This is a genomic window from Rhizomicrobium sp. (assembly GCA_037200045.1).
Classification (GTDB): domain Bacteria; phylum Pseudomonadota; class Alphaproteobacteria; order Micropepsales; family Micropepsaceae; genus Rhizomicrobium.
The window spans coordinates 2646220-2699862 of the sequence record JBBCHM010000001.1; the positions used below are offsets into that span (position 1 = coordinate 2646220).

General features: G+C 66.9%; 60 protein-coding genes and 4 pseudogenes (1 of these 64 only partly in view). 24 read left to right on the top strand and 40 right to left on the bottom strand.

Translation table 11 applies throughout. The features are described 5' to 3' along the window. Both WDM86_12855 and WDM86_12860 read left to right on the top strand, forming a co-directional pair. Nucleotides 1-333, top strand: partial view of a bifunctional aldolase/short-chain dehydrogenase gene (locus WDM86_12855; protein MEI9990922.1) — the final stretch only. 1725 nt of this gene lie to the left of the window's left edge; 333 of the gene's 2058 nt are visible here — the last part of the coding sequence; its start codon lies beyond the left edge, outside the window; the stop codon is at nucleotides 331-333. 207 nt (nucleotides 334-540) lie between these two features. After that, nucleotides 541-1179 (top strand): S41 family peptidase, encoded by a 639-nt coding sequence (locus tag WDM86_12860; GenBank protein MEI9990923.1) that lies wholly within the window; start codon nucleotides 541-543, stop codon nucleotides 1177-1179. A gap of 233 nt (nucleotides 1180-1412) precedes the next feature. Here the strand turns inward: WDM86_12860 and WDM86_12865 are convergent, their stop codons facing one another. The 4 genes and pseudogenes from WDM86_12865 to pth all read right to left on the bottom strand — a co-directional run bounded on the left by WDM86_12865 (nucleotide 1413) and on the right by pth (nucleotide 4402). Further along, nucleotides 1413-1598 (bottom strand): hypothetical protein, encoded by a 186-nt coding sequence (locus WDM86_12865; protein MEI9990924.1) that lies wholly within the window; start codon nucleotides 1596-1598, stop codon nucleotides 1413-1415. A 98-nt stretch (nucleotides 1599-1696) separates the two neighbouring features. Further along, on the bottom strand, nucleotides 1697-2401 hold the full coding sequence (locus WDM86_12870) for a dienelactone hydrolase family protein (protein MEI9990925.1): 705 nt from the start codon (nucleotides 2399-2401) through the stop codon (nucleotides 1697-1699). Between the two features lie 196 nt (nucleotides 2402-2597). Next, nucleotides 2598-3700: pseudogene (gene ychF, locus WDM86_12875) on the bottom strand (redox-regulated ATPase YchF). Nucleotides 3701-3787: 87 nt separating this feature from the next. Continuing rightward, the gene (pth, locus tag WDM86_12880; protein MEI9990926.1) at nucleotides 3788-4402 is read right to left on the bottom strand and encodes an aminoacyl-tRNA hydrolase; all 615 of its coding nucleotides are present in this window, start codon (nucleotides 4400-4402) and stop codon (nucleotides 3788-3790) included. 191 nt (nucleotides 4403-4593) lie between these two features. On the opposite strand from pth, the gene WDM86_12885 reads away from it, so the two are divergent. Further along, on the top strand, nucleotides 4594-5367 hold the full coding sequence (locus WDM86_12885) for a hypothetical protein (GenBank protein ID MEI9990927.1): 774 nt from the start codon (nucleotides 4594-4596) through the stop codon (nucleotides 5365-5367). Between the two features lie 112 nt (nucleotides 5368-5479). Here WDM86_12885 and WDM86_12890 read toward each other — a convergent pair whose 3' ends face one another. After that, nucleotides 5480-6160 carry a hypothetical protein gene (locus WDM86_12890; protein ID MEI9990928.1) on the bottom strand — a complete coding sequence of 227 codons (681 nt, stop codon included), beginning with the start codon at nucleotides 6158-6160 and terminating at the stop codon, nucleotides 5480-5482. Between the two features lie 78 nt (nucleotides 6161-6238). After that, nucleotides 6239-6577, bottom strand: a complete 339-nt coding sequence (locus tag WDM86_12895) for an MmcQ/YjbR family DNA-binding protein (protein MEI9990929.1) — start codon at nucleotides 6575-6577, stop codon at nucleotides 6239-6241. 224 nt (nucleotides 6578-6801) lie between these two features. Here WDM86_12895 and WDM86_12900 point away from each other — a divergent pair, with 224 nt between their 5' ends. Both WDM86_12900 and WDM86_12905 read left to right on the top strand, forming a co-directional pair. Further along, a complete protein-coding gene (locus WDM86_12900; protein ID MEI9990930.1) occupies nucleotides 6802-7971 on the top strand; it encodes a hypothetical protein in 1170 nt (389 codons plus the stop codon). Between the two features lie 681 nt (nucleotides 7972-8652). After that, the gene (locus WDM86_12905; GenBank protein MEI9990931.1) at nucleotides 8653-8865 is read left to right on the top strand and encodes a hypothetical protein; all 213 of its coding nucleotides are present in this window, start codon (nucleotides 8653-8655) and stop codon (nucleotides 8863-8865) included. 232 nt (nucleotides 8866-9097) lie between these two features. Here the strand turns inward: WDM86_12905 and WDM86_12910 are convergent. The 6 genes and pseudogenes from WDM86_12910 to lgt all read right to left on the bottom strand — a co-directional run bounded on the left by WDM86_12910 (nucleotide 9098) and on the right by lgt (nucleotide 13504). Then, nucleotides 9098-9769, bottom strand: a pseudogene (locus tag WDM86_12910) (ribose-phosphate pyrophosphokinase). Further along, nucleotides 9697-10077, bottom strand: coding sequence for a ribose-phosphate pyrophosphokinase-like domain-containing protein (locus WDM86_12915; GenBank protein MEI9990932.1), 381 nt, complete (start codon nucleotides 10075-10077; stop codon nucleotides 9697-9699). Before WDM86_12915 ends, WDM86_12910 begins: the two are co-directional and overlap by 73 nt. A gap of 51 nt (nucleotides 10078-10128) precedes the next feature. After that, nucleotides 10129-10839 (bottom strand): annotated as a pseudogene (gene pgeF, locus WDM86_12920) (peptidoglycan editing factor PgeF). Nucleotides 10840-10999: 160 nt separating this feature from the next. Continuing rightward, nucleotides 11000-11284 carry a GIY-YIG nuclease family protein gene (locus WDM86_12925; GenBank protein MEI9990933.1) on the bottom strand — a complete coding sequence of 95 codons (285 nt, stop codon included), beginning with the start codon at nucleotides 11282-11284 and terminating at the stop codon, nucleotides 11000-11002. A gap of 193 nt (nucleotides 11285-11477) precedes the next feature. Further along, nucleotides 11478-12578, bottom strand: a complete 1101-nt coding sequence (locus tag WDM86_12930) for an SAM-dependent methyltransferase (protein MEI9990934.1) — start codon at nucleotides 12576-12578, stop codon at nucleotides 11478-11480. Next, nucleotides 12575-13504: a prolipoprotein diacylglyceryl transferase gene (gene lgt, locus WDM86_12935; GenBank protein MEI9990935.1), complete on the bottom strand. Its 930-nt coding sequence runs from the start codon at nucleotides 13502-13504 to the stop codon at nucleotides 12575-12577. Before lgt ends, WDM86_12930 begins: the two co-directional genes overlap by 4 nt. Nucleotides 13505-13599: 95 nt before the next feature. Between lgt and WDM86_12940 the strand changes: the two genes are divergently transcribed. The 3 genes and pseudogenes from WDM86_12940 (at nucleotide 13600) to proC (ending at nucleotide 15493) form a co-directional block, all read left to right on the top strand. Next, nucleotides 13600-13851, top strand: a complete 252-nt coding sequence (locus WDM86_12940; protein MEI9990936.1) for an accessory factor UbiK family protein — start codon at nucleotides 13600-13602, stop codon at nucleotides 13849-13851. A 334-nt stretch (nucleotides 13852-14185) separates the two neighbouring features. After that, nucleotides 14186-14689 carry a YbjN domain-containing protein gene (locus WDM86_12945; GenBank protein ID MEI9990937.1) on the top strand — a complete coding sequence of 168 codons (504 nt, stop codon included), beginning with the start codon at nucleotides 14186-14188 and terminating at the stop codon, nucleotides 14687-14689. Between the two features lie 195 nt (nucleotides 14690-14884). After that, nucleotides 14885-15493 (top strand): annotated as a pseudogene (proC, locus tag WDM86_12950) (pyrroline-5-carboxylate reductase). Between the two features lie 157 nt (nucleotides 15494-15650). Here proC and WDM86_12955 read toward each other — a convergent pair. Then, nucleotides 15651-17006 carry an ATP-binding protein gene (locus WDM86_12955; protein MEI9990938.1) on the bottom strand — a complete coding sequence of 452 codons (1356 nt, stop codon included), beginning with the start codon at nucleotides 17004-17006 and terminating at the stop codon, nucleotides 15651-15653. Next, a complete protein-coding gene (locus WDM86_12960; GenBank protein MEI9990939.1) occupies nucleotides 16996-17703 on the bottom strand; it encodes a response regulator in 708 nt (235 codons plus the stop codon). The genes WDM86_12955 and WDM86_12960 overlap by 11 nt, the downstream gene beginning before the upstream one ends. 124 nt (nucleotides 17704-17827) lie before the next feature. On the opposite strand from WDM86_12960, the gene WDM86_12965 reads away from it, so the two are divergent. The 3 genes from WDM86_12965 to WDM86_12975 all read left to right on the top strand — a co-directional run bounded on the left by WDM86_12965 (nucleotide 17828) and on the right by WDM86_12975 (nucleotide 19823). Next, nucleotides 17828-18736 (top strand): branched-chain amino acid aminotransferase, encoded by a 909-nt coding sequence (locus WDM86_12965; GenBank protein ID MEI9990940.1) that lies wholly within the window; start codon nucleotides 17828-17830, stop codon nucleotides 18734-18736. Nucleotides 18737-18807: 71 nt separating this feature from the next. After that, nucleotides 18808-19308: an MbcA/ParS/Xre antitoxin family protein gene (locus WDM86_12970; GenBank protein MEI9990941.1), complete on the top strand. Its 501-nt coding sequence runs from the start codon at nucleotides 18808-18810 to the stop codon at nucleotides 19306-19308. After that, on the top strand, nucleotides 19305-19823 hold the full coding sequence (locus tag WDM86_12975) for an RES domain-containing protein (protein MEI9990942.1): 519 nt from the start codon (nucleotides 19305-19307) through the stop codon (nucleotides 19821-19823). The genes WDM86_12970 and WDM86_12975 overlap by 4 nt, the downstream gene beginning before the upstream one ends. 3 nt (nucleotides 19824-19826) lie before the next feature. On the opposite strand, the gene WDM86_12980 is transcribed toward WDM86_12975, so the two are convergent. The 7 genes from WDM86_12980 to pgsA all read right to left on the bottom strand — a co-directional run bounded on the left by WDM86_12980 (nucleotide 19827) and on the right by pgsA (nucleotide 23762). Next, a complete protein-coding gene (locus WDM86_12980) occupies nucleotides 19827-20162 on the bottom strand; it encodes a YidB family protein (protein ID MEI9990943.1) in 336 nt (111 codons plus the stop codon). 71 nt (nucleotides 20163-20233) lie between these two features. Beyond that, nucleotides 20234-21127, bottom strand: coding sequence for a DMT family transporter (locus WDM86_12985; GenBank protein MEI9990944.1), 894 nt, complete (start codon nucleotides 21125-21127; stop codon nucleotides 20234-20236). Further along, the gene (locus WDM86_12990) at nucleotides 21124-21570 is read right to left on the bottom strand and encodes a molybdenum cofactor biosynthesis protein MoaE (GenBank protein MEI9990945.1); all 447 of its coding nucleotides are present in this window, start codon (nucleotides 21568-21570) and stop codon (nucleotides 21124-21126) included. The genes WDM86_12985 and WDM86_12990 overlap by 4 nt, the downstream gene beginning before the upstream one ends. After that, the gene (gene moaD / locus WDM86_12995; GenBank protein ID MEI9990946.1) at nucleotides 21567-21818 is read right to left on the bottom strand and encodes a molybdopterin converting factor subunit 1; all 252 of its coding nucleotides are present in this window, start codon (nucleotides 21816-21818) and stop codon (nucleotides 21567-21569) included. The genes WDM86_12990 and moaD overlap by 4 nt, the downstream gene beginning before the upstream one ends. Continuing rightward, entirely contained in the window at nucleotides 21815-22378 is a 564-nt protein-coding gene (locus WDM86_13000; GenBank protein ID MEI9990947.1) for a hypothetical protein, read from the bottom strand. The genes moaD and WDM86_13000 overlap by 4 nt, the downstream gene beginning before the upstream one ends. 30 nt (nucleotides 22379-22408) lie before the next feature. Beyond that, the gene (locus tag WDM86_13005; GenBank protein ID MEI9990948.1) at nucleotides 22409-23188 is read right to left on the bottom strand and encodes a hypothetical protein; all 780 of its coding nucleotides are present in this window, start codon (nucleotides 23186-23188) and stop codon (nucleotides 22409-22411) included. A gap of 4 nt (nucleotides 23189-23192) precedes the next feature. Beyond that, on the bottom strand, nucleotides 23193-23762 hold the full coding sequence (gene pgsA, locus WDM86_13010; protein MEI9990949.1) for a CDP-diacylglycerol--glycerol-3-phosphate 3-phosphatidyltransferase: 570 nt from the start codon (nucleotides 23760-23762) through the stop codon (nucleotides 23193-23195). An 83-nt stretch (nucleotides 23763-23845) separates the two neighbouring features. On the opposite strand from pgsA, the gene WDM86_13015 reads away from it, so the two are divergent. Further along, nucleotides 23846-24655: an HAD-IIB family hydrolase gene (locus WDM86_13015; GenBank protein ID MEI9990950.1), complete on the top strand. Its 810-nt coding sequence runs from the start codon at nucleotides 23846-23848 to the stop codon at nucleotides 24653-24655. A 148-nt stretch (nucleotides 24656-24803) separates the two neighbouring features. Here the strand turns inward: WDM86_13015 and uvrC are convergent, their stop codons facing one another. The 3 genes from uvrC to folB all read right to left on the bottom strand — a co-directional run bounded on the left by uvrC (nucleotide 24804) and on the right by folB (nucleotide 28098). Next, nucleotides 24804-26681: an excinuclease ABC subunit UvrC gene (gene uvrC, locus WDM86_13020; GenBank protein MEI9990951.1), complete on the bottom strand. Its 1878-nt coding sequence runs from the start codon at nucleotides 26679-26681 to the stop codon at nucleotides 24804-24806. Nucleotides 26682-26727: 46 nt separating this feature from the next. Continuing rightward, nucleotides 26728-27606 carry a hypothetical protein gene (locus tag WDM86_13025; GenBank protein MEI9990952.1) on the bottom strand — a complete coding sequence of 293 codons (879 nt, stop codon included), beginning with the start codon at nucleotides 27604-27606 and terminating at the stop codon, nucleotides 26728-26730. Nucleotides 27607-27690: 84 nt separating this feature from the next. Continuing rightward, the gene (folB, locus tag WDM86_13030) at nucleotides 27691-28098 is read right to left on the bottom strand and encodes a dihydroneopterin aldolase (GenBank protein MEI9990953.1); all 408 of its coding nucleotides are present in this window, start codon (nucleotides 28096-28098) and stop codon (nucleotides 27691-27693) included. Nucleotides 28099-28143: 45 nt separating this feature from the next. On the opposite strand from folB, the gene WDM86_13035 reads away from it, so the two are divergent. Together WDM86_13035 and WDM86_13040 are read left to right on the top strand one after the other, a co-directional pair. Further along, nucleotides 28144-28557, top strand: a complete 414-nt coding sequence (locus WDM86_13035; GenBank protein ID MEI9990954.1) for a dihydroneopterin aldolase — start codon at nucleotides 28144-28146, stop codon at nucleotides 28555-28557. Next, on the top strand, nucleotides 28554-29354 hold the full coding sequence (locus WDM86_13040) for an SDR family oxidoreductase (protein MEI9990955.1): 801 nt from the start codon (nucleotides 28554-28556) through the stop codon (nucleotides 29352-29354). Before WDM86_13035 ends, WDM86_13040 begins: the two co-directional genes overlap by 4 nt. 29 nt (nucleotides 29355-29383) lie before the next feature. On the opposite strand, the gene trpS is transcribed toward WDM86_13040, so the two are convergent. The 6 genes from trpS to WDM86_13070 all read right to left on the bottom strand — a co-directional run bounded on the left by trpS (nucleotide 29384) and on the right by WDM86_13070 (nucleotide 35966). Continuing rightward, a complete protein-coding gene (gene trpS / locus WDM86_13045; GenBank protein ID MEI9990956.1) occupies nucleotides 29384-30406 on the bottom strand; it encodes a tryptophan--tRNA ligase in 1023 nt (340 codons plus the stop codon). A 181-nt stretch (nucleotides 30407-30587) separates the two neighbouring features. Then, nucleotides 30588-33326, bottom strand: a complete 2739-nt coding sequence (locus WDM86_13050; protein MEI9990957.1) for a [protein-PII] uridylyltransferase — start codon at nucleotides 33324-33326, stop codon at nucleotides 30588-30590. Between the two features lie 112 nt (nucleotides 33327-33438). Beyond that, nucleotides 33439-34161 carry an aquaporin Z gene (gene aqpZ, locus WDM86_13055; protein MEI9990958.1) on the bottom strand — a complete coding sequence of 241 codons (723 nt, stop codon included), beginning with the start codon at nucleotides 34159-34161 and terminating at the stop codon, nucleotides 33439-33441. 146 nt (nucleotides 34162-34307) lie between these two features. Further along, nucleotides 34308-34508: a cold-shock protein gene (locus WDM86_13060; GenBank protein ID MEI9990959.1), complete on the bottom strand. Its 201-nt coding sequence runs from the start codon at nucleotides 34506-34508 to the stop codon at nucleotides 34308-34310. Nucleotides 34509-34723: 215 nt separating this feature from the next. After that, nucleotides 34724-35338, bottom strand: coding sequence for a glutathione S-transferase family protein (locus tag WDM86_13065; protein MEI9990960.1), 615 nt, complete (start codon nucleotides 35336-35338; stop codon nucleotides 34724-34726). Between the two features lie 49 nt (nucleotides 35339-35387). Continuing rightward, nucleotides 35388-35966 (bottom strand): superoxide dismutase family protein, encoded by a 579-nt coding sequence (locus WDM86_13070; protein MEI9990961.1) that lies wholly within the window; start codon nucleotides 35964-35966, stop codon nucleotides 35388-35390. A gap of 163 nt (nucleotides 35967-36129) precedes the next feature. On the opposite strand from WDM86_13070, the gene WDM86_13075 reads away from it, so the two are divergent. Continuing rightward, nucleotides 36130-36552: a hypothetical protein gene (locus WDM86_13075; protein ID MEI9990962.1), complete on the top strand. Its 423-nt coding sequence runs from the start codon at nucleotides 36130-36132 to the stop codon at nucleotides 36550-36552. On the opposite strand, the gene WDM86_13080 is transcribed toward WDM86_13075, so the two are convergent. Next, nucleotides 36553-38013: an MATE family efflux transporter gene (locus WDM86_13080; protein MEI9990963.1), complete on the bottom strand. Its 1461-nt coding sequence runs from the start codon at nucleotides 38011-38013 to the stop codon at nucleotides 36553-36555. An 88-nt stretch (nucleotides 38014-38101) separates the two neighbouring features. Here WDM86_13080 and WDM86_13085 point away from each other — a divergent pair, with 88 nt between their 5' ends. Further along, nucleotides 38102-38440 (top strand): hypothetical protein, encoded by a 339-nt coding sequence (locus WDM86_13085; protein ID MEI9990964.1) that lies wholly within the window; start codon nucleotides 38102-38104, stop codon nucleotides 38438-38440. Nucleotides 38441-38529: 89 nt separating this feature from the next. Here the strand turns inward: WDM86_13085 and WDM86_13090 are convergent, their stop codons facing one another. Continuing rightward, nucleotides 38530-38733 carry a cold-shock protein gene (locus WDM86_13090; protein ID MEI9990965.1) on the bottom strand — a complete coding sequence of 68 codons (204 nt, stop codon included), beginning with the start codon at nucleotides 38731-38733 and terminating at the stop codon, nucleotides 38530-38532. 201 nt (nucleotides 38734-38934) lie between these two features. Further along, nucleotides 38935-39189, bottom strand: a complete 255-nt coding sequence (locus WDM86_13095) for a hypothetical protein (GenBank protein MEI9990966.1) — start codon at nucleotides 39187-39189, stop codon at nucleotides 38935-38937. Nucleotides 39190-39485: 296 nt separating this feature from the next. Here WDM86_13095 and WDM86_13100 point away from each other — a divergent pair, with 296 nt between their 5' ends. After that, complete coding sequence (locus tag WDM86_13100; protein MEI9990967.1) at nucleotides 39486-39680, top strand: hypothetical protein; 195 nt, start codon at nucleotides 39486-39488, stop codon at nucleotides 39678-39680. A 101-nt stretch (nucleotides 39681-39781) separates the two neighbouring features. Beyond that, nucleotides 39782-40231, top strand: coding sequence for a nuclear transport factor 2 family protein (locus WDM86_13105; GenBank protein ID MEI9990968.1), 450 nt, complete (start codon nucleotides 39782-39784; stop codon nucleotides 40229-40231). Between the two features lie 3 nt (nucleotides 40232-40234). Here WDM86_13105 and WDM86_13110 read toward each other — a convergent pair whose 3' ends face one another. Genes WDM86_13110 through WDM86_13120 form a run of 3 tightly spaced genes read right to left on the bottom strand, consistent with a single transcriptional unit; the run spans nucleotide 40235 to nucleotide 42656 of the window. Further along, the gene (locus WDM86_13110; GenBank protein ID MEI9990969.1) at nucleotides 40235-41020 is read right to left on the bottom strand and encodes a DUF72 domain-containing protein; all 786 of its coding nucleotides are present in this window, start codon (nucleotides 41018-41020) and stop codon (nucleotides 40235-40237) included. Further along, nucleotides 41017-42003, bottom strand: coding sequence for a nitronate monooxygenase family protein (locus tag WDM86_13115; GenBank protein ID MEI9990970.1), 987 nt, complete (start codon nucleotides 42001-42003; stop codon nucleotides 41017-41019). Before WDM86_13115 ends, WDM86_13110 begins: the two co-directional genes overlap by 4 nt. Before the next feature lie 14 nt (nucleotides 42004-42017). Continuing rightward, the gene (locus WDM86_13120) at nucleotides 42018-42656 is read right to left on the bottom strand and encodes a TetR/AcrR family transcriptional regulator (protein MEI9990971.1); all 639 of its coding nucleotides are present in this window, start codon (nucleotides 42654-42656) and stop codon (nucleotides 42018-42020) included. A 475-nt stretch (nucleotides 42657-43131) separates the two neighbouring features. On the opposite strand from WDM86_13120, the gene WDM86_13125 reads away from it, so the two are divergent. Genes WDM86_13125 through WDM86_13135 form a run of 3 tightly spaced genes read left to right on the top strand, consistent with a single transcriptional unit; the run spans nucleotide 43132 to nucleotide 46533 of the window. Then, a complete protein-coding gene (locus WDM86_13125; GenBank protein ID MEI9990972.1) occupies nucleotides 43132-45144 on the top strand; it encodes a TonB-dependent receptor in 2013 nt (670 codons plus the stop codon). 58 nt (nucleotides 45145-45202) lie between these two features. Then, nucleotides 45203-45907, top strand: coding sequence for a CoA transferase subunit A (locus tag WDM86_13130; GenBank protein ID MEI9990973.1), 705 nt, complete (start codon nucleotides 45203-45205; stop codon nucleotides 45905-45907). Beyond that, a complete protein-coding gene (locus WDM86_13135; protein MEI9990974.1) occupies nucleotides 45907-46533 on the top strand; it encodes a CoA transferase subunit B in 627 nt (208 codons plus the stop codon). The genes WDM86_13130 and WDM86_13135 overlap by 1 nt, the downstream gene beginning before the upstream one ends. On the opposite strand, the gene WDM86_13140 is transcribed toward WDM86_13135, so the two are convergent. Continuing rightward, nucleotides 46530-47486, bottom strand: a complete 957-nt coding sequence (locus tag WDM86_13140; GenBank protein ID MEI9990975.1) for a TraB/GumN family protein — start codon at nucleotides 47484-47486, stop codon at nucleotides 46530-46532. The genes WDM86_13135 and WDM86_13140 overlap by 4 nt on opposite strands. 144 nt (nucleotides 47487-47630) lie before the next feature. Between WDM86_13140 and WDM86_13145 the strand changes: the two genes are divergently transcribed. From WDM86_13145 to WDM86_13155, 3 genes are read left to right on the top strand one after another with little or no spacing between them, the layout of a single operon-like run. Further along, nucleotides 47631-48500 carry a ParA family protein gene (locus WDM86_13145; protein ID MEI9990976.1) on the top strand — a complete coding sequence of 290 codons (870 nt, stop codon included), beginning with the start codon at nucleotides 47631-47633 and terminating at the stop codon, nucleotides 48498-48500. 11 nt (nucleotides 48501-48511) lie between these two features. Then, nucleotides 48512-48865 carry a hypothetical protein gene (locus tag WDM86_13150; GenBank protein ID MEI9990977.1) on the top strand — a complete coding sequence of 118 codons (354 nt, stop codon included), beginning with the start codon at nucleotides 48512-48514 and terminating at the stop codon, nucleotides 48863-48865. 48 nt (nucleotides 48866-48913) lie between these two features. Next, a complete protein-coding gene (locus tag WDM86_13155; protein ID MEI9990978.1) occupies nucleotides 48914-49858 on the top strand; it encodes an aldo/keto reductase in 945 nt (314 codons plus the stop codon). Here the strand turns inward: WDM86_13155 and WDM86_13160 are convergent. From WDM86_13160 to WDM86_13170, 3 genes are read right to left on the bottom strand one after another with little or no spacing between them, the layout of a single operon-like run. Continuing rightward, a complete protein-coding gene (locus WDM86_13160; GenBank protein ID MEI9990979.1) occupies nucleotides 49855-51213 on the bottom strand; it encodes an MBL fold metallo-hydrolase in 1359 nt (452 codons plus the stop codon). The genes WDM86_13155 and WDM86_13160 overlap by 4 nt on opposite strands. Beyond that, entirely contained in the window at nucleotides 51213-52103 is an 891-nt protein-coding gene (locus tag WDM86_13165; protein MEI9990980.1) for a ribose-phosphate pyrophosphokinase, read from the bottom strand. Before WDM86_13165 ends, WDM86_13160 begins: the two co-directional genes overlap by 1 nt. Further along, nucleotides 52100-53605, bottom strand: a complete 1506-nt coding sequence (locus WDM86_13170) for a thymidine phosphorylase family protein (GenBank protein MEI9990981.1) — start codon at nucleotides 53603-53605, stop codon at nucleotides 52100-52102. The genes WDM86_13165 and WDM86_13170 overlap by 4 nt, the downstream gene beginning before the upstream one ends. Nucleotides 53606-53643: the final 38 nt, after the last annotated feature.

Consider the following 53643-nt stretch of genomic DNA (forward strand, 5'->3'; position numbering starts at 1 on the left):
CCCGGCAAGGATTTCGGCCCCTATGGCCTGCCCAAGGCGGCGACGCTGTTCCTGGTGCGCCAATACGCGCTCGACCACGGCAAGGACGGCATCCGCGCCAACGCGGTGAACGCCGACCGCATCCGCTCCGGCCTTCTGACCGACGAGATGGTGGCGGCCCGCGCCAAGGCGCGCGGCGTTTCGGAGGAAAGCTACATGTCGGGCAATTTGCTCGGCCGCGAGGTCTATGCCAGCGAAGTCGCCGAAGCCTTCGTCTATCTGGCGCATGCGGAGAAGACGACCGCCGCCGTGATCACCGTCGACGGCGGCAATATCGAGGCCGCGCTGCGGTAAGGGGCGACATGGCGAGGGCACTCTATCCCGTCTTCGCCGCGCTCCTGATCTTTTTTGCCGCAAGCGGTGGGTCGGCTCATGACAAGCCGCCGGCGATGTCGCAAGCCGCCTTCGACATGCTCTCCGCCGTGGTCGATGTGCTGAAACAGCATCACGTCAACCGCCGGCAAGGTCGATTGGCCGTCGCTCGAAGACAAGGCTTTCGCCATGGTGCCCGGTGCGCGGAAGCCGCGCGACACGGCACCCGCCATCCAATTCCTTATCGGCAGCCTCGGCGAGAAGCACACCTTCTTGATCGGCTCGGCGCGGTGGAAAGCCATGACGTACGGCGAGACAGCCGGCACCGCGCGCGGCGCTGCCTTCGGCATGCTGCCTGTGACCAACCTCATGCGCGACCGCATCGGCTACCTGGCCCTGCCGGGTCATGACGGTTCGGCGGCGGACGACGCGGCTTATGTCGCGGTCCTGCGCAATGCCCTGCGTCGGTTCCGTGCCGAAGGGATTTGCCGGTATGTTATCGATCTACGCGGTAACGGCGGCGGCAACATGTTTCCGATGCAGGCGGGGCTCGCTTCGCTGCTGGGCAAGCGGCCATATGGTTATTGGGACGTCGGCGCTGGCTTCGCGCCGGTGGCGTGGCTCGATCCCGAGAAAGTGCCGCGCATGGACGGGACGATAGCCGGTCCCTATGTGGCGGCCCCTGCCGATCAGTCGCGGGCCGTGGTCGCAGTCCTCGTCGATCGCCGCACGGCAAGTTCAGGCGAGGCGACGGCGATCGCCTTCGAAGGCCGTCCGCACACCCGTTTCATCGGAGAACCGACCGCCGGCTTCACACCGGCAATTTGAGCTTTCCCTTGCCAGACGACATGCATATTGCGGTTACGACGTCACGGGCGATGGATCGCAATGAGCGCCCGTTTTCGCTTGCCGTCGTGCCGGACGTCGAAACGCCGCCCGGGCCGGTAAACTGCAGATGCTGCTGTGACTTGGCTTCGGTCGCAGCCATGTGGCGCGCCGATGCACCGCGTCGCTCACGCAAAATAGGGCCGGGCCCAGGCGGCCAGCCCTACGAGACCTTATCAATACCCGCGGCAATAGCGCTGGTGATGACGATAGCCCCAGCTGCGGCAGCCGTGACGATGGTGATGGCCATGGACGCCGACACCGATGCCGATGCCGCCGACATGGACGCCGATCCCCGCCGCGCTCGCGGCCGAACCGGACAGGAGCGTCAACGCAACAATGGAAGCGAATAGGGTTTTCATTTTCGAGCCTTGGTTGGTTCCATCATTAACCCCGGCCCATGCGTAAAAGTTCCGCCGCCGCGTCGTGTTAAGCGACGCATCCTCGAAGATGCCGGCGCTTACACGGCGACGATCGCGGTTCCGTCAGCCGCCATTGGCCCGGAACAGCTCCAGCGTGCGCTCCTTGGCGAGCTTGGCGCAGGCCTCGTCGTAGTCGGTGCGGCGGTCGGAGTTGAACCCGTGCCGGCCGGATAGACATAGACCTTCACCTTGGGATGCGCCGCCTCGATCTTGCGCACGACCTCCAGCGGAATGCCGTGATCCTTCTCGCCGAAATGCAGGATGGTCGGGCATTTGGGTTCCAAGTGAATCATCTGCCCGATCGTGCCGCCGTAATAGCCCGATGCCGCCGCGAGGCCGGTGCAGCGTCCCGCCGCCGCCCAGGCCACGCTGCCGCCATAGCAATAGCCGGTGATGAACACCGGCCCGCGCGTCTTCAGCTCGTCGATGCAGGTCTGCGCGTCGGCGACGGAAAGGTCGAACGGATGCTCCGCCCGCGCCAGCTTGATGCCGATCTGAATGTCCTCCGGCGAATAGCTCGCCTGGAAGTTCGGGTGTTCGCGGTCGTAAAGCGCCGGCGCCAGCACTTCGTAGCCGTCGGCGGCATAGCCGTCGCACAATTCCATGATGTGTTCGGTGACGCCGAAGATCTCCTGGATGAGCACCAGCCCGCCGCGCCGCGCGCCGGTGGGCTGCACGCGATAGACGCCGATCTCCGCGCCGTCGCTCATCGTTAATTTTTCCATCTTGCCGTTGAGGGCCATGGCATTCCTCCCGGGATTGCTACGGAGGGATTGTTAGCATGGCAATTTGGGTCGCGCCGCCCTTTTCCTCCCCCGCTGTTGCGGGGGAGGTGGCACGCCGTAGCGCAGCGGAGGCGTGACGGAGGGGGCCGTGCCGGCGTTGGCCCCCTCCGCCTCGCTTCGCTCGGCACCTCCCCGTAAACACGGGGGAGGAAAGCTATGCGTTGAACCGGAAGTGCATCACGTCGCCGTCCTGCACGACGTAGTCCTTGCCTTCCAGGCGGAATTTGCCCGCGTCGCGCGCGCCGGCCTCGCCGTTATTGGCGACGTAATCGGCGAAGGCGATGGTCTCGGCGCGGATGAAGCCGTGCTCGAAATCGGTGTGGATCACGCCCGCCGCCTGCGGCGCGCGCGAACCTTTCGTGACGGTCCAGGCCCGCGCCTCCTTCGGTCCCACCGTGAAGAAGGTCAGCAGGCCGAGCAGCGCATAGCCGGCGCGGATCAGCTTGTTCAAACCCGGCTCTTCGAGGCCAAGGCTCGACAGGAATTCCTCGCGCTCGCCGGCCGGCAATTGCGCGACCTCTTCCTCGATGCGGCAGGAGATCGTCACCGTGCCGGCGCCCTGCGCCCTGGCCATCACCTCGACGGCGGCCCGAATATTTGTTCCCCGTCGCCGCCGAACCCTCGTCGACATTGCAGACATAGAGCACCGGCTTGGAGGTCATCAGCCCGAGCTGCGAGAACGGCAGCGCGCTCTTCCGCCGTCAGCGCGGCGGCCCGCGCCGGCTTGCCCTCGCGCAAGAGCACGATGGCCCTTCATCATCAGCGCGAGCTGTTCCTTGGCTTCCTTCTCGCCCGAATTGGCCTTCTTCTCCAGGGGCTTGATTCTCTTTTCCAGGCTCTCCAGGTCGGCCAGCATCAATTCGGTCTCGACTGTTTCGGCATCGCCGACCGGATCGATCCGGTTCTCGACATGGGTGATGTCGTCGTCCTCGAAGCAGCGCAGGACATGCGCGATGGCGTCCACTTCGCGGATGGTTGGCGAGGAACTGGTTGCCCAGCCCTTCGCCCTTCGACGCGCCGCGCACCAGGCCGGCGATGTCCACGAAGGTGATGCGGGGTCGGGATGATCTCCTGCGACTTGCCGACCTTCGCCAGCGTCTCCAGGCGCGGGTCCGGCACCGCCACGTCGCCGACATTGGGCTCGATGGTGCAGAATGGATAGTTCGCCGCCTGCGCCGCCGCGGTCTGCGTCAGCGCGTTGAACAGCGTCGATTTGCCGACATTCGGCAGCCCGACAATTCCACACTTGAAGCCCATCTACCTTCTCTCTCTCTGAACGGACTCACGCGGAGACGCGGAGTCGCGGAGGATTGTAACTCCGCGTTCTCCGCGGCTCCGCGTGAATCATTCCGGCTTCGCCGGTTTCTCTTTCTTCGCCGGCGGCTTCAGGATCAGCGCCACCCGGCTCATGAACCCCGCATCGTCGTCCTTGGCCAGCAGCGGCGCGGCCTCGGCGAGCGCCGACAGCAGCGGCACCAGCCAATCCTCGTCCGTCTTGCTGAAATTGCCCAGCACATGACCCATCACGCGGTGCTTCTCGCCCGGATGGCCGATCCCGATCCGCACCCTGCGATAGTCCGGCCCGATCGCCGCCGTGATCGAGCGCGCGCCGTTGTTGCCCGCATCGCCGCCGCCGGTCTTCACCTTCAGCTTCGCCGCCGCCAGATCGAGTTCGTCATGCATCACGACGATGGCCGACAGCGGCAGCTTGAAGAACCGCATCGCGTCGCCGACCGACCGTCCGCTCTCGTTCATGAAGGTGGTGGGCTTGAGGAGATACGTCTTGCGCCCGCCGAGCGTGCCTTCGCTGACCAGGCCGTGGAACCGCGCCCGCCACGGCGCGAACGGATAGCTCGCCTGGATCGTATCCACCGCCATGAACCCGACATTGTGGCGGTTGCGCGCATACTCCGCGCCGGGATTGCCGAGCCCGGCGATGAGGAGAGGCGTGTCGGCCATGGAAGCGTCCTGCGCCCGCGCGCGAGGTTACTTCTTCTCCGGAGCCTTGGCCGGCTGCGGCCGGCGCGGCACCCGCGGCGGGGGCGGCACCTTCGGCGGCGGCGCCTTCCTCGGCGACCGGGGCGGAGGCGGCTGCGGCAGCCGCGGCGGCTGCGGCCTTCTGCTCTTCGAGCACGCTGGTCGGCGCGACGATGGAGCAGATGGTGAAGTCGCGGCCGCGGGATGATCGGCTTGACGCCTTCGGGCAGCTTCACGGAGTTGATGTGCACCGTGTCATGGATGTCCAGGCCGGCGAGGTCGATGACGATCTCTTCGGGGATGCTCTCGGCCGGGCACATCAGCTCGATCTCGTGGCGCACGATGTTCAGCACGCCGCCCTTCTTGAGGCCGGGGGAGTCGCCCTGGTTGCGGAACTGCACCGGAATGGCGAGCCGCACCTTGGCGCCTTCGCCGAGCCGCATGAAATCGACATGCACCGGGCGGTCGGTCACCGGATCGACCTGCACCTCACGCGGGATCACGCGCGTCTTGGTGCCGGCGACGTCGAGCATGACGAGCGAGGTCGTGAAGCGGCCGGTCTGGAAGGCGCGCTCCAGCGTGCGGTAGTCGACCGAGACGTTCTCGGGCGCCGCGTCGCCGCCATAGACCACCGCGGGCACGAGGCCCTGCTGGCGGGTCTGGAAGGCCGATCCCTTGCCGGTGCCGCTGCGCGGCTGGGCGACGAGTTCCTGGGTCTGGCGCATGATCTGGAATTCCTTGGGCTTTTCAGGCTCGTGATCTGGGAAGAGCCCGCGAAGGCGCGGCTTTTAGCGGATGCGGGCGCCCTGTGCAACGGGGGTTTCTTTTCCCTTGCCCCGTCATCGCCCGCTTTATGCGGGCGATCCAATTTTCTTGGACGAGAAAAATGGATTGCCCGGACAAGCCGGGCAATGACGACATGGTATATTGCCGCCGATCCGATCTAAGTCTTTGATAGAATTGTATTTCTAGTTCCCATGCCGAACCCTGTCGCCCGCGCCCTGGAACGTCTCGTCTTTGCCGCCCGCGACGGCGCGCTGAAGCTCGCCCTGCCGCTCATCAACAGCCGGGTTGCCGCGCGCGGGCTATCGGGTGCTGGCCGACCTCGCCTATGGCGCGGATCCCCGCCAGAGGCTCGACCTCTACGTCCCCGACGGGCTGAAGGCGCCGGCGCCGGTCCTGCTGTTCTTCTATGGCGGAAGCTGGCAGAGCGGCTCCAAGGCGATCTACCGCGCCTTGGGCCAGGCCTTCGCCAGCCAAGGCATCGTCACCGCGGTCGCCGATTACCGGCTCTATCCGCAGGTCAAATACCCCGCCTTCGTCGAGGACGGCGCGCTGGCCTTTCGCTTCCTGCGCGAACGGGCGGGCGCGGAGGGCGGCGATCCGGACCGCATCGTCGTCAGCGGCCATTCCGCCGGCGCCTATATCGCCGCGATGCTGGCGGTGAATCCGAGCTATCTGAAAGCGGTGGACCTTTCGCCCGCCGCGATCCGCGGCGTCATCGGTCTGGCCGGGCCCTACGACTTCCTGCCGCTCTACGATCCGGTGCTGATCGACATTTTCGGCGGCGCCCGCGAGATGGCGACGCAGCCGATCAAGCACGTCGCGCCCGGCGCGCCGCCCATGCTGCTGGCGCACGGCACCAGGGACACCACGGTCGGCGCCGGCAATTCGCGACGGTTCGCGCGGCGCCTGGGTCGCCTCCGGCAACGCGGTCGAGCTGATCGAATACCAGGGCATCGGCCATCTCGGCATCATCTTGTCGCTGGCCCAGGGCCTTGCGCCACCGCACGACGCTCTACGCCGACATGCTGCGGTTCATCGCGACGTTGCCTTCTTGACCTTGGTCTTGGGCGGCGGCGGCAGGTTCTTCGTCCATGCCTCGCGGATCAAGGCTTCCAGCTCGCGCTTCGAAATCTTGTCGATCTGCACGATCACATTGGCGGTCTTGCCCCACATGTATTTGACGAACACCTTGGGGTCGGCGGCGAACAGAAATTCCTTCCGCTCCTCGTCGAGATTGAGATAGAGCCCGTCCGGCCGCAGCACCGCGAAGATGCGCTTCTTGGTGCGCCAGCTCGGCCGTCCCCAGTGATCGACTTCGCTCACCCCGTCGAGGGCGAGGGCGATTTTGCGGATATCGGCGACGCTGGGCATGCGCCCATCCTAATGCCGTGCGGCGAACCGCTCCAGAAGCACGCCCAGGATATTGGAATAGTCGTCGGTCCAGGTGCGAAACCCCGGCGTGGGGCGAACGGGCTTCCAGGCGGAACCGAGTTTTCAGCGCCGCCAGGTCGCCTGGGCTTTGCGCCGCCAACGCCACTTCCGGCGGGGTCGCGTCGACGGAAAGCTTGCCGTGCGACCGGCGGATCGCGACCGGCATGCCGTTGGCGGCGGCCGACGCGGCCACGACGCCGGCGAGCTCCAGATTGCGGTTGGAGATATGGAACACGACGATGCCGTGCGGCGACAGCTTCGACCGATACAGCGCGAAGGCTTCGCGCGTCAGCAGATGGACCGGCACCGAATCGGAGGCGAACGCATCCAGCACCAGAAGATCGATGCCGCCCGGCGCGTCTTTCAGCGTCATGCGCGCGTCGCCGAGCACCACCGGAATGTTCGGGTGCGCAGACGGAGAACGAGCGGAACAGGGCGGGGTTCTTCGCGATGCGCTCCATCAGCGGGTCCAGCTCGTAGATCGTCCAGGCCTCGCCGGCATGGCGGTAGCAGGACAGGGCGCCGATGCCGAGCCCGACCACGGCGACGCGATGGACGTTACCCGTGGCGCGCGCAGCTTCGATCGCATCGCCCAGCGCACCGCCGCGAAAATAATAGCTGAGCGGCGCCGGCGGCCCGGTCAGCGGTTTGCCGTCGTCGTCGCGCATCCGCTCCGCGCCATGCACCGTCGTTCCGTGAACGAGGAGGTGGTATCGGCCGCCGTCCTTGGCCAGCACCTTGTAGACGCCGAAGAACGACCGGCCGCGATAGATCACGTCCTGGCCGGGCGGGAAGGCGCTTATCAGGGTGAACAGGATCGCGGCCAACCCCAGCTGGAGCCCGGGCTTGCGGAACAACACGGCCGTGACGGTCGCGGCCGTGATGATGCCGACGGCATAGAAGGTATAGCCCCAGGCCGGACGATAGGCATCGAGCGCGGCATAGAGCGCGCCCAGGACGGCCGCGAGGACCAGCAGGCGCGCGATGTCCAGCCTCCAGGTCTTCGCGCCAAGCCCGCGCAGATCGGGCCGTATCGCGAAAGCGCCCAGCAGCAGAAGCGGATATTCGACGACGCTGTCGAAGATCGCGGGCGCGACGAGGGCGGTGGAAAATCCCGCCTATCACGCCGCCCAGCGACATCCAGACATAGAATTCCGTCAGCCGGGCAGGGCCGGCCGGCGGCGGAACAGCATTGTGTGGCAGATCATGGCCGCCACGAAGAACGCGGTCAGGTGCGCGAACAGCGACACGCCCCAGGGGAATGTCGGGGCCCACAGGAACAGCAAAGCGAGGACCGCCAGCGTGAGGGGCTGGACCGCCAGCAGCCATTTTGAGCGGGATCGGCGGGCGTTCGCTGAACGCAAGAACGAAGGTCAGCAGATAGAGCGCCAGCGGCGCGATCCACAGGAACGGCGCGGAGGCCACGTCGGTGGAAATATGCGCCGTCGCCGCGACCAACAGGCCCGACGGTATGAGGCCGAGAACCGTCCAGGCGGCGCGGTCGCGCCAGCCCGGCGCCGCGGCCCGGACTTCGCTGTGCGGTTCCGCGCGCGAACCGGCGCGCAGGGCGAGCGCGCCGCAGCCGGCGATGCCGAGGGCGAGCAGCGTGTATCCGATGCTCCACAGCCGCGACTGCGCCGCCAGCCCGAAAGCCGGTTCGATCGCGACGGGATAGGCGAGCAGGACGGCGAAGGAGCCGAGATTGGACGCGCGATAGAGAAAATAGGGATTGCCGCCCCGCGCCGTCCTGGCGAACCAGGCCTGCAGCAGCGGCGCGTTCGCCGCGACCGCGAAAAAGGGCAGGCCGATGGAGACGACAAACAGCCCGATCAGCCAGACGGCGACGCCGTCCTGGGGCGCGCGCGCGAATCCCGACGCGATGGCGATGGGCAGGAAGAGGTTCGCCGCGATCAGGAGCACCAGGTGGAACAGCAGCCGCCTTGCGCAGATCGACGAAGGAGGCGAGCGCCCAGGCATAGACATAGGCGCCGAGCAGCAGGCTCTGGAACACCACCATGGCGACCGACCAGACCGCGGCGGAACCGCCCAGCACCGGCAGCACCATCTTCGAGAACAGCGGCTCGACGCTGAACAGCAGAAGGGCCGACAGGAAGCTGGTCGCGGAAAACACCGCGACGTCGAGCAGGGGCCGTTCCTGGACCTCGCGGTTCGCCGCGACGGTGTCGACAGATGCCATGGGTGTTCCGTTCGGGGGACACCCAGGCTAGGCCGGCCGGATTAAGACCGCGTTATCGGCCGGGGGACGGCCGATACGGTTGTGCCTGCTGTCCTGAACCAGGAACTCACATCACTCGGTGTCATCCGCCGCGAATGCGGCGGACCCAGGTGAAATGCGCACCGCCGGAGCAGGCGTCAACTGGGTACCCCGCATTCGCGGGGTATGACACCCGTTGTCGAATGCCGAGAGTCTTGGGGTGCTGGAGCGCCTTCAAATTGGATTTAATCGAACAGGCTCGACACGCTCTCTTCGTGGTTGATCCGCCGCATCGCTTCGCCGATCAGGGGCGCGATGGAGATGCGCCTTATGTTCGGGCATTTGCGCTGCTCCTCGGTGGCGGCGATCGAATCGGTCACCACCATCGACTTCAGCTTGGATCCCGCGATGCGTGCCACCGCGCCGCCCGACAGCACGCCATGGGTCGCATAGGCGCACACATCCTTGGCGCCGTTCTTCAGCAGCGCCTCCGCCGCGTTGCAGATCGTGCCGCCGCTGTCGACGATGTCGTCGATCAGGATGCAGCTTCGCCCCCGCACATCGCCGATGATGTTCATCACCTCCGATTCGCCCGCCCGCTCGCGGCGCTTATCGACGATGGCGAGTTCGGTGCCCAGCCGCTTGGCCAGCGCACGCGCCCGCACCACGCCGCCGACGTCGGGCGACACCACCATCAGGTGATCGCCGGTGCCCAGATAGTCCTGGATGTCGCGCACCATCACCGGCATGGCGAACAGATTGTCGGTCGGGATGTCGAAGAAGCCCTGGATCTGCCCGGCATGCAGATCGACGGTCAGCACGCGGCTGGCGCCCGCCTCGGTGATCAGGTTGGCCACCAGCTTGGCCGAGATCGGCGTGCGCGGACCGACCTTGCGGTCCTGCCGCGCATAGCGAAATAGGGCAGCACCGCCGTGATGCGCCGCGCCGAGGCGCGCCTGAGCGCGTCGATGATGATCAACAGCTCCATCAGATTGTCGTTGGCCGGGAAGCTGGTCGACTGGACGACGAAGATGTCCTCGCCGCGGACGTTCTCCTCGATCTCGACGAACACTTCCATGTCGGCGAAGCGGCGCACCGTCGCCTTGGTGGAGGGCAGCTTGAGGAACGCGGCGATGGCCTTGGCCAGTTCGGGATTGGAGTTGCCCGCCAGCAGCTTCATACCCGTCGATCCGTTCGGTTCGGTCATGAAGGCGGCCCCACGCATGTGATGTTTTGATGACGGGCTTGTAGCAAGACCGCTCCCGGCCGGGAAGTGTCAGCGCAGCACGATCGCCGATATTTCGCGTCCGTAATCGGGTTCCTTGGCATGGGTGGCGCGGCGGAAGCTGAAAAAGTCGGCGGCGCGCGCATAGGTGCAGGCGGAAAGCGCGGCAATGTTGTCCACCCCGGCCCGCGCCAGCCGCGCCGCGACAAAACCTTCCAGGTCGAATCGGAAATGCGCCTCGCGGTTGCTGGGGACGAAGAATTTCGCGTTGCCGGCGTCGTCGGCGGCGAATCGCGCCGCGAATTCCGGTCCGACTTCGTAGTTTGCCTGGGAGATGCAGGGCCCGATGGCGGCGGCGATCCGGCCGCGCCGCGCCCCCAGCGCCTCCATCGCGTCCAGCGTAGCTTCCAGCACGCCGCCGAGCGCGCCTTTCCAGCCCGCATGCGCCGCGCCGATCACCCGCGCCCCGCCGTCCGCGAACAGCACCGGCGCGCAGTCGGCCGTCAGGATGCCGAGCGCGATGCCGGGCACCGCCGTCACCATCGCGTCGCCGAGCGGAATATGCCTGGCATCGTCCTGCGGCGTTTCGCCGATGCGCCAGGGCTTGGTGACGGCGACGACATTGGCGCTGTGCACCTGTCCCAGCGTGACCAAGACATCCGCGCCGAGCGCATCGCGCACGCGACGCCTGTTCTCGATCACGTTCGCCCGCGCATCGCCGGAGCCGGGTCCGCAATTGAGCGACTGATAAATCCCCGTTGAAACACCGCCCCGCGCGCCCGAAGAACCCGTGGCCGATGCCGGACAAGGTGGAAAGGTTGGCGGCGGTCAGTATCAACATATCGATAATTCAGTCCGTCATCGCCCGGCTTGTCCGGGCGACCCAATTTTCTATCTCCGCCGGCGTCATCATTTTCGGATATCACGTCTCCGCCAAGTCGTTCCAATCGGGATTGTCCGTGCGTATCAGATTAATCTTCCAAGCGCGCGGCCACTTCTTGATCCGCTTTTCGCGCTGGATGGCGGGATGCGCCTGCGCATGTTCTTCGAAATAGACGAGCGTCTTCACGTCGTACTTCTTGGTAAAGCCCTCGAACAGCCCTTCGCGATGCTGAAAGACGCGTGCTTCGATATCGCTTGTCACGCCGGTGTAGAGCGTGCCCCACGGCTTGCTGGCCATGATGTAGACCCAGAAGCCCTTGGTCATCGAGATTGCCCGCCGACAGCAGCGCACTATAGCGAGAAGAAAATTGGATCGCCCGCATAAAGCGGGCGATGACGATCCTAATTTGTAAATTATCAAAAAACGCGTCATCGCCCGGCCCACGCTGTCTCTAGGCCTGTCCGGGCGACCCAATTTTCTCGTGCGGCCGAATCGGTTCCGAAGGAGACGGCGAGCGTCAAAATCCCGCCGGCGTCGGCGCGTTCTTTGGCACGATCGCCAGCGCCTTGAACAGCGTGCCCATCTGCTCGGGCAGGATCAGCCGCTCCAATTGCCGCCGCACCTCCGGTGCCTCGCTCAGATGGCCCGTCCAGCGCGTTCCCATCCTTTGGCTCCGCGCCAGCTTTTCCGCCCGCGCGACGATGCCGAGCGCGGTCAGGAACGCGCCCTGTTCCACCGGCCCGCAGGCGCTCGCGCCGCCGCGCACCGCCGCGTCGGCGAGCGCGTTGAAATCGATATGCGCCGACAGATCGCGCGTGCCCGGCGCCGCCAGCACGTCGGAGAAGGCGTGGCTCGCCACCGCCTGCAGCGTCTCGCCGAAGCCCGGCGCGTCATAGCCGTAATCGACGATCAGCGCCGCGCCGCCATGCTGCGCGATCCGGTGGCCGATCTCCTCCACCAGCGCCTCGCCGGCGGGTGAGGTCTCATAGACGCCGCCCGGCGGCGCGCCATCGCGGTTCGCCGGCAGCTTGGCCGAGGGATAAGGCACCGGCGACAGCGCGAAGCCGAGCGTACCGGTCTCGTCAACCGTCACCATCCGCTCGCACCAGCCGCGCGCGGTCTTCACATATTGGTGGATCGGCAGCGCGTCGAAAAACTCGTTGGCGACCAGGAACAGCGGCCGGTCCGCCGGCACCGCGTCGAAGCTCGCCACCGAGCGGATCGGAACGTCGATCCCTTCGAGCGCCGCCTGCTGGATCGTCTCCAGCACCGGGCTGGCCTCGACCAGCACGACCTCGATCTGCCGGCGGAACTCCGGCACCAGCTTGAGCGCACGCAGCGCATCGCCCATCAGCGTGCCGCGCCCCGGCCCAAGTTCGACCAGCACCGGCCGCGCCGGCCGTCCCTGGTCCGCCCAGGCCTGTGCCAGCCACAGCCCGACGAGTTCGCCGAACATCTGGCTCACCTCCGGCGCGGTGATGAAATCCACCCGCAGGGGATCGCGCGTCGCGTAATAGCCTTCGCGCGGATCGAGCAGCGCCATGGTCATGAACTGCGCGATCGGCATCGGCCCCTGGGCCACGATCGCCGCCGCGATGCGCGCGCCGAGCGCCGTCATGCCCGCCCGTTGGCGTGCGGCTTCAGCGCCGCCCACAGGAAATACCCCGCCGCGATCCATAGCGGGATCGACAGCGCCATGCCCATGCTGAACCAGCCGAGGAACGGCCCGTCCGGCTCGCGCCAGAACTCGACCACGAAGCGGAACACGCCATAGCCGGCGAAGAACAATCCGGTCAGCAGCGCCGGCCGCTCATTCGCCTTGTAGACGCGCAGCGCGATCTGCAGGATCGCGAACAGCACCAGCCCTTCGAGGAACGCCTCGTACAACTGGCTCGGATGGCGCGCGATGGGACCGGCGGGGCAGCCGCCGTGAATCGCCTCGATATATCGGTTGCAGAACACCATCGCCCAGGGCACGTCGGTCGGCTTGCCCCACAATTCGCCGTTGATGAAATTGGCGATGCGGCCGAAGAACAATCCGATCGGCGCCACCACCGCGATCATGTCGGCGACCGGGAAAAGCTGCAGTCTGTTCTTGCGGCAGAACAGCCAGATCGCCAGCGCCACGCCGGCGAGCCCGCCATGGAAGGACATCCCGCCCTCCCAGATCGTGATCAGGTGCATCGGATGATAGAGGAAGCCGAGCGGCAGGTTCGGTCCGTCCGGCATATGACACATCGCCGTCTCCGGCGAGGCGGCGCACAGCGCGATGCCGTAGAACAGGATCCAGCCCAGCCGCCCGCCCAGGATCACGCCGAAGGTCGCCCATACCACGAGGTCGCCGATCTGGTCGGCGGTGATCGGCGCCTTGCCGGCGAAGGTCGGATTCTTCCACAGCCTGGCCTCGCGCGTCATCCGCGACGCGGCCCACCAGCCGAACAGCAGGCCCGCGATATAGGAGATCGCGTACCAGCGGATGGCGAACGGCCCCAGCTGGACCAGGATGGGGTCGATGGCGGGATAGGGCAGCAGGGCCGGAATCATGAGCGAACCACGTCCGTTTCGCGCGCGCCTGTCAAGCGGCGCGCCTTGCCGCGGACGGCGTCCACCGCCATATAAGTCGGGACAGGAGGCCCTTCATGGCTCAAACCGACAATCCGTTCCTCGACGGCATGGCCCGGCTCTTCACCGACGCCGCCGGCGCGGCCAAGAGCGTGCGCGACGAGATCGACACCTTTGTGAAGCACCGGCTGGAGAAGCTGGTCGCCGACATGGATTTCGTGCCGCGCGAGGAGTTCGAGGCGGTCAAAGCGATGGCCGCCAAGGCGCGCACCGAGAACGAAGCGCTGGAAAAGAGAATCGCCGCGCTGGAGGCGAAGCAGGCGCCGTAGTCAAACCCTCCCGTTTACGGGAGGGTCGAAATTTGGATCGCGGAGCGAGACAAATTTCGGGGAGGGGGAAAGCCTCTCCGTGAAGGCACGAACCGCGCCGCTGTCCCCTCCCCGTCCATACGCTGTCGCTATGGACTTTGCTGCGCAAATTTCGACCCTCCCGCAGGCGGGAGGTTAGCCGCGCACCGATTCAAATCGCCGCATCCCGAACCCTGTGGATGCACCGGACTGTCCAGAGTCTGTTGGAGTCGGACTCTTGTGCCGCCACAAAATCTTGTGCCAGTTTGATTCACGACTGCTTCGCGTTGCGTCGCGGTCGGATCCGGAGCGCTCGATGACCGTCCTGCATTACGACGAGGCCCCTGCCGCCATTCATCCGATCGACATGCTCGAACGGGCGGTCGAGGAGAACGGCTGGGCGTTCGAGCGCGCCGGCCGCGACGAGCTCAATCTCTCCGTCGCCGGGCGCTGGAGCGACCATCATTTCAGCTTCTCCTGGCGCGAGGACCTTCAGTCGCTGCACCTCTCCAGCGCCTTCGACATGCGCATCACCGACGGCACGCGGCGCAGCAACGTCGCCGATCTTCTCATGTATGTGAACGCGCGGCTGTGGATCGGCCATTTCGACCTGTGGCCGGAGGACGGCACCATCGTCTTCCGCCACGCGATGATCTTCCCCGACGCGCGCGCCTCGGCCTCGCAATGCGAAGCGCTGCTGAACCTCGCGCTCGAAGCCTGCGAGCATTATTATCCGGCCTTCCAGTTCGTGTTGTGGGGCGGCAAGACCGCCGAGGAAGCCGTCGCGGCCGCGGTGCTGGAGTGCGCGGGTCAGGCGTGAGCCCCATCCTCCTCGTCGGCGCCGGGCGCATGGGTTCGGCGCTGCTGAAGGGCTGGTCGACGCGCGGGCTCGGCCCGGTGATCGCGGTCGAACCGTCGCCGTCGCCCGAGTTGAAGGCGCTCGCGAAGAAGAACCGCATCGCGCTGTTCGCGAGCGTCGCGCAACTCGACTCCGTCCGCGCCCCGCGCCTGCGTCGTCGCGCTGAAGCCGCAGATATTGAAGACCGAGGCCGCCGCGCTCGCGCCCCTGGCGCGCAGCGGCGCATTGATGCTCTCCATCGCCGCCGGCACGACGATCGCCGTGATGCGCCAGGCCTGGGGTCCGCGGGCGCGGATCGTGCGCGCCATGCCCAACACGCCCGGCGCCATCGGCCGCGGCATCACCGCGCTGTTCGCGGGCAAGGGTGTCACCGCGCCGGATAAGGCACTCGCCGAAGCGCTGCTCTCCGCGCTGGGCGAAACCCTCTGGGTCAAGCGCGAATCGGATATCGACACCGTCACCGCCGTCTCCGGCTCCGGTCCGGCCTATGTCTTCCTGCTCGCCGAGGCGCTGGCCGATGCGGCGGAGGCCGAAGGTCTGCCGCGTGCCCTCGCGGAAAAACTCGCGCGCGCGACGGTGGCGGGTGCGGGGGCCTTGCTCGACGCCGATCCGTCCGCGCCGTCGGAGCTGCGCCGCGCCGTGACCAGCCCCGGCGGCACGACCGAGGCGGCGTTGAACGTGCTGATGGCGAAGACCGGTCTCACACCGCTGATGCGCAGAGCCGTCGCCGCGGCGCACAAGCGGGCAAAGCAACTGGGCACCTGACAACCCTCCCGCTTGCGGGAGGGTCGAAATTTGCGCAGCAAATTTCGGGGAGGGGACAGTCTCAACAGAAGAGTTCGGTTGTCGACACCGTCCCCTCCCCGAAAAATTCTCACTGCGTTCGAATTTTTCGACCCTCCCGCGAGCGGGAGGGTAAAATTCACACTGGCAGCCTGATCGTCGCGCGCAGGCCGCCCATCGGGCTCTTGTCCAGGAGGATGTCGCCGCCGTGCGCCCGCGCGATGTCGCGCGCGATGGCAAGCCCCAGCCCCGAACCGCCGGTCTGCAGATTGCGCCCCTCGTCCAGCCGGTGGAACGGGCGGAACGCTTCCTCGCGCCGCTCGGCGGGAATGCCCGGCCCGTCGTCGTCGACGATCAGCCGCACGAAGCGCTCGTCGCGCACCGCCGTCACCTTCGCCTGGCGCCCGTATTTCAGCGCGTTCTCGATCAGATTGGTCAGGCAGCGGCGCAGCGCCTTGCGCTTGACGTCGAGCAGGATCGGCCCCGGCGCCTCGACCGAGACGTTCGCCTGCTCCATGCCGAGCGCCCCGGCGCAGGCCGCCGCCGCGTCGCGCGCCAGATCGCTCAAATCCTCCGGCGTCGATTGCTCGCCGCCCTCGCCGCGCGCGAAGTCGAGATATTCGTTCAGCATGTATTCCATCTCGGCGATGTCGCCGCGCAGCGCCTGGATGTCGGGGCTTTCCTCCATCATCGCGAGCTGCAGCTTCATGCGCGACAAGGGCGTCTTCATGTCGTGGCTGATGCCGGCCAGCATCTCGGTGCGCTGGCCGACATGGCGCTCGATGCGCTGGCGCATGGTGAGGAAGGCCTGTGCCGCGCGCCGCACTTCGGTGGCGCCGTAAGGCTTGAAGTCCGGCACCGCGCGGCCCTTGCCGAACGCCTCCGATGCCAGCGCCAGCCGCTCGATGGGCCGCACCTGGTTGCGCAGGAACAGGATCGCGATGGCGAGCAGGATCAGCGAGGATCCCGCCGTCAGCCCGATGAAGATGTCGGGGCTCGTCACCGTCACGCGGCTGCGCGGCACCAGCATCTGCAGCACGCCGTCATGCACCTCGATCCTTATGTCGATCGTGCGGTCGCCGCTCGACACCTCGAAATGCCGCTTGACCGCGATCTGCTGCGCCACCACGTCGTCCAGCGCCCGGTCGATGGTGCTGCGCCGCTGCCGCGCCGGCGGCTCGATTTGCTGGCCGGGCAGGAACACCACCGGATAGTCCAGCATGCGCGCCGCCAGCGCCCGCAGCCGCACCCGCTCCGCCGGCGCGCTGGTGTCTTCGAGGGCCACCAGGAACGCCGCGTCGGCGGCGATGTCGCGCGCCATCCAATGCGTCGTGGTGTCCAGATGCCGCTCGAAGAAGACGTAAGTGATCACGCCCATCAGCAGCACCATCGGCATGCCGATGATCAGCAGCGAGCGCCAGAACAACCCGCGCGGCAGGAAGCGCTTCATGTAGCGGAACGGATCGTAGCGGGCGAGGCCGCGGTCAACTGACACGGTCCGGCACCAGCACATAGCCCACGCCGCGCACCGTCTGCAGGTAGAGCGGCAGCTTGGGGTCTTCCTCGATCTTGCGGCGCAGCCGCGTCACCTGCACGTCGATCGAGCGCTCCAGCGCCACGCCCAGCCGGGTGCACAGATCGCTGCGCGAGAAGCTGCGCCCCGCATTCGCCGCGAACAGCTTCAGCAGCGCGGCCTCCGAACTCGTCAGGTGCACCGGCTTGCCCTTGCGGCGAAGCTGGCCGCGCTCCGGATCGTAGACCGCCTCGCCCATCTTCACTTCGGCATGCGCGTTGCTGGCCGGCGGCCCGGCGCGGCGCAGGAGCGCGTTGACCCGCAGCACCAGCTCGCGCGGCTCGAACGGCTTGGGCAGGTAGTCGTCGGCGCCCAGCTCCAGCCCCGCGATGCGGTCCTCGGCCTCCGCCTTGGCGGTCAGCATCAGGATCGGCACGGTGGAATTCTCCCGCACGGATTTGGTCAGGTCGAAGCCCGACTCGCCCGGCATCATCACGTCCAGCACCAGAAGGTCGAAGGCGAAGCTCTTCATCAGGGCGCGCGCCCCCGCCGCGTCCGCCGCCGCCGTCACGCGATAGCCGTTCGAGGTCAGGTAGCGGTGGAGCAGCGAGCGCAGCCGCTCGTCGTCGTCCACCACCAGCAGATGCGGGTCTTCCATCGAAGACTGGGCGGCGGTCATGGCAGCTATTCCCGATGCCTTGTTTGCATGCCCTTCCCCGGCGCTATAATACCGGCAAAAGGACCCTAACCCCTTGCGATAACTAGGCTGAACCCGGCGCCCGGGCAAGGCCGGAAAGACCCCAATGGCCGACATCATCCCCTTCGATCAGCGCCAGGGCCACCTCTGGCATGACGGCCATATGGTGAAATGGGGCGACGCCAAGACCCATGTCCTGACCCACGGCCTGCATTACGGCTCCTGCGTGTTCGAGGGCGAGCGCATCTACAACGGCCGCATCTACAAGCTGGAGGAGCACACCGAGCGGCTCTTTGCCTCCGCCAAGATCCTGGGCATGCACATTCCGTTCACCCGGGAGACGATCAACGAGGCCTGCATCGAGGCGGCGGCGGTGCAGGGCATCGTCGACGGCTATATCCGCCCCGTGGTCTTTCGGGGCAGCGAACAGATGGCGGTCAGCGCCCAGAACAGCCACATCCATGTCGCGATCGCCTGCTGGCAGTGGCCGAGCTATTTCGATCCGAAGGAGAAGCTGAAGGGCATCCGCCTGGCGATCGCCGACTGGAAGCGCCCGGCGCCCGACACAGCGCCGACCCAGGCCAAGGCCGCCGGCCTCTACATGATCTGCACGCTGTCCAAGCACGCCGCTGAAGCCGCCGGCTATGCCGACGCGCTGATGTACGACTATCGCGGCTATGTCGCGGAGGCGACCGGCGCCAACGTGTTCTTCGTCAAGGACGGGGAGCTGCACACGCCGACGCCGGATTGTTTCCTCAACGGCATCACGCGCCAATCGGTGATCGAGCTCGCCAAGGCGCGCCAGATCCCGGTGAACGTCCGCCACATCGAGCCGAAGGAGCTGATCCATTTCACGGAGTGCTTCATCACCGGCTCGGCGGCGGAAGTGACCCCGGTAAGCGAGGTCGGCCCCTACCGCTTCAAGCCCGGCCAGATCAGCGAGACACTGATGAACGACTACGCCGAGGACGTGCGGGCGGAAAAGAGCCGCGTGGTGTTGCCGAAGGCGGGGTAGGGCGGTGGGCTTTGGCCTGTTGTTTTGGATCGAAATGCCTTATATTATGCCCCTAAAATAGGGCAAAATATATGGCACGGTTAGCTGAAGTTTCCACGCGCCGCGCCGCGCTTCTGCGGAAAAGGCATCGCGTCAAGGCGAAGTCAGGCACACGCGCTGAAGTGCATGGCTCAATGCCCGTCTCCAAGGGCGGTGCGAAGCGGTCAAAGTCCGGCTTCGATGTCATTGTTGGCTATAGGGACGCAAGTGGAAACTTTGTGATCGAGAAGATTGCAAAGTCTTTCGCGATGTCGAAGACGCAGATTGCACAGACAGCGGGGTTGAATCCGTCGGTGATCTACAAGGCGGCGCGCCTGCGATCGCCAAAGAATCAAAACCGCGTGCAGGAAATGCTTGAGGTCATTAATCGCGTGTCCGAATGGGCCGGCGGCAAGGATCAGGCCATGGCGTGGTATCGCGCTGAACCCATTCCGGCCTTCGGCGGCCGCACCGCGGAGTCGCTGGTGAAGGATGGAAAGGCCGCGGCCGTGCGCGACTACCTGGATTCGATCGCCATGGGCGGCTTTGCGTGAGATTCGTCGGAACGTGCTATCGGGCGCACGATCCGCGTTGGTCATTCAAACCGCTCTCGGGGGATGGTGCCGCCGTCCATGGCGGCCGGTTCAATCCAAAAGGCATGCCCGCACTCTACTTGGCGCTTTCTTCCGTCGGTGCCGTCAAGGAAGCCAATCAAGGATTCGCCCACAAAATCGATCCGTGCACGCTTTGCAGTTATGACATCGACTGCGACGACATTGCCGATCTGAGCGACGCCGAGGCGCTTGTGGATTTGGGAATTGCGCCGTCCGAACTCGCCTGTGCTTGGGCCGCGATTGCCGCTGCTGGCGCAGAACCCCCTTCATGGAAGATTGTGCATCGCCTGAAGGCCGATGGGTACGCCGGCGTCATCGTCCCCAGTTTTGCCAAGGCCGCCGCTCCGGATGAGCGCAATCTCGTGCTATGGACGTGGTCGAACGCTTCGCCGCACCTCGTAGTGGTGAACGATCCCAGCGGAAAGCTCCCGAAGAATCAGCTGTCGTGGGAATGAGTCTCACCCCTTCGGCGGCACCACGCCGGCCGGCGTCATCGCGTCCACCGCGTGCGGCAGGACCTGCGCCAGCTTGGCGGCCAGCTCCTGCGGCGACATCCCGGCCTTCGCGGCCAGGGCGGCGATCGTCTGGTCGCCGAACGCGGTCTGCACGTGCTGGGCGGTGATCGGCGTGTTCGGGCCGTGGCTGACCCAGGAGTTCACCGTCGGGCCCATGCCCTGGGACTCGAACTGGCTCACGATGCCCTGAACGCCGCCATGCTGGTTCAGAAAGTCGTTCACCACCGGCACCAGCGCCGCGCCGACCATGCCGCCGATCATTCCGTCCAGAAATCCCATCGTCCTCTCCTGCGATACGCGATAGCCCGGCAATATAGGCATTTTGCCCGCCATGGCCATGCCGCGCGCGTTCAGGCGTGCGAATAGACCAGCAGCACCGCGCCCGCGACCAGGAGCACGATCCCCGCCGCCTCGCGCGCCGTGGTCTTTTGCTTGAACAGGATGTGACTCACCATCTGCGCGAACAGCACGTCGATCAGCCCCAGCGTGCGCACGCTGGCCGCCGTCGCCAGCGCGAAGGCGAGGAACCAGAACTCGCTCGCCGCGGCGCCCATGAAGCCGGCGAGCAGCGAGGGCCGCCACAGCCGGACGATCGCGCGCAGCACGCGCGGATCGCGCACCGCGAGATAGAGCGTCAGGATCGCCGCCTGCGTCACCAGCCCCACCGCCAGGGTGAAGGTCGCCGGCATGACATAGCCCGGCAGGTGCAGGGCCAGGATCGCGCCGCGATAGCCGATGGCCGACACCGCGAACATCGCCCCGGCCGACAGGCCGTAGAGCGCCGAATGGATCCCGCCGCCCGCCGCGATGCGGCCGCGCAAGGAGATCAGGACGACGCCCGAGGTCGCGATCACGATCGCCGCGATCATGCCAGGCGTCAGAGGGTCGTGCAGGAAGGCGAGCCCCAGCGCCGCCACGAACAGGGGCTCGGTCTTCAGATACGCCACCGTCACGACGAAGGACCGCTCGGTCATGGTCAGCAACATCAGCGCCGTGCCGCCGATCTGGGTCAACGCGCCTGCCAGCACCCAGACCCAAAACAGCGCATTCGTCGCCGGCAGCGCGCCATGGGTGAACAGCGAAGCCGCCGCCAGGAAGATCAGCGCGAAGGGAAAGCCGAACAGGAACCGCACATGGGTGGCGCCGACCGAGCCCAGGCTGGCGGTCAGCTCGCGCTGCATGGCGTTGCGCGCCGTCTGGCCAGCCGCCGCGACGACCGTGAACGCGACCCAAAGGAAATTCATGTCTTGCGCCAGCGTCCCGCCGCCGCGTCGTCGGAAGGCCTGGCGTCCACCCAGTCGGTCGCCCCGTCGCGCTCTTCCTGCTTCCAGAACGGCGCGCGGGTTTTCAGATAGTCCATCAGGAACTGGCAGGCCTCCAGGGCGCTGCCGCGATGCGCCGCCGCGACCGCGACCAGCACGATGCGCTCGCCGACGGCTAAGCGCCCGACGCGGTGGATGATGGTGATGCCGCTCAGCGTCCAGCGCCCCTGCGCCTCCTGCGCGATGCGCGCGATCTCGCGCTCGGTCATGCCGGGATAATGTTCGAGCGTCAGCGCGGTCAGCCCGTCGCCGCCGCGCACCAGGCCGATGAAGCTCGCCACCGCGCCGATCCCGTCGCCGCTCAGCGCCTCGATCTCGTCGTTGAGGTCGAAATCTTCGGCCTGGATATGGATATTGACGATCATCCGCCCGTCACCGGCGGAAAGAACGCCACTTCGTCGCCTGCCGCCAGGATGGCGTCCATTCCGGCATGGTTCTGGTTCACCGCCGCGCGCAGCCGGCGCAGATCGCCGAACGCCTCGCCATAGCCGCCGCCGCGCGCCTTCAGCATCGCGGCGAGGTCGCCCACGGTGCGCAGGGCCGGGGTGTGCTCGATGGTTTCCTCGGCTCGCCCGATCTTTTGGCGCACCCAGGCGAAGTAGAGCACGTTCATGACGGCTTGCGGCTGTCCGCGATATGCGCGAAGGCCACCACGACATGGTCGACGAGATAAAGCGCCGCGCTCGCCACCGCGAGCCAGAACAGCGTCATCGTCACCGGCAGGCCGCGGATCGGCTGGGCGCTGCCGCCGGCCACCGCCTCGATGATGATCGCCGCCTGCGCCACCAGATAGACCGCGATGCGCAGCCGCGCGGAGAGCCTGACCCCGATCGGCCGCCCCGCCTGCTGCGCGAAGACCCGCAGATAGGGCGGGATGAACTCGCAGATATAGATGACGATGAAGCCCCAAACCGGCAGCCAGTGATTGCCCAGGAACACGACGAACAGCGTCAGGCAGAAGATCGCGATGGAGGCGCGGCCAAGCGCGGCGAAGGCGCGGGGCCAGGCCTCGCCCTGGCGTTGAAACCCGAGCAGCGCCATGGCGCTGACGCAGGCGGTCAGCACCAGCGCGATGGCGAGCGCCACCCGGTTGTCGGTCAGCAGCAACAGCCCCGCCGCCGGCGCCAGAAGGGCCGGAACCGTCGGATAATAGCGGGCCAGGGTCGGATGCAAGATACAGAACCGTCGGGCGTCGCACCGACACTACCCCGGCGGGACGCGATTCTCCACGACGTTTCCTGCTGGATCGAAGGTCTCGGCCTCGTGGCGCATCAATTCCGCGAAGTCGCCGTGGATATATCCCGCCTTCGCCCGCCACAGGCGCGACAGGCGGTATTGTTCCAGGTCGTGGAGGCGCGAAAGGATCAGCGTCTTGCCGGCGCGATGCACGTCGGCGCTGGCGCGCGCGATGCGGCCCGCGCTCCCCCACCAGCGAACCGCGATACCGTCGATCTGGGGCATCTGCGTCAGTGGGACGAATTGTGGAACCATCCGGTCCGGCGCCAGCACCATCGCCTTGCCACCGCTCACATACTCGGTATGGAGCGTGACCGTCAGGTCGGGCCGCATCGCCTTCACAAGGCTCGCCAGCTTGAGCGAGAACCCGTCGATCCAGTAGCGCCCCGCGAAATCGCGGTCGAGCAGGCCGATCAGCCGCTCGATCGCGCCGCGGCCGCGCCCGATCTTCAGCTCGATGGCGAGGAACACGTCGGCGGGCACCAGCGCCGCCAAATCCTCGACCCGGATCAGCGCCGGCCCGGCGGCATCGATGGCCCGCGCGTCCAGGCTGTCGAAGATGCGGCGGGGATGGCGGAAATAGAGGTCGCTGCGCCCCTCCGCGAAATGCCAGCACACATCGCCCTCGAAGATATGCGTCACCTCGGGGAAGGCGGCGATGGCGCGGAGGGCTACGGCCAGCGCGGCCCGGTCGTTCAGGGCGCGATGATGGATATAGCCATAGGTCCCGAACCGGGTGAACGGCATCGCCTCAGCGGCCCGCCGGCTGCGGCCCGAGCACGCTCAGCGTGTAATCGACGAAGGAATAGGCGGTGACGAGAACCGCGATGGTCAGCATCACCGAGCGGAGCAGGGCGAAGCCCTCGGGATGGGCGGTGCCGAACAGGGCGAAGAAGCCGACGATGCTGAGCTGCGCCGCCGCCTGCGCCACCGCCTTCCACTTGCCGCTGTCGCGCGCGCCCAGGGTCTGCTGCTTGGCCTCGGCGAATTCGCGCAAATGCGACACCGCGACGTCGCGGATCAGGATCACCGCCAGCATCCACATCGGCATCCAGCCGATGGCGAGGAAGGCGATGAAGATCGAGCCGCGATAGAGCCCGTCCGCCATTGGATCGAGGATCTTGCCGACCTTGGTCACCTGTCGCGCGAAGCGGGCGACATAGCCGTCCAGCGCGTCGGAGATTTCCGCCAGGATCATCAGCCCCAGCACGACCCAGATCGAGCCCGCCATGGGATAGACCAGCAGGAACAGGCACAGCGGCCCGGCGATGAAGCGGTAGCCGGTGATCGCGTTGGGCAATGTCCACAATTCCCGCGCCATGCGCCGGCAACCTTCTCGCTTCGCGCGGAGCTTAGACGAATTCCCTTCGCGGTGATAGAAACCACGGCAAGAGGATTTCCCGCTTGCCCGACGCCATGCTCCCGCTCACCCGCCTGTCCGCGCGCCGGGCGGCCCGGTTTCGTTTCATCCTGAGCGACATCGACGACACGCTGACCGAGGACGGTCGCCTCGCGGCCGCGACCTACCGCCAGTTGGAAAGGCTGCGCGATAGCGGGCGCAAGGTGATCCTGGTCACCGGCCGCCCGGCCGGCTGGTGCGATCTGATCGCGCGGTTCTGGCCGGTGGACGCCGTGGTGGGCGAGAACGGCGCGTTCTATTTCCTCTACGACCGCAACAAGCGGAAGATGATCCGCCGCTTCCACCGCAGCGAGGCAGAACGCGCGGTCGACACCGCGCGGCTGAAGAAGATGTTCGCGAAACTGCGCAAGGAATTTCCCGGCATCGCGCTTGCCGCCGACCAGGCCTTCCGCATCAGCGACATCGCCGTCGATGTCTGCGAGGACCGGGACGCGTTGCCGCCCGAGACCGTCGCGCGCCTCATGGCGCGGCTGGAAGCGATGGGCGCGACGGTGAAGCTCAGTTCGATCCACATCAACGCCTGGATCGGCGATTTCGACAAATTGGGAATGATCCAGCAATTGCTGCGCGGCGTGTATCGGCTGAGCGATGCGCAGATGCAGAACACTTGCGTCTATCTCGGCGATTCCCCAAACGACGAACCGATGTTCGCGCATTTCGGCAATTCCGTCGGCGTCGCGAACATCCGCGCCTTCACGTCACGGATGAAGGCTCTGCCGCGCTACGTCACGAAGAAGCCCGGCGGAAGTGGCTTCGCGGAGTTCGCGAGGCTGGCGTTGCGATCCACCACATAACAGGTGTCATGGCCCGCGAATGCGGGCCACCCAGTTGAGATCGGCCCAGCTTGGATTTTTTCGCGCCGGTTCTGCGAGAACATAAGAGGTGTCACCTAGGTGGCCCGCATTCGCGGGCCATGACAGCGTGGGTGTGTGTGATCCCCGCTCACCCGCTCGGATGGAAGAAGTCGTAGATCTTCTTCGCCATGTTCCCGCTCACGCCCTCGACCGCCTCGATATCGCTGATCCCCGCCGCCGCCACCGCGCGGGCCGAGCCGAAATGCTGCAGCAACGCGCGCTTCCTCGCCGCGCCGATGCCGGCGATCTCGTCCAGCGGGCTGGCGCCGATCGCCTTGCTGCGCTTCTTGCGATGGCTGCCGATGGCGAAGCGGTGCGCCTCGTCGCGCAGCCTTTGCAGGTAATAGAGCACCGGATCCTTGGGATCGAGGCGGAACGGCGCCTTGCCCGGCAGGTAGAAATGCTCGCGCCCCGCATCGCGATCCGGCCCCTTGGAGATGCCGACCAGCGCCACGTCCTCCACGCCGAGGTCGGCGAACACCTGGCAGGCGATGGCGAGCTGCCCCGGCCCGCCGTCGATCAGCGCGATGTCCGGCCATTTGGTCTTGGGATCGTCGCCTTCTTTCACCAGTCGCGCAAAACGCCGCGTCAGCACCTCGCGCATCATCGCGTAGTCGTCGCCGGGCGTCAGCTCGGTCGATTTGATGTTGAACTTGCGGTACTCGCCCTTCTCGAAACCTTCCGGCCCCGCCACGATCATGCCGCCGAGCGCGTTGGTCCCCATGATGTGCGAATTGTCGTAGACCTCGATCCGCCGGGGCGGCTGTTCCAGGCCGAACACGCTCGCCACGCCTTCCAGCAATTCGCGCTGCGCCGAATTCTCCGCCATGCGCCGGCCGAGTTGCTCGCGCGCATTGGTCAGCGCCATCTCGACGATCTCGCGCTTCTCGCCGCGCCGCGGCACCGAAACCTCGACCTTGCGATCGGCACGCAGGCTCAGCGCCTCGGCGAGCAGATCGTCATTGGGGATCGCGTGGCTGAGCAGGACCAGCACGGGCGCCGTCCGCTCGTCATAGAACTGGCCGATGAAGGCCTCCAGCACCTCGGCTTCGCTCTCCTCGATTCCCGAGCGCGGGAAATAGGGCTTGTTGCCCCAGTTCTGTCCGGCGCGGAAGAAGAACACCTGCACGCAGGTCTCGCCGCCCTGGGAATAGAGCGCGAACACGTCGGCGTCCGAGAAGGTCGAGGGATTGATCCCCTGGTTGAGCTGGATATGGCTCATCGCCCGGATGCGGTCGCGCAGCCGCGCCGCCGCCTCGAAGTCCAGCACCTCGGCCGCCTTGTTCATGTCCTTGGCGAGCTGGTCCTGCACCACGCGGCTTTTGCCGTTGAGGAACAGCTCGGCCTCGTGCACCAGCTCGGCATAGCCCGGCTGGTCGACCCGCCCGACGCAAGGCGCCGAACAGCGCTTGATCTGGAACAGAAGGCAGGGCCGGGTGCGCGACTCGAACACCGAATCGGAACACGACCGCAAAAGGAAGGCGCGCTGCAGCGTGTTGAGCGTGCGGTTCACCGCGCCGGCGCTGGCGAACGGCCCGAAATAGACGCCCTTGGTCGATTTGGCGCCGCGATGCTTGAGAAGCTGCGGAAAGGCGTGATCCTCGCGCAAGAGGATGTTCGGGAAGGATTTGTCGTCGCGATAGGAGACGTTGTAGCGCGGCTTGAGCTGCTTGATCAGGTTGGATTCGAGCAGCAGCGCCTCGATCTCGTTCTTGGTCGTGACGAACAGCATCTCGGCGGTGTCGGCGATCATCCGCGTCAGCCGCTCCGAATGCGGCCGGCCGCCGGCATAGGCCGCGACGCGCTTCTTCAGGCTCTTGGCCTTGCCGACATAGAGCACGTCGCCCTTGGCATCGAGCATGCGGTAGACGCCCGGCGCGTCGGGCAGCGTCTTCAGATAGGACGCGATGCGCTCGGCGCCGCGCAAGGGCGCGATCGGATCGGACGCGGAATCGGCGGAGCTCATCGCCCCTATCTAGTCTTCCGGGGCGGCCGTTCCAACCGCCGGAGCGTCACTCCGTGGTCTTGAGACCCAGATAGGTACCGGACGAAATCCCCAGAAGCGCCAGTTCATAGACGCTGAGCTGCGGCATCGCCACGCCGGAGCGCACGACGAACACCATGAAGATCACGCCGAGCGCCGCCGCCCAGGCCACCGCCTGGAACCGGTGCAGGCTGATGCCGTCCTGATCGCTCAGGATGTCGTTGAGGAAGCCGTCCGATTTGAGCCTTTCGGCGGCCGCGAGCAGGTTTGTCTGGAGTGCGGCAAGCGCGGCCGGCGTCGCGCCCGCCGGCGGGTTCTCATAGGCGGCCGCCGCGGCGGTGAACTGGTTGAGCGGATCGTCGGCGTCGGTCGGATCGGCCTTGGCCTGCGAGACCACCGCCGCGCCCACCGCGGTTCCCGCGCCGATCCCAAGCAGGATGAGCGCCTCCTGGGTCAGGCCGCCCTCGAAACCCACCCCGAAGAAATCCTCCGTGCGCCACACGATGTAGACGAAGGACGATGCGATGATCCAGAACCACCAGATCATCTGCGACTGCGAAAAGCTGAAACAGCGCTGATAGTCGACGAGCAGCGCGGTGATCGCATTGACGCCCGCGGGCCTGCCCGCCGCCAGATTCGCCCGGATCGTGTTGCGCTGGCGCCGGGTCGGAAACAGATGCGGCTCGCTGGAGCGCAGGATTTCCGAACTCGTCGCGACCCAGACGATGAAGATCGTCACGACCGCGACGCTCAAGGTGCCGCCCAAATAGCAAAGCTTGCTGGTGCAGGGCACCGGCGGCGGCGGCGTGGTTTGCTGCGGCGGCGTGCCCGGCTTGGGCGCATCGGCGGCCGCCACGGGCGCCGTCGCAAGACTTAAGGCGAGGAAGAGTGCGAAGAAAAAGCGCATGCGGCCCCCCAGGATCTGAGCACGCAACGCGAGGGCGCAAGAGCCGCTCCAGCCTCCCAAGGCTGGCGCCAACGCCCTCGCAAGTCAACCGATCGGCCGGTGACGCTCGATCTCCACGCCGCCGGATTCGGCGCCGGGAAGGGCGTGCAGCTTCTCCACGCGGATGCGCGCGGTCGTCACGCGGGCGTCCTCGAAACAGGCGGTCGCGATCCGCTCGGCCAGCGTCTCGGCCAGGTTGATGTGGCCCGCCGCCAGGATCGCGCGGATCTTGCCGGTGATCGCGTCGTAATCGACCACCACTTCGAGCCGGTCTTCCAGGATGGCGGCGTCCTCGACCGCGAGGTCGACATTGATCCGCACCGGCTGGAGCTTGCCCTGCTCATGGCCGTGCACGCCGATATGCGCCAGCACTTCCAGATTGCGGATGAAGACGTGCCGGACCGCCAGCGCCGCGCTGGCGATCGGAAGACGGCTGACGTTTGCGTTGCTCATGGCGGCGAGTTGTACGCCTTTGGCGGCGAATGCTAAAGCGGGACCATGAAGAAAGCGCCGAAGCCCGTTCCCACGCCCGCCCACTGGACCACGGATCGCGGCTATGTCCGCATGATGATCCGCGACCTGGTGACCGAGGTGCGGCTCGGCCTGCACCCCTGGGAGCGCCATCCCGAAAAGCCGCAGCGCATCGTGGTGAATGTGGAGCTCTACGCCGCGCCGCGAACCGGCCGCTACAAGAACGTCTCCGCCGTCGTCGATTACGACTACATCCGCGACGCGCTGAAGAAATGGCCGCGGCGCAAGCACACCGTGTTCATCGAGACGCTGCTCGACGAACTGGTGAAGCTCTGCTTCAAGGACAAGCGCGTGCAGGCGGCGCGCGTCTCGATCTTCAAGCCGGATATCTACAACGAGGCGGCCGGCGCCGGCGTCGAAATCTATAAAGTGCGGCCATGAGCGGGATTCCCGATCCGCGCGGCTATGCGCTCGTCACCGGCGGCGGGGCGCGCATCGGCGCGGCGCTGGTGCGGCGGCTCGCGGCGGAGGGTTGGGCGGTGGCGATCCACTATCACAACTCCGCGCAAGACGCCGAGGCGCTGGCCGGAGAGATCGTCGCCGACGGCGGCCGCGCGGTGGCGCTGGGCTGCGATCTCGGCGCGGCGGACACGTTCGCCGATCTCTTCGTCCGCGCCGGCCTCGGCTTCTGTTCGCTGCTGGTCAACAACGCCTCTGCCTTCGAGTATGACGACATCTCGAACGTCAAGCGCGCGCATCTCGAAAAGCTGTTCGCGGTGAACCTGCACGCGCCGGTGCTCCTGGCGCGCGACTTCGCCGCGCAATTGCCCGACGACGCCAGGGGCCTGATCGTCAATCTGCTCGACCAGAAAGTGTTCAACCTCAATCCGGATTTTCTCTCCTACACGCTGACCAAATCGGCGCTGGAGGCGGCGACGCGCCTTCTGGCCCAGGCGATGGGTCCGCGCGTGCGCGTCTGCGGCATCGCACCGGGCCTGACGCTGAAAAGCGGCGAGCAATCCGAAGCGGGCTTCGAGGCCGCGCACGGCAAGACGCCGCTTGGCTTCGGCAGCGAACCCACCGACATCGCCGAGACGCTGAGCTATCTGGTGAAGGTCCCCTCGATCACCGGCCACACCGTGGTCGTCGACGGCGGCCAGCATCTCCAGCCGCGCACGCGCGACGTGATGTTCACCTACGGCATCCCAAAGGACGCGCCGGTGGGGAAAACGGAATGAATCTACCCTCCCCTTGAGGGAGGGTCGGTCTAAACCGCAAACCCCACGATCCGCTTCACCTCTTCCACGATCGGCCCCGCGATCGCGCGCGCCTGCTCGGCGCCGTCCTGCAATATCCGATCGATCTCCGCCGTGTCCGCCATCAGCCGGCGCATCTCCGCCGTGATCGGCGTCAGCTTGGCCACCGCCAGCTCGGCCAGCTCGTTCTTGAAGGTCGAAAATTGCTGCCCGGCGAATCGCGCCAACACCGCGGCGGCATCCTCGTCCGCCAGCCCGGCATAGATGTTGATCAGGTTCTCCGCCTCCGGCCGCGTCTTGAACTCGGCGGGATCGGACGGCAGCGGCAGGGGATCGGTCTTCGCCCGCCGGATCTTCTGCGCGATCGTGTCGGCGTCGTCGGTCAGGTTGATGCGCGAATTGTCCGACTCGTCGGTCTTCGACATCTTCTTGGCGCCGTCGCGCAGGCTCATCACCCGCATGCCCGGCCCGGTGATCACCGGCTCGGGCTGCGGGAAATAATCCGGCACCGCATAGTCGTTGTTGAATTTCTGCGCGATATCGCGCGCCAGCTCCAGGTGCTGCTTCTGGTCGTCGCCGACCGGCACATGCGTCGCCTTGTAGACCAGGATGTCCGCCGCCATCAGCACCGGATAGGTGTAAAGCCCGACCGAGGCGCGTTCCTTGTGCTTGCCGGACTTCTCCTTGAACTGGGTCATGCGGTCGAGCCAGCCGATCCGCGCCACGCAGTTGAAGATCCAGGCCAGCTCGGCGTGCTCGGGCACGCGGCTCTGGTTGAAGATCGGCGAGCGCTTGGGATCGATGCCGGCCGCGATATAGGCCGCCGTCACTTCCAGCGTGGCGCGCCGCACATCGTCGGGCTTGGCGTAGCCGGATTCCTGCGTCAGCGCATGCATGTCGACGACGCAGAACAGGCACGCCATCTCGTCCTGCATCCGCACCCAGTTCTTGAGCGCGCCGAGATAATTGCCCAGATGGAGCGTGTTGGTCGGCTGCATCCCGGAAAGGACGCGCTGTGTATGGCTTGTAGTCATGGGGAAGTTCCGAAAAGCAGGAGTGGCGGTCGTGGTCCGATAGGCGCGATTAGGCGCGCCACCACCGCTGCGGCAGCAGGGGCGAACCGGGCAGGATGTCTGTATGCCGAACGCGCACGGAACGACCCGTCGATGCTTGCGGCACGGGATATAGCCTGCCGCCGCCCCGGTTGAAAGGGCTTCACGCGCCGTCCAGCGCGGCAAGCAGCCGCTCGCGCACCGCCGCCAGCCGCGCCTCGTGCCGCACCTTGTGGCCGAAACCGTCGCGGACATAGAAGACGTCGACCGCCCGCTCGCCATAGGTCGAGACCATGGCGGACGAGATCGACAGCCCCGACTGGAAGATCGCGTCGGTCACCTCGTAAAGCAGCCCGGGCCGGTCGAGGCCCTCGACCTCCACCACCGTCGCGCGCCCCGAGGCCTCGTTGTCGAAATTGACGCGCGGGGTGACGCGGAACGCGCTGGAGCGCTTGCGCGCCGGCCGCCTGGCGATCGCCTCGCGCGGATAGCTCTCGCCGCGCAGCGTGCGCTCGACCGATTGGCGCAGCCGGTCGATGCGCGCCCGGTCGCCGAACGGCCCGCCCTCGGCGTCCTGGACCGAGAACACGTCGAGCGCGAAGCCGTCGGAGGTCGTGAACGCCTTGGCCTCGACGATCGAGCCGCCCGAGGCCGACACCGCGCCGGCGAGTTGGGAGAACAGGCCCGGATGATCGGGGGTGTAGAGCACGATCTCGGTCACGCTGCGGAAATCGTTGCTTTCGGCGTTGAGCGCGAAGAGTTCGCCCTTGGCGTCGGCCTCGGCCATCATGCGCGCATGCCGCTCATGCGCCGCGTCGTCGAAGGCGAGCCAATAGTGATCGTAGTGCCGCGTCAGCAGCCGCTCCTGCGTCGGCTTCGGCAGATCGCCGATGCGCGCCGCCAGCGCGATCTTCGCGTTCTCGACCCGCGCCGCGCGCGCCGGGGCGCCGTCGCCGCCGGTCATCACGCTCTCGGCCTCGTAATAGAGCTCGCGCAGGAGCTGCCCCTTCCAGCCGTTCCACACGCCCGGCCCCACCGCGCTGATGTCGGCCACCGTCAGCACCAGCAGCAGGCGCAGCATCTCCGGCGTCTGCACCAGGCCGACGAAATCCTTCACCGTCTTGGGATCGGAGATGTCGCGCCGCTGCGCCGTGTCGCTCATGACGAGATGGTGCTTGACCAGCCACATCGTCGCGTGCGTGTCCTCGGCCGACAGGCCGAGCCGCGGGCACAGGCCCTGGGCGATCGCCTCGCCGACATCGGAATGGTCGCCCGGCAGGCCCTTGGCGATGTCGTGGAGCAGCATCGCCACGTAAAGCGTCTCGCGCGATTTGATGCGCTTGATGATCTCGGTCGCCAGCGGATGCTCGCTTCTGTGTTCGCCGCGGTCGATCGAGGCGATGTAGCCCACGGCGCGGATCAGGTGCTCGTCCACCGTGTAGTGGTGGTACATGTTGAACTGCATCAGCCCGACGACGCGGCCGAACTCCAGCACGAAGCGGCCGAACACGCCGGCCTCGTTCATCAGGCGCAGCGCCCGCTCCGGATCGTTGCGCGACGACAGGATCTCCAGGAACAGCTTGTTCGCTTCCGGATCGCGCCGCACCTCGTCGTCGATCAGGTCCAGGCTGCGGGTGATGGTGCGCAGCGCGTCGGGATGGATGTCGACCTTCTTGGCGTCGGCGATATGGAAGATGCGGATCATGTTGACCGGATCGGCGCGGAAGATCTGCGGCCGGGCGCACAGCCTGCCGTTCTCGACATAGAAATCGTCGCCGCTGGTGCGCGGGCGCAAAAAGCCCGGCAGCATGGAGGCCAGGCTCGGCCGGCGCTTCCTGTTCTGGTCTTCCAGCGCGGCGCAGAAGATGCGCGTCAGATCGCCGACATCCTTGGCGACCAGGAAGTAGGCCTTCATGAACGCCTCGACGGCGCGCCGCGGCGTGTCGCCGACAAAGCCCATGCGGGCCGCGAGGTCCGGCTGGACGTCGAAGGAAAGCCGCTCCTCCGCGCGCCCGACGAGATAGTGCAGCTTGACGCGCACGTCCCACAGGAACGCCTCGGCCTTCTGGAAGGTCTTGTACTCGTCGCGGGTGAGCACGTTGTGCTCGACGAGATCGGCGGTGTCCTCCAGGTGATAGACGTATTTGCCGATCCAGTAGAGCGTCTGCAGGTCGCGCAGCCCGCCCTTGCCCTCCTTGATGTTCGGCTCGACGAGATAGCGGCTCTCGCCCTGGCGGGCATGCCGCTCGTTGCGCTCGGCGAGCTTGGCCTCGACGAAGTCCTGGCCGGTGCCGGTCGCGACCTCGCTCCAGAATTTCTTGCGCAGCTCCTCGAACAGCGACTTGTCGCCCCACAGATAGCGCGCTTCCAGGATCGCGGTTCTTATCGTTACGTCCTGTTTCGCAAGGCGCACGCATTCGGCGAGCGAGCGCGTCGCATGGCCGACCTTCAGGCCGAGATCCCACAGCATGTAGAGGATGAACTCGATGACGCTCTCGCCCCACGGCGTCTGCTTGAACGGCCGGATGAAGAGCAGGTCGATGTCCGATCCCGGCGCCAGCTCGCCGCGGCCATAGCCGCCGGTCGCCACCACGCAGACGCGCTCCGCCGCGGTCGGGTTCTGGGCATAGTAGAAATGCTTGGTCGCGAAATCGTAGATCACCTGGATGGTGGTGTCCTGCAGTCCCGACAGCGCGCGCGCCGCGGCGAGCCCGCTCAGCGTGCCGCCTTCGACGCCCGCCTTGACGCGGGCGCGGCCATCGAGGAATTCCGCCTTGATCAGCGCGAGCGCCTCGGCCCGCAGCTTCGTCTTGTCGGAAGACGCCTGGGCGAGCGCGGTCAGCGCGCGCCGAAGCGCGTCGCCGTCCAGAAGCTCCCCGATGGCCGGTCCTTCGTATCCCATGCGAAGCCCATATCACGGCGCGTCATGCCCGTCTCCACGGGACGATTCCAGCAACATAATTGCCGCGCATGCGACTTACGACGACCGACTCTTCGTTTCGTTGGAATAAGCGCTACGTCGCCAGCTCCTGCGCTGTCTGGCGTTCCGACTGGCGCGACACCAGCCAGCGCTGGACGATGCCGGCCAGCCCCGCGCCGACCAGCGGCATGATCCAGAACAGCCAGAGCTGCTCGATCGCCCAGCTTCCCTGGAAGATCGCGACGCCGGTCGAGCGCGCCGGATTGACCGAGGTGTTGGTCACCGGGATCGAGATCAGGTGGATCAGCGTCAGGCACAGCCCGATGGCGATCGGCGCATAGCTCGGCGCCGCCAGCGTCGAGTTCAGGATCACGATCAGGAACATGAAGGTCATCACGACCTCGCACACCGCGCCGGCGAGCAGCGAGAAATGCTGCGGCGAGTGATCGCCGTAACCATTGGAGGCGAAGCCGGCGCCCGGATCGAAGCCGGCGGCGCCGCTGGCGATGATGTAGAGCACGCCGCCCGCCACGATGCCGCCCAGAAGCTGCGCGATCCAGTAAGCGGGGATGTCCTTGGCCGGAAAGCGCCCGGCGACAAAGAGGCCGAAGGTCACCGCCGGATTGAAATGCCCGCCCGAGATGTGCCCGAAGGCATAGGCGCCGGTCAGCACCGTCAGCCCGAAGGCCAGCGCGACGCCGGCATAGCCGATGCCGACATCCGGCACGCCCGCCGCCAGCACCGCGGCGCCGCAGCCGCCCAGCACCAGCCAGAACGTGCCCAGAAACTCGGCGGCGATCTTCTTCGAACTGTCCATGGCGTGTCCCCCGGTTCCGGCCGCAGTCTGCTTCGGGAGCTTCGCCACTGTCTATCCCTTCGCCGTGGCGGCGACGAGATTTGCTGCAAGGCAAAACGGCGCGGGATCGCTCCCGCGCCGTTCGCTGAACCTAAGTTCGCCTTAACTTAGACGAGCTTCAGATTGACGGCCTTGGGGCCGCGCTTGTCGGCTTCGACGTCGAAGTTGACGCGCTGGCCTTCGTTGAGGCCGCGAAGACCCGCCGCCTGGACCGCGGTGACGTGCACGAACACGTCCTTGCCGCCATCTTCCGGAGCGATGAATCCGAAACCCTTCGTGGTGTTGAAGAACTTAACTTGACCGATCATTACGGCTTTCTCCTGAAAGCATTTGAGCTATCGCGAGGGACACCGCGTCCCGCGCGACGTCGAACCCGCGACTTGTTTCAGGAAAAGCGTCGTCGTCACTCCAGCACTGTTCCCCGGTGGAATGGGGCCTCGCTTGGGCACGGCTCAGAACTTCTCTAAAGGCTGCGCGGCCTCGACTGCGCGGCGATATAGTCACTCGGCCGCGGCAAGGCAAGTCACCAGCTTTCGTCGAGCGCGATGTGTCCGGGCTCGTCCGCGACGCGCGCCAGCCAGCGCGAAACCGCGGGATAATGCGCGAGATCGAACCCGCCATCCGCCGCGCTGTGGGTGTAGCCGTAAAGCGCGATATCCGCGATGGAGCTGCGGTTCCCGGCGAACCAATCCCGCGTGCCAAGATGGGATTCCATCACGCCGAGCGCCGCATTGCCCTTGGCGTGCCATTCGGGAACCAGATGTTTCGTCTGTTCCAGTTCCGCCTTGGGCGCGAATTTCAGCCAGAAGCGCGCCACCGCGATATAGGGCTCGTGGCTGTACTGCTCGAAGAACATCCATTGCAGCATCCGCGCGCGGTCCCAGCGGTCCTCGGGGATCAGATGCGTGCCCTCCGCGAGGAAGAACAGGATCGCGCCGGACTCGGGCAGATAGCGGCCGTCCTCGGTCTCGAGCATCGGCACGCGCCCGTTCGGATTCTTGGCGAGGAACTCCGGCGTCCGTGTCGAGCCGTCATGCAGCCCGTAGTCGCGCAGCGCCATCGGAATGCCGAGCAGGCGCGCGGTCAGCCGGACCTTGTAGCAATTGCCCGACATCTGCATCTGGTGCAGCACAACCATGATCGCCCTCCGCCTCGCGCGCTGCGATCATGCACGAAACGCCCGCGCGTCACGCATGCGCTTTGCGCTTGCCGGGCTTGCGCGATTTCGGCCCGACGGTGCGCATGATCACGCCGCAGGCGACGCGGTCGCCGGAATTGCCGGCCGGCTGGCTGATGTAGTCGTCGCCGCGCGCATGCACGATGATCGACGCGCCGTCGCGGTCGAAGATCGATTTCTTGCCGTTGCCGAGCGAGAAGGCATTGCTGATCGTGCTCGCATGCAGCGTGCCGTCGGCGGCGGCGAACTCGTTGGGCAGATCGCCGGCATGCGGGCTGTGCTGCGCCATGAAGCCGTGCATCTTCGTCGGGTCGGGCGAGAAATGCGGCCCGGCCGAGGTGAACGCGACCTTGGGATCGCAATTGCCCGAAGTGTGGATGTGGATCGCATGCGCGCCCGGCGTCAGGCCCCTCAGGTCGTACTCGATGAGCACGCCATGCGAGGTCGCGGCGAAGGTGATCGTGCCGGCCGCCCCGCCGTCGCGCGCGATCATATGGGCGACGGCGCGCGCCTTGGACGCCGCCGCCGGCGCCTGTGTCGCGAACACCGTCGCAAGCGCGACCGCCACGCAGAAAACCGTCTTTCTCACTGCACGCCCCCGTTGCCCGACGGTGGAGAATTGCAACTTTTGCGCTGAAATCAAGGCCGCTCGTCGTCCTTCGGCCGCGGCGCCGGGCCGGAACAATTGATCCCCCGCAACGTTTCCGTCGCGCGAGTCGGCCATCCTCACCGGCGATTTGCAGGAGGATTCCATGATGATGTTCCCCGCCGCCGTGATCGTGCTCGCCCAGGCCATGAGCGCGCCGGTCCTGCCCCAGCCCATGGCGATGGACACGCCGGTCGCGTTCGGCGGCCTCCAGGCGGTGTGCACCGGCGTCGGCTCCGCCAAGGACGATCCGCAATGGTCGTCCTATCCGATCCGCATCGAGTTCTCGAACGGCGGCGCGCAATACCTGTCCGGCGCGCATGTGACGCTGACCAGCGGCGCCAGCGCGGTGGCCGACCTCAACTGCGCCGGCCCCTGGGTGCTGGTGAAGGGAACGCCCGGCGCCTACCGCGTCAGCGCCACCATCAACGGCTCGCAGGCCAAGCCGGTGACGGCGGCGTTCAATCTGCGCGCCGGCGCGCAGAAGCGCGTCGTGCTGCGCTTCCCCGATTTCCAGGCCAACGAATAGTCACACCATCACCTGCTCGTTGACGTCTTCCTCCTCGGCCTCTTCCTCGGTCATGCCGTCGATGACGCGGCGCTTCTTCCAGTCGCCGCGGGAGAACCACAAAAAGCTGACGATCGCGGTGATGACGTTGGCCACCGGGAACGCCCACCAGATGCCGTGCGCCCCCAGATGCGCCCGGTGCGACAGCACATAGGCCAGCGGAAACGTCAGCATCCACTGCGACACCAGGCTGATGACCATCGCCGCGAACATGTTGCCGCTGGCGCGCAGCACGCCCATCAGCGCGAACTGGACGCCGACGAAGCCGAAGCTCCAGGACACGGTGCGGATGAACACCGCCGCCTCGTGGATCACCGCCTTGTCGCCCGGCACGAAGAACGCCGCGATATGGTTGGCGAAGGCGAGCGCGAACAGGCCGAAGGCCGACAGCACCGAGAAGGTGATCAGCGCCGCCAGCCGCGCCACGTCCTCGGCGCGCTTGAGGTTTCCGGCGCCGATGTTCTGGCCGACCAGCGTCGAGATCGCCATGGAGAAGCCCATCGCCGGGATCACCACGAATTGCAGCACATTGCCGCCGACGCCATAGGCCGCCGTCGTCACCGTGCCGAAGCTGGTGATGAGGAACATCATCACCGTCACGCCGAGCCCGCGGGCCGAGCCCTCGATCGCCGCCGGATAGCCCAGGTTGAAGGCGCGCTTGATGAAGGCGTAATCCGGCCTGAGCTCGCGCAGCTTGATCTGGATGCCGTAGCGGCCCTGGACCAGCAGCGCGATGGCGATCGCCGCCGCCAGCGCCTGGCTCACCAGCGTCGCGAGCGCGGCGCCCATCACGCCCCAGCCCATCCAGAAGATGAAGATCGGATCGAGCACGAAATTCACGAACACCGTGGTGGCGGTGAGATAGAGCGGCACCGTCACCTGGCCCATGCCGCGCATCTGCGACTGGAAGCAGAAGAAGGCGAAGGCCAGCGGCAGGCTCAGGAACTGCACCCGCAGGAAGCCCAGCGCGTTGCGATAGACCTCGGGCGCCACCTCCATCAGTTCCAGCAGATAGGGCGCGACGATGAAGCCGAACAGGCCGAGCGCCGCCGATACCGCGACGACCGTCAGCATCGTCTGGCCGGCGACGTGATCGACCATCGCGCGGTTGCGCGCCCCGACATACTGCGCGATCAGGGTGGAACCGGCGATGGTGAAGCCCATGCCGATCGACATCATCAGGAACATCAGCGGCAGCGACACCGAGACCGCCGCGACCGCGGTGGCGCCCAGTCGTCCCACCCAGAACGCGTCCACGAGCTGATAGGCGATCAAGAGGATGTTGCCGCACATGATCGGGAAGGCGAGCAGGAACAGCGAGCGCGGAATCGAGCCTTCGAGCAGCCTGGGGTCGAAGGCGCGCCCGCCGGGCCGGAAGGCGGCGGGCCGCTCGGGCGGCGGCTGGTCTTTGTCGGGAGACATAAGGCCATTTTCGGCCATCGGCGGGGTCTTTGGCAAATCGCGCCGGCCGCTATAATCGGGAACCGTCGAAACCCCTTTGGGCCCCGCCATGCGTCCCGCGTCCATCCTTTGCGCCGTCCTTCTCCTCGCCGCGACCTCGGCCCGCGCCGAGACCTGGGTGCACACCCGCGACAATGGCGGCGGCTATCCGATGTGCTTCGACAAGGACAGCGTCACCACCAAGCCCGACGGGCTCACTTATTACGCGGTCAAGATGTGCAAGGACACCGCGCCGCAATTCTACGCCGTCGACTGCACGAAGAACTTCAAGGTCGAATTGGTGGTGCGCGTCTACGACGTCGGCTCGGCGGAGCGCTATCGCGAGCTGACGGTCGACGACCTGCAATCCGGCATGGCGCTCGACGCCGAGATGGCCTGCCACAAATAGCGGCGCACCGCTCGGTGCCATCCGCACCCGCAAAACAAAACGGCCGGCGGAGGCACCGCCGGCCGTGCAATGGAAAACGCGGCGATGCTTCAGACCGCCTTCAGGTTCACGGCCTTCGCGCCGCGCGCGTCGGGCTGCACGTCGAAGGACACTTTCTGCCCTTCATTGAGGCTGCGCAGGCCCGCCGCTTCCACGGCGGTGGCGTGCACGAACACGTCCTTGCCGCCGCCTTCCGGCGCGATGAAGCCATAGCCCTTTGCTGTGTTGAAGAACTTCACGGTTCCGATCGTCATGTCCTGGTCGTCCTGCTCACGAAGTTTCCACGCCGGCCTCATGCCGCCATGGGACGAAAAACGGCCATCGGGGAGAGGAAGGAGGCTGTCTCGTCCAGCGGAAGGAAACGGTAACAGTCGAGCGCTTTCTCTGACGGGACGCCGTCCACGCCCGCAAAGGCTATCCCAAACAGAGGACCAGTCAATCTTCGGCGCGGCGCTTCAGGACGCGGCCTTCTCGGCTTTCTTCTTCGCGGCCGCGGTCTTCTTCGCCGGCGCCTCGGCCGCGAGCTTGATCGCCTGCGCCGCGTCGGCGGCTTCCTTGGCGAGGCGCAGCGCGCGCAGCTTCGCGGTCTTGACCTCGAACGCCTGCCGCTCGGCTTCCAGTTCCTTTTTCACCATCGCGTCGCGGGCCTCCGACGCGGTGAAGGTCGTGCCGGTCTTGCGGCGGCCCAGATCTCTGATCGGTTCGGGCATGGCGGCTCCTCTGCTGGCCCGGGCCCGCTCCAAGGCGGGCAGGGGCTCTGCGGTGGGCCCGCGTCGCGCGCGGGTCCGCAACCCGAAGTATAGACGAAATTGCTGCGCCGCGGTGTGGAAATATTCGTGCGTGTACGCCGCATTTCCGCGCCGGCGCCCCGTTTTGCGCGGTGTTTTCGACCACGACGCCGCGCGCCGCCGGCAAAGATGTCCGGCACATGAACGGCCCCGCGCGCATCCCGTTCAGGCCCGCCGGCCCAATGTCGCCGCCTCGATGTTTCACCCAGGAGAATGACATGACCAGATTGTTCAAGACCGCCATCGTCGCCGCGCTGATCGGCGTCGCCGGCGCGGCGTCGATCGCGCCCGCCAGCGCGCACGACAATGACCGCCATGGCGGCTATTCCCGCGATCGCGACAACGACCGCGGCGGCCGTCACGACCATCGCTGGCACCATCACCGCCACCATTTCCATCGCGGCTGGTTCTGAACGTCGTGGGCGGGCGCACCGCGTGGCGCGCCCGCTTCGCCGCCCCTTGCGGCGTCGCGAAATGCTCCTAGACTTCCCCGAAATTCCTGGGGAGGAAAGCCATGATCCGCACACTGATTTTCGCCGCGGCGCTGCTCGTCGCCGTGCCCGCCGCCGCGTCGGACAAGGGCGATCTCGCCGCTGCCGTCAACGCGTATAACGACACGCTCAACAAGAACGATTTTCCCGGCGCCGCCGCCTACTATGCGCCGTCGCCGTCCATCATCGACGAGTTCTCGCCGCATGCCTGGTCGGGCGCCAATGCCTTCGCGCAATGGGGCGCCGATTACGGCGTCTTCGCCAAGGCCCAGCAGATGACGGAGCCCTTCGTGGTGCTCGCCAAGCCGACCCATGTCCTGATCGAGGGCGACCGCGGCTACGCCGTGTTTCCGGCGAACTTCACGTTCAAGCGCGCCGGCAAGCCGGTGCGCGAGCCGGGTGTCATGACGTTCGCGATGCAGAAGATCGACGGCAAATGGAAGATCGCCGGCTGGACCTGGACGGTGAAATAGCCGCTACGCTTTCGCCGCCTTCAGGAACGCCGCCGCCGCCGCCGGATTGCGCACCTTGGCGCCGGCGATGAAATAGACGAACACGTCGCGCTTCTTCTTCGCCGGCGCCTTGGCGAGCAGCGTCATGCCCTTGGGCGTGCCGCCCGCCTCCCACGCCGTCGCGGCGGCGACCCAATTTTTTATCGCGGCGGGGCTGTAGCCCGTCTCGATCGTCTCCTGCGTCTCCTGCAGCCGGCAATAGACGAAATCGGCCGTCGCATCGGCGATCGCCGGATATTTTTTCGAATCCGCGAACACGATCGCCGCGCCGTATTGGCGCGCCAGTTCGACGAAGGCCGCCGTCTTGAAGCTCTCATGCCGCGGCTCGACCGCATGGCGCAGCGCCACGCCGTCGATGCTCTTGGGCAGGAGCGCGAGGAACGCCTCGAAATCCGCCGGATCGAATTTCTTGGTGTGCATGAACTGCCACAGGATCGGGCCGAGCTTGTGCTTCAGCTCCGACACGCCGCTTTCGAGGAAGCGCGCGATGGAGGGCCCGGCGTCGCCCAGCACCTTGCGGTTGGTCGCGAAGCGGTTCGCCTTCAGCGCGAAGACGAAATCCTGCGGCGTTTCGTCATGCCATTTCCTAAAGGTCGGCGGCTTGAAGGTCGAATAGAAGGTGCCGTTGACCTCGATGGAGGAAAGCTGGCGGCTGGCATAGGCGAGTTCCTTGGCCTTCGACGTGCCCTTCGGAAAGAACACGCCGCGCCACGGTTCGAAATTCCACCCGCCGATGCCCGCCCGGATCATGCCGCCGATCGTTCTTTCTGCTTCGCCGCCAGCTTCGCCAGCGCCGCATCGTACTCATGCTTCAGCCGCGCCACCAGTTCGCCGGCGCCGACCACCGATTTCACCTGGCCGATGCCCTGGCCGCCGCCCCAGATGTCCTTCCACGCCTTGGCCTTGCTGTTGCCGCCCGAGCCGAAATCCATCTTGGAGGGATCGCTGACCGGCAGATTGTCCGGATCCATCCCCGCCGCGACGATCGAGGGGCGCAGATAATTGCCGTGCACACCGGTGAACAGATTGGTGTAGACGATGTCGTCGCCCGCCGACTGCGTGATCATCGCCTTGTAGGCTTCCTGCGCGTTGGCTTCCCTGGTCGCGATGAAGGCCGAGCCGATATAGGCGAAATCCGCGCCCAGCGCCTGCGCCGCCAACACGGCGCGTCCGGTGCTGATCGCGCCGGACAAGGCAAGGGGTCCGTCGAACCATTCGCGGATCTCCTCGATCAGCGCGAAGGGCGACAGCGTGCCGGCATGGCCGCCGGCGCCGGCCGCCACCGCGATGATGCCGTCGGCGCCCTTCTCGATCGCCTTGCGCGCGAAGCGGTTGTTGATGATGTCGTGCATCACCACGCCGCCATAGGAATGCACCGCGGCGTTCACGTCCTCGCGCGCGCCCAGCGAGGTGATGACCACCGGCGCCTTGTACTTGACGCAGAGTTCGAGGTCCTGCTGCAGCCGGTCGTTCGACTTGTGCACGATCTGGTTGACCGCGAAGGGCGCCGAGGGGCTTTCCGGATGCGCCCGGTCCCACGCCGCCAGTTCCTCGGTGATCCGCGCCAGCCATTCGTCCAGCATCGACAGCGGCCGCGCGTTCAGCGACGGGAACGAGCCGATGATGCCGGCCTTGCACTGCGCCAGCACCAGGTCGGGGCCGGAGATGATGAACAGCGGCGAGCCGATCACCGGCACGGAAAGCTTCTTGGTCAATGCGCCTTTGAGAGCCATGGATGTTTCTCCGGTCAGGGTTGCGATGATGAACTGAGGCGCGGCCGCGCCGAGGCGGGCGTGCGCGCGCCGCGGAAGGTGAGCCGCATGGTCTCGAAATAAAGGTCCTCGACCTTCATCCCGGCCGGCAGGCGCCCGGCCAGATGCAGCACGATCACGCCATGCGACGCCGCCCACAGCGCGTTGCCGACGACCTTGGGATCGCCCTTGACGATGCCGGCGGCGACCAGGTCCTTCACATGCCGCGTCACCGTCTCGCCGGCGCGCTTGCCGGCGCGGCGCAGATCGGGATGGCGCGCCTCGTCCGGCGGATCGAGGTCGAACATCAGCCGGTAGGCGTTGGGATTGGCGAGCGCGAAGTCGAAATAGGCGCGCCCGACCGCGCGCGCCCGCGCGAAGGCGTCGGCGCCGGACGCGAAGGCGCGCTCCAGCGCGTCGGAGAAGCGGTCGAAGGCGTCGGCGCGCACGAAGGCGAGGATCTCGTCGCGGTCGGCGAAATAGCGGTAGAGCCCCATCGGGCTGCGGCCGAGCTTTTTCGCGATGTCGCGCATGGTGATCGCGCCGACGCCGCCCGCCGCGTAGAGCGCGGTCGCCGCCGCGCCGATCCGGGCGCGGACCGCTTCGAAGTCTTCGGAGGAGAGTTCTCTCGGCATGACGTCTCGTACGTGATACGCGTACGATGTACGAAGTTTGGCGACCCATCAACTGTTGCTTGCAGGCAACATGATTGTTGTATATAAGCAACAGTTGTGTTTTGGAGGACGGACAACCCGGCTTGCCGGGCGCCGGGCCGGCGTGGGCCGCAGTATTACGCGGGAACAGACAGGGCAAGGATGCGTCTCGCGCGCCTCCGCGCGGCCTTGCGGCCGCATGATCCCGGGGCGGGAACGCGAAGGTGCTTGCGGTCGGCCGTTTCGGTCTTCCGCCTGCCGGCCTGTCGAGCGTCGAACCGGGGCGGCCCCGCCGCGCGGACGTAATTTTTCGCCGCGCGGCGGGGCCGCCTTATTTTTTGGAAGGACCACCTATCCCGCCTGCCCAAGCATGGCGCGGTACCGCATGGCATCGTATCTACGCGGTGGGATGATCGTGAATTTTCGCTCTTTTTTGCTGGCGGGAGCTGCCGTCGCAATGGCCGCGCCGGCCGCCGCGGCCGCCATCGAGACCGTGGTGGTGACGGCGAGCCCGCCCGATCCGCTCGGCAATGCGGCGTTCTCGGTGGCGACGCTGACCGCGGCCGACATCCGCGGCGCGACCGAACTCGACCGCGCGCTCGGCCAGGTGCCCGGCCTGTCGCTGTTCCGCCGCGACTCGAGTCTCTCCGCCAACCCGACGACCCAGGGCCTGTCGCTGCGGTCGATCGCGCCGTCCGGCGCGGGCCGCGCTCTCGTCACCTTGGACGGCGTGCCGCAGAACGATCCGTTCGGCGGTTGGGTGATCTGGTCCTCGCTGCCGCCCGAGGACATCGGCGGCGCCGAGATCGTGCGCGGCGCCGGCGCCGGTCCCTACGGGGCAGGCGCCCTGACCGGCGTGGTCGCGCTCAGCGAGCAGCGCGGCAGCGGCCTCGTCGCCGCCGATGCCTCGCTGGCGCAGCAGGACGGACGGCGCCTCGCCGCCGCCGGCGGCACCGATCTCGGACCGCTGACGCTGTTCGCCAGCGCCTCGGACGAGGACAGCGCCGGCTGGATCGCGGTCTCGCCGGCGCAGCGCGGCCCCGCCGACGACGCCGTCACCTATCACGCGCGCAACGCCTCGCTGCGCGCCGAAGCGACGCCTTGGACCGACACCCTGCTGTCGCTGCGGCTCGGTGCTTATGGCGAGGATCGCGACTCCGGCCTGGTCGGCTCGCGCTCCTCCGCCGACGGCGTCACCGCGAGCCTGACCCTGGCGCATCCGGAAAGCGCGGACGATCTCGGCTATCGCCTCCAGGCCTGGCTGCGCAATTCCGGCTTCTCGAACACTTCGGCGACTGTCCTGCAGCCCGGCCGCGGCGGCACCACCGTTTCCAACGATCAGTACTCGACGCCCTCGCTCGGCTGGGGCTTCAATGCCGCTTTGCGCGGCGGCTGGTCGGTGATCGATTGGGAGATCGGCGGCGACGCGCGCTTCACCCAGGGCGACTCCAAGGAACACTTCCAGCCCGTCGCGGGCGCGTTCACCCAGGGCCGCGTCAGCGGCGGGCGCACCTTCGTCGGCGGTCTCTATATTGAAACGGCGGCGCGTTTCGACGGCCTGCTGCTGACCGCCGGCATCCGCGCCGACCAATGGGCCTCGACCGGCGGCCATCTGATCCAGACTACGCTCGCGACCGGCGCCGTGACGGTGAACCAGAAGACGCCGTCCAAAAGCGGCATCGTGCCGACCGCGCGGCTGGGCGTGCGCCAGGATCTCGGCGACGGGTTCTTCGTCCGCTCGGCCGCTTACGGCGGCTTCCGCGCCCCGACGCTGAACGAGCTCTACCGGCCGTTCCGCCTCGGCAGCAATTTGACCGAGGCCAATCCCGGCCTGGCGCCCGAGAAGCTCTACGGCGCCGAACTCGGCCTCGGCCAAAAGATCGATGATTTCGATTGGGACATCGCCGGCTTCTACAACCAGCTCCACGGCGCCATCACCAACGTGACGGTCGCGCGCGGCCCGGTCACCGTTCCGGGCCTGGGCACGGTCGCGGCCGGCGGCCTGCTCATCCAGCGCCAGAACGCCGGCAATATCGACGCCTATGGCATCGAGTCCGACGCGCACTGGCGGCTAAGCGACCGGCTCGGCCTCAACGCCGCCTTCGACTATGTCGATGCCCATGTCCAGGGCGGTATCGCCGCCGCCCAGCTGACCGGCAAGCGCCCGGCCCAGGCGCCGCGCTTCACCCTGACCGCCGGCTTCCGCGCCACGCCGCTCGACCGGCTGACCGTCACCGCCGACCTGCGCTATGAAAGCACGCGCTTCGCCGACGACCAGAACACGCTGTCGCTGGCGCCCGCGACCACGCTGGACGCGCGCATCGCCTGGCGCCTGTGGGACGGGCTCTCCGCCTATCTCGCGGGCGACAATGTGCTCAACGCGCGCGTCGCCACCACCGAGAGCGCGGATTTCGTGACGAACTACGCGAGCCCGCGCGTCTTGCGCGTGGGATTTTCCTGGACGGAATGACACACCCGCGCTATGGCCCGCCGGGTTATAGTCGCGCCATTGCAGTCACGGATGGTCCATGAAGACGAAGATCTATTCCGACGCCAGGGCCGCGCTGGACGGCCTGCTGTTCGACGGCATGACGATCATGTCGGGCGGCTTCGGCCTCTGCGGCATTCCCGAAAAGCTGATCGCCGCGCTGGTCGAATCCGGCGTGAAGGGGCTGACGGTCGTCTCCAACAATGCCGGGGTCGACGATTTCGGCCTCGGGCTTCTGCTCCAGACGCGCCAGATCAAGAAGATGGTCTCGTCCTATGTCGGCGAGAACGCGACCTTCGAGCGGCAGTATCTCGCCGGCGAGTTGGAACTGGAATTCAATCCGCAGGGCACGCTGGCCGAGCGCATCCGCGCCGGCGGCGCCGGCATCCCCGGCTTCTACACCAAGACCGGCGTCGGCACGCTGATCGCCGAAGGCAAGGAGCACAAGGATTTCGACGGGGTGACCTATATCCTGGAGCACGGCCTCGTCTCCGATCTCTCCATCGTCAAGGCGTGGAAGGGCGACGCCCAGGGCAATCTGGTCTTCCGCAAGACCGCGCGCAATTTCAACCCGATGATGGCGACCGCCGGCAAGGTGACGGTCGCCGAGGTCGAGCATCTGGTGCCGGTCGGCTCGCTCGATCCCGACACGATCCACACACCCGGCATCTTCGTCCAGCGCATCATCGAAGGCGTGAACTACGAGAAGCGGATCGAGAAGCGCACCGTGAGGGAGACCGCCTGATGCCCTGGACACGCGACGATCTCGCCAAGGTGGCGGCGCGCGAATTGCGCGACGGGTTCTACGTCAATCTCGGCATCGGCATCCCGACGCTGGTCGCGAACTACATTCCCGAAGGCATGGACGTGACGCTGCAGTCGGAGAACGGCATGCTCGGCATGGGCCCGTTCCCGAGGCTGAACGAGGTCGATCCGGATCTCATCAACGCCGGCAAGCAGACCATCACCGAGCTTGACCGCACCTCCTATTTCTCCTCGGCCGACAGCTTCGCGATGATCCGCGGCGGCCATATCGACCTGTCGATCCTGGGCGCGATGGAAGTGTCGGAGACCGGCGATCTCGCCAACTGGATGGTGCCGGGCAAGCTGGTGAAAGGCATGGGCGGCGCGATGGATCTGGTCGCCGGCGTCAAGCGCTGCGTCGTGACGATGGACCACACCGACAAGGCCGGCAATTCCAAGCTCCTGAAGGCCTGCTCGCTGCCGCTTACCGGCAAGGCCTGCGTCGATCGCATCATCACCAATCTCGGCGTGTTCGATGTCGTGCCCGGCGGCCTCAAGTTGATGGAGCTGGCCCCCGGCGTGACGCAGGACGAAGTCGCGGCCAAGACGCAGGCGAAGCTGGTCTAGCCGCCCGGCCCGCTGACGGTCAGTCCGGCGGCCTCGAGCCGCTCCAGCACGCCGCCCTTGCGCAGGAAGAATCCCATCGGCATCACCGCGAAGGTTTTGCCCGGCTTCTTCAGCGCCTCCAGGATCGCGTTCGTCATGTCGCGATTGGCGGTCTCGCGCAGCACGCTGTAGGCGGAGTTCTGCTGCAGGCAATCGTCGAGCCGCGTCTCCAGATAATGCGCCTTCACGCCGGCAAGATCGCCGTCCGCCCAGGCCTGCGCCGCGGCCGCCGCATGGGCGGACGCCGTGTCGATGTCCTTCAGCGCGAAGTCGAGGCAGGCGAGATGCGCCGCCGCCGTCATCTTCGGGATGTCGCGGATCACGTCCATAGCCGGATAGGTCGCGGTGGTGCGCACCGGCACGCCGGCATGCGCGGCGATGGCCTCCACCGTCCTTTGCGGCCCGTTGGGCGTCAGCTTCGCGAAGCGGAAATAGTCGCCCTCCAGCCTCAGCGCCGCCACGCCGCCGAGAAACTTCGCGTAGCGGTCGGCGTCTTCGCCGATGTGCGTGCGCGCGGCGACGAAGCGGTTCTTCAGCGGTTCCGGCAGCGTCGCCTCCAGCGCCGTGCCGTCGGGCTGCTCCAGCGCATCCATGCCGGTCATCCAGAACCACAGCCCCTCGAACACGCCGAGCGTGGCGCGCGGCGGCAGCAGCAGAACCTTCGAGCCCTTGATCTCGTCGGAGACGAATTTGCTGTCCCACGCCAGGTCCTGGGGCACCGGCGAGACGGTCGGCAGGATCCAGACCTCGGAGGTCGCCGTCGCGATGTGCCACAGCGCCGGTCCCGCCGCCTGCGGCGTCACCACCACCGTCTCGATGTTGGACCAGTCCTGGATCGGCGCCGGGCTGGGCGCCGGCGCCGCCGCCGTCAGCGCGACGGCCAGGGCCGACGCACGAAGCCGCGAAAAATGCATGCCTGCTCCCGATCGAGAGGTTTCGAAGAAAACTCGTCGCGAAACCGAGTCAATTGCGCGCCCGGCTTTTCAACGCGCCGTAACGCCTCGCGCGCATGCTGAACGCTAGCACATCTGGCCGGCGGGTCCGGCGAAAGGGGCGGGATGCACGTTCTGGTATTGGCCTCCCAGAAGGGCGGCTCGGGCAAGACCACGCTGTCGGGCCATCTCGCGGTCGAGGCGGAGGCCGCGGGTGTCGGGCCCGTGGCCCTGATCGACACCGACCCGCAAGGCTCGCTGTCGCATTGGTGGAACGCCCGCGAATCGGCGACGCCGCATTTCGCCAAGGTCGGGCTTCGCGAACTGGGCGACGCGCTGGACCAGATGCGGGCCAGCGGCATCCGCCTCGCCGTCATCGACACCCCGCCGGCGGTCACCACCTCGATCTCCCAGGTCGTTGCGCATGCCGATCTCGTCGCCGTCCCGACGCGTCCGAGCCCGCACGACCTGCGCGCGGTCGGCGCCACCGTCGACATCGCCGAACGCCATGGCAAACCGGTGATCTTCATCGTCAACGCCGCGACGCCGCGCGCCCGCATCACGGGAGAGGCCGCCATCGCGCTGTCGCAGCACGGCACGGTGGCGCCGGTGACGCTGCATCATCGCGTCGATTTCGCCGCCTCGATGGTCGACGGCCGCACGGTCGGCGAGGTCGTCGCCAAGTCGCAATCCGCCAAGGAGGTGCGCGACTTGTGGCTCTATATGCAGGACCGCCTGTCGCGGCTGACCGGCGATCCGACGTTCCTGCCGCAGATACGCCCCATCCATTTCGCCACCGGCGCGCTCACGGCATTGGGCGACGAAAAATCGCTGGCGACCGAACCCGAGCCGCCGCCGTTCGCGGAGGACATCGCGCCGCCGCCCTTGCTGGAGCGCCGCTTCCTCCCCGAACGTCGCAGCAACATCACGCCGTATAGCGGCCCCGACCGCCGCGCCCATCCCTTCGGCCGCAGAGCCTCCGACCGTCCGCAATAGGAGTGACCGATTTGAGCTCGCAGCGTTTCGCGCCCCTCACCTCGAACCTCTTCGCGCGCAAGGGCGACGCCGGGCCATCGGCGCCCAAGCCGTCGCTGTTCTGGACGCGCGAGCCGCCGGTGGCGCCCGAGCCCGACACGCCGCCTCCGCCACCTCCCATCGACCGGCCGCACCGGATGATGGTCATGTTGTCGGCGTCCGAATTCGAAAGGCTCGGCATCGCGGCGGTGAAGAAGGGCATGACGCGGCACCAGATCCTGCGCGCCGCGCTGGACGCGCATCTGGTCCGCCTCAAGCGCGAATATGGCGGCTGCGGCTGCATGGCGATGGGCGGCAACTGCCAGGACGGCTGCGGCGCGCCGTGATTTCGTGTCCCGGCGGGCTGGGCTAGTCTCTCGCATCGGAGAGACGCGATGGACTTCAAGACGCTCGGTCGCACCGGCCTGAAGGTGAGTGTCGCCGGCCTTGGCTGCGGCGGCCACAGCCGGCTCGGCCAGGCCTACGGCAACACGACGGAGCAGAGCGTCGCCGTCGTGCGGGGCGCCATCGATCTGGGCATCAACTGGATCGACACCGCGGCGGCCTATGGCACGGAGCCGATCGTCGGCGAAGCGGTGCGCGGCCGGCGCGACAAGGTCCATATTTCGACCAAGACCGCGATCCAGCCCTGGGGCGCGACCGACGCCGCGCCCTACACCGGCGCGCAGGTGCTGGAACAGCTCGAGAAGAATCTCGGCCGCCTCGGCACCGACTATATCGACCTGTTCAACCTGCACGGCATCGTGCCGGCGCAGCTCGATTACGTCGGCGCCGAGATCGTGCCGGCGCTGATCAAGGCCCGCGAGCAGGGCAAGATTCGTTTTCTCGGCATCACGGAGCATTTCGGCAGCGACACCTCGCACAAGATGCTGACCGCCGCGGTGCCGACCGGCGCCTGGGACGTCGTGATGGTGGGGTTCAATCTCCTGAACCCGTCGGCCCGCCGCGACGTGCTGAGGCTGACGCGGGCGCACAATGTCGGCACGCAGGACATGTTCGCGGTGCGCCGCGCGCTGTCCGATCCGGACGGCCTCAAGGAAGCGCTCGACCAGATCGAGAAGGCCGGCCAGCTCGACCGCGCCAAGCTCGACGCCGCCGATCCGCTCGGTTTCCTGAAAGAGGGCACCGAGGGCACCGTCGATGCCGCCTACCGCTTCTGCCGCCACGAGCCCGGCATCGACATCGTGCTCAGCGGCACCGGCAAGGTCGAGCACCTGAAGGAAAACGTCGCATCGATCCTGCGCGGTCCGCTGCCGGCGAAGACGCAGGCGAGGCTGGAAGACCTGTTCGGCCAGGTCGACTCCGTGTCGGGCAATTAGGCCAGTTCGACCTCTTCGCGGTATTCCGGCACATGCGCGTTCCAGCGCAACTCTTCCTCGATGCGCTTGCGCAGCGCGTCGGAAGCTTCGGGCTCGCCATGGGTGATGAAGGTCGTGTTCGGCGGGCGGCGGAAATTCTTCAGCCAGCCCAGGATCTCGTCGGCGTCGGCATGCGCCGAGAGCATCTCCATATTGTATACCCGCGCCTTCACCGGCACGTGCTGGCCGAAAATCTTGACGTCCTGTGCCCCGGCCACCATCGCGGCGCCGCGCGTGCCGCCGGCCTGGAAGCCGGTGAACAGGATCGTGCTGCGCGGATCAGGCGCGAAGACCTTGAGGTGATGCAGCACCCGTCCGCCCGTCGCCATGCCGCTCGCCGAGACGATGACGGACGGCATGGAACTGCGGTCGATCGCCTTGGAACCGTCCGACGTCGGCGTCTCGCGCGCGACGGCGCACACCGCCTTGGCTTCGGCGGCGGAGAGGCGGTGGTCGTTCGGATGGGCGAGGAAGATGTCGCCGGCGTCGATCGCCATGGGGCTGTCGAGATAGACCGGCAGGTCGGGAATCCGCCTCGCCTTCTTCAACTGATAGAGATGATAGAGCAGAAGCTGGGCGCGGCCGACGGTGAAGGCCGGCACGACGATCGAACCGCCCTTGGCCGCGGTCGAGGTCACGATCTCGGCCAGCACCGCCTGCGGATCGTCCGTCGGGTGCTTGCGGTTGCCGTAGGTCGATTCGACGATCAGCCAATCGGCCTCGCCGATCGCGTCGGGCGCGCGCAGGATCGGATCGTTGGGCCGGCCGAGGTCGCCGGAGAACAGCACGGTCTTGCCGCCGAAATGGAACTCCGCCATCGCCGCGCCGAGAATGTGCCCGGCATAGCGGTAGGTGAACGTCAGCCCCTCGCCCAGGTCGAACGGCGCGTCGAAATCCATTGCGCGCAGCCGCGTCAGCGCCTTGCGCGCGTCTTCCTCGGTATAGAGCGGCAGCGCCGGATGGTGCTTGGAATAGCCGTGGCGGTTGGCGTCCTCGGCGGCGCGTTCCTCCAGATGGCCGGAATCCGGCAGCATGATGCCGCACAGGTCGCGCGTCGCCCGGGTGCAATAGACCCGGCCGCGAAAGCCGTTCTTCACCAGAAGCGGCAGATAGCCGGTGTGGTCGAGATGGGCATGGGTCAGGACCACGGCGTCGAGGCTGCCGATATCGAGCGGCAGCTTGGCCCAGTTGCGCAGGCGAAGCTGCTTGTAGCCCTGGAACAGGCCGCAATCGACCAGGATGCGGCGCTTGCCGGTGTCGAGCAGGTATTTCGAGCCCGTGACGGTTCCGGCGGCGCCGAGAAAGGTGATGCGCATCAGACGGCTATCTCCTTGATGCCGCCGGCGAGCAGCGGCGCGATGTCGATCGCGTTGGATTCGTGGGCGACTGCGTTGGTCGTCACGATGCGCGCCGGATGCGCGGCTTTGAGATCGTCATAGGCGCCGTCGGCGAAGATGCCGTGCACGCCGACGCAGACCGCGGGCTTCATGCCGGCGGCGTTCAGCTCGTTCAGCGTCGCGATCATGGTGCGCCCAGTCGAGATGATGTCGTCGACCAGGACGGGCGTGCGCTCCATGAAGGGCGAAAGATCGGTTTGCGACACGGCGACATCGGTATCGCCGCCGCGGGTCTTGTGCAGCACCACGACCGGCGCGCCGGTGGTGCGCGCGACCTCGCCGACCCATTGCACGCTCTCGGCATCCGGGCCGATCAGCACGGGCTTGTCGACTTCATGCGCGATCCAGTGCGCGATGGCGCCGGCGGCATGCAGCACGCGCGTCGGGACTTCGTAGATCGTCTCCAGCGAGTGGATGCGGTGCAAATGCGGGTCGACCGTCACCAGCCAGTCGATCTGCGGCGACAGAAGCGAGGCGAACAGCTTGGACGACAGCGCCTCGCCCGGATGGAAACGCCGGTCCTGGCGCATATAAGCGAGATAGGGCGCGACGAGGCCGACGCTGGCGGCGCCCTGATCGCTCGCCGTGCGCGCCGCGAACAGCAGCGGCAGGAATTTCGCGTCCGGATGATCCAGCGTGCAGACCAGCGCGACGCGGCGGCCATGCAGGTCGACGTCGAGGCGGAAATAGGTTTCGCCGTCCGGAAAATGCCGCATCTCGGGCATCCGCATTTCGCCGTCGAGCAGGCCGGCCAGGCGCTCGGCCATCTCTTCGTTGCCGGGAAGCGGGATGAGGACGAGCCTGGTCATGCGCGCGCCACGCCGACGATGTCGGGATTGGCCTCGACATAGGCGAAGGCATAGTCGAGCTCGCCCGGACTCTGCGCATATACCGTATAGGCCGGCTCGCCGCGGCTGACCGGCGCGCCCAGGCGCAGATGCAGCTCGACGCCCGCCGCCTTGTCGTCCGGCGCGCCCGCGAGCTTGGCGACGCGGCTGAGCTTGCGGCTGTCGATCCATTCGACCAAGCCGCCATGACGCATCGTCACCACGCGGCTGTGCGGCGCCACCGGCGGCGTGCGCATGCCGCCCTGCGCCTCGCATATCTTTTGGAATTTCGCCCAGGCCTTGCCGGAGGCCAGGCAGTCGGCGGCCATCGTGAAGCCCGCGCCGTCCTTGGCCGCGCCGCCGAGTTCGAGCAGGGCCGCGGCGAGCGCCAGCGCGTGCTGGCGAAGATCGGCCGGCGCGTCGGCATGGCCCTGCAGCACCGCGAGCACGTCGCGGGCTTCGAGCGCCGGGCCGATGCCGCGCCCGACCGGCTGGGTGCCGTCGCTGATGATCGCCTTGACCGACAGGCCGAACGAGGTGCCGACATCGATCAGGCTTTGCGACAATTGCTGGGCGTCCTCATAGCTTCTGACCTTCGCGGTGGGGCCGACCGGCAGGTCGAGCACCAGATGGGTGGCGCCGGCGGCGATCTTCTTGGACAGGATCGAGCCGACGAGCTGGCCCTCGCCGTCGAGGTCGAGCACGCGCTCGACGCGGATCAGGATGTCGTCGGTGGGCGAAAGCCCCATCGCGCCGCCCCAGGCGACGCAGCCGCCCTCGCGCTCGACCACGCGGCGCATGGTGGCGAGGTCGAGAGCGACCGGCGCCATGGTCTCCATCGTGTCGGCGGTGCCGGCCGGCGAGGTGATGGCGCGCGAGGAGGTCTTGGGGATGGTCAGCCCGCAGGCCGCGACGACGGCGACGATAATGGGCGTGGTGCGGTTGCCGGGCAGCCCGCCGATCGAATGCTTGTCGACGATGAGGCGCCCGCCCCATTCGATGCGCTTGCCGACATCGACCATGGCGCGGGTGAGGTCGCGCATCTCGTCATAGTCGAGGCTGCGCGCCGCGCAGGCGGTCAGGAAGGCGGAGAGGTGGATGCCGGAATAGCGCCCGGCGGCCACGTCGGCGATGATATCCTTCAGCGCGGAGGCGTCGAGCCGGTTGCCGTGCACCTTGCCGCGGATCGGGCTCAGGGATTCGAGCGGCGGGGGATGGGTGATGCGGACGGGATCGCCGGCGGCCAGGCCCAGTTCGTTCCACGCCCATTCGGAAAGTCCGGCCTGGTCGAGCCCGACCAGGTCACCGGTCACCGGATAGAGCGTGGCGACGACGGATTTGCGGCCATGGGTGACCACCACTCTGGAGCGCGCGGCGAACCCTTCGGCGCGGCAGACATGGCAATCTTTTTGCATGAAAATATGCGCTTCGTTCGGCGTTTCGATGCCGAGGCGCAGCGCGGAAAGGATGTGACCGGTAGCCATGGCCTACTTAAAGCCTCGCCCAGGGGTTGCTAATTGAT

Coding starts and splice junctions, on each gene's coding strand:
- WDM86_12860 (MEI9990923.1), top strand. CDS start 541: ATGGTGCCCGGTGCGCGGAAGCCGCGCGACACGGCACCCGCCATCCAA.
- WDM86_12865 (MEI9990924.1), bottom strand. CDS start 1,598: ATGAAAACCCTATTCGCTTCCATTGTTGCGTTGACGCTCCTGTCCGGT.
- WDM86_12870 (MEI9990925.1), bottom strand. CDS start 2,401: ATGGCCCTCAACGGCAAGATGGAAAAATTAACGATGAGCGACGGCGCG.
- pth (MEI9990926.1), bottom strand. CDS start 4,402: ATGGCCGACACGCCTCTCCTCATCGCCGGGCTCGGCAATCCCGGCGCG.
- WDM86_12885 (MEI9990927.1), top strand. CDS start 4,594: ATGGAGCAGATGGTGAAGTCGCGGCCGCGGGATGATCGGCTTGACGCC.
- WDM86_12890 (MEI9990928.1), bottom strand. CDS start 6,160: ATGCCCTGGTATTCGATCAGCTCGACCGCGTTGCCGGAGGCGACCCAG.
- WDM86_12895 (MEI9990929.1), bottom strand. CDS start 6,577: ATGCCCAGCGTCGCCGATATCCGCAAAATCGCCCTCGCCCTCGACGGG.
- WDM86_12900 (MEI9990930.1), top strand. CDS start 6,802: ATGCCGTTGGCGGCGGCCGACGCGGCCACGACGCCGGCGAGCTCCAGA.
- WDM86_12905 (MEI9990931.1), top strand. CDS start 8,653: ATGGCGACCGACCAGACCGCGGCGGAACCGCCCAGCACCGGCAGCACC.
- WDM86_12915 (MEI9990932.1), bottom strand. CDS start 10,077: ATGCGTGGGGCCGCCTTCATGACCGAACCGAACGGATCGACGGGTATG.
- WDM86_12925 (MEI9990933.1), bottom strand. CDS start 11,284: ATGACCAAGGGCTTCTGGGTCTACATCATGGCCAGCAAGCCGTGGGGC.
- WDM86_12930 (MEI9990934.1), bottom strand. CDS start 12,578: ATGACGGCGCTCGGCGCGCGCATCGCGGCGGCGATCGTGGCCCAGGGG.
- lgt (MEI9990935.1), bottom strand. CDS start 13,504: ATGATTCCGGCCCTGCTGCCCTATCCCGCCATCGACCCCATCCTGGTC.
- WDM86_12940 (MEI9990936.1), top strand. CDS start 13,600: ATGGCTCAAACCGACAATCCGTTCCTCGACGGCATGGCCCGGCTCTTC.
- WDM86_12945 (MEI9990937.1), top strand. CDS start 14,186: ATGACCGTCCTGCATTACGACGAGGCCCCTGCCGCCATTCATCCGATC.
- WDM86_12960 (MEI9990939.1), bottom strand. CDS start 17,703: ATGACCGCCGCCCAGTCTTCGATGGAAGACCCGCATCTGCTGGTGGTG.
- WDM86_12965 (MEI9990940.1), top strand. CDS start 17,828: ATGGCCGACATCATCCCCTTCGATCAGCGCCAGGGCCACCTCTGGCAT.
- WDM86_12970 (MEI9990941.1), top strand. CDS start 18,808: ATGGCACGGTTAGCTGAAGTTTCCACGCGCCGCGCCGCGCTTCTGCGG.
- WDM86_12980 (MEI9990943.1), bottom strand. CDS start 20,162: ATGGGATTTCTGGACGGAATGATCGGCGGCATGGTCGGCGCGGCGCTG.
- WDM86_12985 (MEI9990944.1), bottom strand. CDS start 21,127: ATGAATTTCCTTTGGGTCGCGTTCACGGTCGTCGCGGCGGCTGGCCAG.
- WDM86_12990 (MEI9990945.1), bottom strand. CDS start 21,570: ATGATCGTCAATATCCATATCCAGGCCGAAGATTTCGACCTCAACGAC.
- moaD (MEI9990946.1), bottom strand. CDS start 21,818: ATGAACGTGCTCTACTTCGCCTGGGTGCGCCAAAAGATCGGGCGAGCC.
- WDM86_13005 (MEI9990948.1), bottom strand. CDS start 23,188: ATGCCGTTCACCCGGTTCGGGACCTATGGCTATATCCATCATCGCGCC.
- pgsA (MEI9990949.1), bottom strand. CDS start 23,762: ATGGCGCGGGAATTGTGGACATTGCCCAACGCGATCACCGGCTACCGC.
- uvrC (MEI9990951.1), bottom strand. CDS start 26,681: ATGAGCTCCGCCGATTCCGCGTCCGATCCGATCGCGCCCTTGCGCGGC.
- WDM86_13025 (MEI9990952.1), bottom strand. CDS start 27,606: ATGCGCTTTTTCTTCGCACTCTTCCTCGCCTTAAGTCTTGCGACGGCG.
- folB (MEI9990953.1), bottom strand. CDS start 28,098: ATGAGCAACGCAAACGTCAGCCGTCTTCCGATCGCCAGCGCGGCGCTG.
- WDM86_13035 (MEI9990954.1), top strand. CDS start 28,144: ATGAAGAAAGCGCCGAAGCCCGTTCCCACGCCCGCCCACTGGACCACG.
- WDM86_13040 (MEI9990955.1), top strand. CDS start 28,554: ATGAGCGGGATTCCCGATCCGCGCGGCTATGCGCTCGTCACCGGCGGC.
- trpS (MEI9990956.1), bottom strand. CDS start 30,406: ATGACTACAAGCCATACACAGCGCGTCCTTTCCGGGATGCAGCCGACC.
- WDM86_13050 (MEI9990957.1), bottom strand. CDS start 33,326: ATGGGATACGAAGGACCGGCCATCGGGGAGCTTCTGGACGGCGACGCG.
- aqpZ (MEI9990958.1), bottom strand. CDS start 34,161: ATGGACAGTTCGAAGAAGATCGCCGCCGAGTTTCTGGGCACGTTCTGG.
- WDM86_13060 (MEI9990959.1), bottom strand. CDS start 34,508: ATGATCGGTCAAGTTAAGTTCTTCAACACCACGAAGGGTTTCGGATTC.
- WDM86_13065 (MEI9990960.1), bottom strand. CDS start 35,338: ATGGTTGTGCTGCACCAGATGCAGATGTCGGGCAATTGCTACAAGGTC.
- WDM86_13075 (MEI9990962.1), top strand. CDS start 36,130: ATGATGATGTTCCCCGCCGCCGTGATCGTGCTCGCCCAGGCCATGAGC.
- WDM86_13080 (MEI9990963.1), bottom strand. CDS start 38,013: ATGTCTCCCGACAAAGACCAGCCGCCGCCCGAGCGGCCCGCCGCCTTC.
- WDM86_13085 (MEI9990964.1), top strand. CDS start 38,102: ATGCGTCCCGCGTCCATCCTTTGCGCCGTCCTTCTCCTCGCCGCGACC.
- WDM86_13090 (MEI9990965.1), bottom strand. CDS start 38,733: ATGACGATCGGAACCGTGAAGTTCTTCAACACAGCAAAGGGCTATGGC.
- WDM86_13095 (MEI9990966.1), bottom strand. CDS start 39,189: ATGCCCGAACCGATCAGAGATCTGGGCCGCCGCAAGACCGGCACGACC.
- WDM86_13100 (MEI9990967.1), top strand. CDS start 39,486: ATGACCAGATTGTTCAAGACCGCCATCGTCGCCGCGCTGATCGGCGTC.
- WDM86_13105 (MEI9990968.1), top strand. CDS start 39,782: ATGATCCGCACACTGATTTTCGCCGCGGCGCTGCTCGTCGCCGTGCCC.
- WDM86_13110 (MEI9990969.1), bottom strand. CDS start 41,020: ATGATCCGGGCGGGCATCGGCGGGTGGAATTTCGAACCGTGGCGCGGC.
- WDM86_13115 (MEI9990970.1), bottom strand. CDS start 42,003: ATGGCTCTCAAAGGCGCATTGACCAAGAAGCTTTCCGTGCCGGTGATC.
- WDM86_13120 (MEI9990971.1), bottom strand. CDS start 42,656: ATGCCGAGAGAACTCTCCTCCGAAGACTTCGAAGCGGTCCGCGCCCGG.
- WDM86_13125 (MEI9990972.1), top strand. CDS start 43,132: ATGGCCGCGCCGGCCGCCGCGGCCGCCATCGAGACCGTGGTGGTGACG.
- WDM86_13130 (MEI9990973.1), top strand. CDS start 45,203: ATGAAGACGAAGATCTATTCCGACGCCAGGGCCGCGCTGGACGGCCTG.
- WDM86_13135 (MEI9990974.1), top strand. CDS start 45,907: ATGCCCTGGACACGCGACGATCTCGCCAAGGTGGCGGCGCGCGAATTG.
- WDM86_13140 (MEI9990975.1), bottom strand. CDS start 47,486: ATGCATTTTTCGCGGCTTCGTGCGTCGGCCCTGGCCGTCGCGCTGACG.
- WDM86_13145 (MEI9990976.1), top strand. CDS start 47,631: ATGCACGTTCTGGTATTGGCCTCCCAGAAGGGCGGCTCGGGCAAGACC.
- WDM86_13155 (MEI9990978.1), top strand. CDS start 48,914: ATGGACTTCAAGACGCTCGGTCGCACCGGCCTGAAGGTGAGTGTCGCC.
- WDM86_13160 (MEI9990979.1), bottom strand. CDS start 51,213: ATGCGCATCACCTTTCTCGGCGCCGCCGGAACCGTCACGGGCTCGAAA.
- WDM86_13165 (MEI9990980.1), bottom strand. CDS start 52,103: ATGACCAGGCTCGTCCTCATCCCGCTTCCCGGCAACGAAGAGATGGCC.
- WDM86_13170 (MEI9990981.1), bottom strand. CDS start 53,605: ATGGCTACCGGTCACATCCTTTCCGCGCTGCGCCTCGGCATCGAAACG.